The organism is Brevundimonas sp. FG128 (genome assembly GCF_057809775.1).
Map to the genome: position 1 here is coordinate 392,109 of NZ_JBMDKP010000002.1, position 57,671 is coordinate 449,779.

At 66.9% G+C, this 57,671-nt stretch carries 46 protein-coding genes and 1 tRNA gene (2 of these 47 cut by a window edge); 17 read left to right on the top strand and 30 right to left on the bottom strand.

All coding sequences use genetic code 11. The annotated features are described in order from the left end of the window. From ACODSC_RS06370 to ACODSC_RS06380, 3 genes are all read right to left on the bottom strand, one after another. Nucleotides 1-17: the 5' end (the start) of a J domain-containing protein gene (locus ACODSC_RS06370; RefSeq protein WP_488812855.1), read on the bottom strand. The gene continues 412 nt to the left of window position 1, outside the view; 17 of the gene's 429 nt are visible here — the first part of the coding sequence; its start codon is at nt 15-17; its stop codon lies off the left edge, out of view. Between the two features lie 7 nt (nt 18-24). After that, a complete protein-coding gene (locus tag ACODSC_RS06375) occupies nt 25-861 on the bottom strand; it encodes a division plane positioning ATPase MipZ (protein WP_488812857.1) in 837 nt (278 codons plus the stop codon). A gap of 129 nt (nt 862-990) precedes the next feature. Further along, entirely contained in the window at nt 991-1,674 is a 684-nt protein-coding gene (locus tag ACODSC_RS06380; RefSeq protein ID WP_488812859.1) for an SPOR domain-containing protein, read from the bottom strand. A 75-nt stretch (nt 1,675-1,749) separates the two neighbouring features. Here ACODSC_RS06380 and panC point away from each other — a divergent pair, with 75 nt between their 5' ends. Beyond that, complete coding sequence (gene panC, locus ACODSC_RS06385) at nt 1,750-2,610, top strand: pantoate--beta-alanine ligase (protein WP_488812861.1); 861 nt, start codon at nt 1,750-1,752, stop codon at nt 2,608-2,610. Nucleotides 2,611-2,666: 56 nt separating this feature from the next. On the opposite strand, the gene ACODSC_RS06390 is transcribed toward panC, so the two are convergent. The 4 genes from ACODSC_RS06390 to ACODSC_RS06405 form a co-directional block, all read right to left on the bottom strand. Further along, a complete protein-coding gene (locus ACODSC_RS06390; RefSeq protein WP_488812863.1) occupies nt 2,667-3,425 on the bottom strand; it encodes a chorismate mutase in 759 nt (252 codons plus the stop codon). A gap of 280 nt (nt 3,426-3,705) precedes the next feature. Next, a complete protein-coding gene (locus tag ACODSC_RS06395; RefSeq protein WP_488812865.1) occupies nt 3,706-4,293 on the bottom strand; it encodes a prephenate dehydratase domain-containing protein in 588 nt (195 codons plus the stop codon). 116 nt (nt 4,294-4,409) lie between these two features. Next, nucleotides 4,410-5,780, bottom strand: a complete 1,371-nt coding sequence (locus ACODSC_RS06400; RefSeq protein WP_488812867.1) for a class II 3-deoxy-7-phosphoheptulonate synthase — start codon at nt 5,778-5,780, stop codon at nt 4,410-4,412. Nucleotides 5,781-5,846: 66 nt separating this feature from the next. Next, the gene (locus ACODSC_RS06405) at nt 5,847-5,987 is read right to left on the bottom strand and encodes a hypothetical protein (RefSeq protein WP_488812869.1); all 141 of its coding nucleotides are present in this window, start codon (nt 5,985-5,987) and stop codon (nt 5,847-5,849) included. Nucleotides 5,988-6,194: 207 nt separating this feature from the next. Here ACODSC_RS06405 and ACODSC_RS06410 point away from each other — a divergent pair, with 207 nt between their 5' ends. From ACODSC_RS06410 to ACODSC_RS06425, 4 genes are all read left to right on the top strand, one after another. Next, the gene (locus ACODSC_RS06410; RefSeq protein WP_488812871.1) at nt 6,195-7,163 is read left to right on the top strand and encodes an ROK family protein; all 969 of its coding nucleotides are present in this window, start codon (nt 6,195-6,197) and stop codon (nt 7,161-7,163) included. A gap of 199 nt (nt 7,164-7,362) precedes the next feature. After that, a complete protein-coding gene (locus ACODSC_RS06415; RefSeq protein WP_488812873.1) occupies nt 7,363-7,695 on the top strand; it encodes an energy transducer TonB family protein in 333 nt (110 codons plus the stop codon). Nucleotides 7,696-7,783: 88 nt separating this feature from the next. Continuing rightward, entirely contained in the window at nt 7,784-8,767 is a 984-nt protein-coding gene (locus tag ACODSC_RS06420; protein WP_488812875.1) for a TSUP family transporter, read from the top strand. A gap of 131 nt (nt 8,768-8,898) precedes the next feature. Further along, nucleotides 8,899-9,855, top strand: coding sequence for a hypothetical protein (locus ACODSC_RS06425; protein WP_488812877.1), 957 nt, complete (start codon nt 8,899-8,901; stop codon nt 9,853-9,855). 40 nt (nt 9,856-9,895) lie between these two features. Here the strand turns inward: ACODSC_RS06425 and ACODSC_RS06430 are convergent, their stop codons facing one another. Then, on the bottom strand, nt 9,896-10,927 hold the full coding sequence (locus ACODSC_RS06430; RefSeq protein WP_488812879.1) for an SMP-30/gluconolactonase/LRE family protein: 1,032 nt from the start codon (nt 10,925-10,927) through the stop codon (nt 9,896-9,898). A 272-nt stretch (nt 10,928-11,199) separates the two neighbouring features. After that, a complete protein-coding gene (locus ACODSC_RS06435; protein ID WP_488812881.1) occupies nt 11,200-13,722 on the bottom strand; it encodes a glycoside hydrolase family 3 protein in 2,523 nt (840 codons plus the stop codon). Between the two features lie 377 nt (nt 13,723-14,099). On the opposite strand from ACODSC_RS06435, the gene ACODSC_RS06440 reads away from it, so the two are divergent. Continuing rightward, nucleotides 14,100-15,332 carry an MFS transporter gene (locus tag ACODSC_RS06440; RefSeq protein ID WP_488813454.1) on the top strand — a complete coding sequence of 411 codons (1,233 nt, stop codon included), beginning with the start codon at nt 14,100-14,102 and terminating at the stop codon, nt 15,330-15,332. On the opposite strand, the gene ACODSC_RS06445 is transcribed toward ACODSC_RS06440, so the two are convergent. The 4 genes from ACODSC_RS06445 to ACODSC_RS06460 all read right to left on the bottom strand — a co-directional run bounded on the left by ACODSC_RS06445 (nt 15,311) and on the right by ACODSC_RS06460 (nt 21,836). Beyond that, nucleotides 15,311-16,792: a tryptophan halogenase family protein gene (locus tag ACODSC_RS06445; protein ID WP_488812883.1), complete on the bottom strand. Its 1,482-nt coding sequence runs from the start codon at nt 16,790-16,792 to the stop codon at nt 15,311-15,313. The genes ACODSC_RS06440 and ACODSC_RS06445 overlap by 22 nt on opposite strands. 11 nt (nt 16,793-16,803) lie before the next feature. Continuing rightward, nucleotides 16,804-17,859 (bottom strand): cupin-like domain-containing protein, encoded by a 1,056-nt coding sequence (locus tag ACODSC_RS06450; RefSeq protein ID WP_488812885.1) that lies wholly within the window; start codon nt 17,857-17,859, stop codon nt 16,804-16,806. Further along, the gene (locus tag ACODSC_RS06455; protein ID WP_488812886.1) at nt 17,856-18,599 is read right to left on the bottom strand and encodes a SapC family protein; all 744 of its coding nucleotides are present in this window, start codon (nt 18,597-18,599) and stop codon (nt 17,856-17,858) included. The genes ACODSC_RS06450 and ACODSC_RS06455 overlap by 4 nt, the downstream gene beginning before the upstream one ends. A 96-nt stretch (nt 18,600-18,695) precedes the next feature. Beyond that, the gene (locus ACODSC_RS06460) at nt 18,696-21,836 is read right to left on the bottom strand and encodes a TonB-dependent receptor (protein WP_488813455.1); all 3,141 of its coding nucleotides are present in this window, start codon (nt 21,834-21,836) and stop codon (nt 18,696-18,698) included. 188 nt (nt 21,837-22,024) lie between these two features. Between ACODSC_RS06460 and ACODSC_RS06465 the strand changes: the two genes are divergently transcribed. The 7 genes from ACODSC_RS06465 to ACODSC_RS06495 all read left to right on the top strand — a co-directional run bounded on the left by ACODSC_RS06465 (nt 22,025) and on the right by ACODSC_RS06495 (nt 36,801). Then, nucleotides 22,025-23,083, top strand: coding sequence for a LacI family DNA-binding transcriptional regulator (locus tag ACODSC_RS06465; RefSeq protein ID WP_488812888.1), 1,059 nt, complete (start codon nt 22,025-22,027; stop codon nt 23,081-23,083). Nucleotides 23,084-23,951: 868 nt separating this feature from the next. Beyond that, a complete protein-coding gene (locus tag ACODSC_RS06470) occupies nt 23,952-26,819 on the top strand; it encodes a TonB-dependent receptor (RefSeq protein ID WP_488812890.1) in 2,868 nt (955 codons plus the stop codon). A gap of 53 nt (nt 26,820-26,872) precedes the next feature. Beyond that, the gene (locus ACODSC_RS06475) at nt 26,873-28,315 is read left to right on the top strand and encodes a glycoside hydrolase family 28 protein (protein WP_488812892.1); all 1,443 of its coding nucleotides are present in this window, start codon (nt 26,873-26,875) and stop codon (nt 28,313-28,315) included. Between the two features lie 17 nt (nt 28,316-28,332). After that, complete coding sequence (locus tag ACODSC_RS06480; RefSeq protein ID WP_488812894.1) at nt 28,333-30,462, top strand: alpha/beta hydrolase family protein; 2,130 nt, start codon at nt 28,333-28,335, stop codon at nt 30,460-30,462. A gap of 7 nt (nt 30,463-30,469) precedes the next feature. Then, the gene (locus ACODSC_RS06485; RefSeq protein WP_488812896.1) at nt 30,470-31,876 is read left to right on the top strand and encodes a glycoside hydrolase family 28 protein; all 1,407 of its coding nucleotides are present in this window, start codon (nt 30,470-30,472) and stop codon (nt 31,874-31,876) included. Between the two features lie 63 nt (nt 31,877-31,939). Continuing rightward, nucleotides 31,940-35,788, top strand: coding sequence for a LamG-like jellyroll fold domain-containing protein (locus tag ACODSC_RS06490; RefSeq protein WP_488812898.1), 3,849 nt, complete (start codon nt 31,940-31,942; stop codon nt 35,786-35,788). Next, nucleotides 35,785-36,801, top strand: coding sequence for an alpha/beta hydrolase (locus ACODSC_RS06495; RefSeq protein WP_488812900.1), 1,017 nt, complete (start codon nt 35,785-35,787; stop codon nt 36,799-36,801). The genes ACODSC_RS06490 and ACODSC_RS06495 overlap by 4 nt, the downstream gene beginning before the upstream one ends. Nucleotides 36,802-36,835: 34 nt before the next feature. Here ACODSC_RS06495 and ACODSC_RS06500 read toward each other — a convergent pair whose 3' ends face one another. The 5 genes from ACODSC_RS06500 to ACODSC_RS06520 all read right to left on the bottom strand — a co-directional run bounded on the left by ACODSC_RS06500 (nt 36,836) and on the right by ACODSC_RS06520 (nt 44,540). Continuing rightward, the gene (locus ACODSC_RS06500) at nt 36,836-39,184 is read right to left on the bottom strand and encodes a pectinesterase (RefSeq protein WP_488812902.1); all 2,349 of its coding nucleotides are present in this window, start codon (nt 39,182-39,184) and stop codon (nt 36,836-36,838) included. A 74-nt stretch (nt 39,185-39,258) separates the two neighbouring features. Then, a complete protein-coding gene (locus ACODSC_RS06505) occupies nt 39,259-40,425 on the bottom strand; it encodes an alpha/beta hydrolase (protein WP_488812904.1) in 1,167 nt (388 codons plus the stop codon). A 9-nt stretch (nt 40,426-40,434) separates the two neighbouring features. Next, nucleotides 40,435-42,060: a pectate lyase gene (locus ACODSC_RS06510; protein ID WP_488812906.1), complete on the bottom strand. Its 1,626-nt coding sequence runs from the start codon at nt 42,058-42,060 to the stop codon at nt 40,435-40,437. A gap of 36 nt (nt 42,061-42,096) precedes the next feature. Next, on the bottom strand, nt 42,097-43,377 hold the full coding sequence (dctA, locus tag ACODSC_RS06515) for a C4-dicarboxylate transporter DctA (protein WP_488812908.1): 1,281 nt from the start codon (nt 43,375-43,377) through the stop codon (nt 42,097-42,099). Next, complete coding sequence (locus ACODSC_RS06520) at nt 43,374-44,540, bottom strand: mandelate racemase/muconate lactonizing enzyme family protein (RefSeq protein ID WP_488812910.1); 1,167 nt, start codon at nt 44,538-44,540, stop codon at nt 43,374-43,376. Before ACODSC_RS06520 ends, dctA begins: the two co-directional genes overlap by 4 nt. A gap of 394 nt (nt 44,541-44,934) precedes the next feature. Here ACODSC_RS06520 and ACODSC_RS06525 point away from each other — a divergent pair, with 394 nt between their 5' ends. Continuing rightward, nucleotides 44,935-45,837 carry a LysR family transcriptional regulator gene (locus ACODSC_RS06525; RefSeq protein ID WP_488812912.1) on the top strand — a complete coding sequence of 301 codons (903 nt, stop codon included), beginning with the start codon at nt 44,935-44,937 and terminating at the stop codon, nt 45,835-45,837. Between the two features lie 416 nt (nt 45,838-46,253). Here ACODSC_RS06525 and ACODSC_RS06530 read toward each other — a convergent pair whose 3' ends face one another. Next, the gene (locus ACODSC_RS06530) at nt 46,254-47,090 is read right to left on the bottom strand and encodes a helix-turn-helix transcriptional regulator (protein WP_488812914.1); all 837 of its coding nucleotides are present in this window, start codon (nt 47,088-47,090) and stop codon (nt 46,254-46,256) included. A gap of 81 nt (nt 47,091-47,171) precedes the next feature. Between ACODSC_RS06530 and ACODSC_RS06535 the strand changes: the two genes are divergently transcribed. Then, nucleotides 47,172-47,342: a hypothetical protein gene (locus tag ACODSC_RS06535; RefSeq protein WP_488812916.1), complete on the top strand. Its 171-nt coding sequence runs from the start codon at nt 47,172-47,174 to the stop codon at nt 47,340-47,342. Nucleotides 47,343-47,612: 270 nt separating this feature from the next. On the opposite strand, the gene ACODSC_RS06540 is transcribed toward ACODSC_RS06535, so the two are convergent. The 5 genes from ACODSC_RS06540 to ACODSC_RS06560 form a co-directional block, all read right to left on the bottom strand. Further along, nucleotides 47,613-48,278: a site-specific integrase gene (locus tag ACODSC_RS06540; RefSeq protein ID WP_488812918.1), complete on the bottom strand. Its 666-nt coding sequence runs from the start codon at nt 48,276-48,278 to the stop codon at nt 47,613-47,615. Continuing rightward, nucleotides 48,212-49,135 carry a tyrosine-type recombinase/integrase gene (locus ACODSC_RS06545; RefSeq protein WP_488812920.1) on the bottom strand — a complete coding sequence of 308 codons (924 nt, stop codon included), beginning with the start codon at nt 49,133-49,135 and terminating at the stop codon, nt 48,212-48,214. Before ACODSC_RS06545 ends, ACODSC_RS06540 begins: the two co-directional genes overlap by 67 nt. Before the next feature lie 344 nt (nt 49,136-49,479). Further along, nucleotides 49,480-49,554 (bottom strand) — tRNA-Val (locus ACODSC_RS06550). Nucleotides 49,555-49,610: 56 nt separating this feature from the next. After that, a complete protein-coding gene (locus ACODSC_RS06555) occupies nt 49,611-50,900 on the bottom strand; it encodes a dicarboxylate/amino acid:cation symporter (protein WP_488812922.1) in 1,290 nt (429 codons plus the stop codon). A 100-nt stretch (nt 50,901-51,000) separates the two neighbouring features. Further along, nucleotides 51,001-51,714, bottom strand: coding sequence for an HAD-IA family hydrolase (locus tag ACODSC_RS06560; RefSeq protein WP_488812924.1), 714 nt, complete (start codon nt 51,712-51,714; stop codon nt 51,001-51,003). A 178-nt stretch (nt 51,715-51,892) separates the two neighbouring features. On the opposite strand from ACODSC_RS06560, the gene glmU reads away from it, so the two are divergent. After that, nucleotides 51,893-53,245 (top strand): bifunctional UDP-N-acetylglucosamine diphosphorylase/glucosamine-1-phosphate N-acetyltransferase GlmU, encoded by a 1,353-nt coding sequence (gene glmU, locus ACODSC_RS06565; protein ID WP_488812926.1) that lies wholly within the window; start codon nt 51,893-51,895, stop codon nt 53,243-53,245. Next, nucleotides 53,242-53,925, top strand: coding sequence for a ribose-5-phosphate isomerase RpiA (rpiA, locus tag ACODSC_RS06570; RefSeq protein WP_488812928.1), 684 nt, complete (start codon nt 53,242-53,244; stop codon nt 53,923-53,925). Before glmU ends, rpiA begins: the two co-directional genes overlap by 4 nt. A 3-nt stretch (nt 53,926-53,928) precedes the next feature. Here the strand turns inward: rpiA and ACODSC_RS06575 are convergent, their stop codons facing one another. The 6 genes in view from ACODSC_RS06575 to ACODSC_RS06600 are tightly spaced (at most 26 nt apart) and all read right to left on the bottom strand, a layout consistent with a single transcriptional unit that may run on beyond the window. After that, nucleotides 53,929-54,399 carry a type II secretion system protein M gene (locus ACODSC_RS06575; RefSeq protein ID WP_488812930.1) on the bottom strand — a complete coding sequence of 157 codons (471 nt, stop codon included), beginning with the start codon at nt 54,397-54,399 and terminating at the stop codon, nt 53,929-53,931. After that, nucleotides 54,396-55,496: a type II secretion system protein GspL gene (gene gspL / locus ACODSC_RS06580; RefSeq protein ID WP_488812932.1), complete on the bottom strand. Its 1,101-nt coding sequence runs from the start codon at nt 55,494-55,496 to the stop codon at nt 54,396-54,398. Before gspL ends, ACODSC_RS06575 begins: the two co-directional genes overlap by 4 nt. Then, nucleotides 55,493-56,449, bottom strand: a complete 957-nt coding sequence (gene gspK, locus ACODSC_RS06585; RefSeq protein WP_488812934.1) for a type II secretion system minor pseudopilin GspK — start codon at nt 56,447-56,449, stop codon at nt 55,493-55,495. The genes gspL and gspK overlap by 4 nt, the downstream gene beginning before the upstream one ends. 26 nt (nt 56,450-56,475) lie before the next feature. Then, nucleotides 56,476-57,066 (bottom strand): type II secretion system minor pseudopilin GspJ, encoded by a 591-nt coding sequence (gene gspJ / locus ACODSC_RS06590; RefSeq protein ID WP_488812936.1) that lies wholly within the window; start codon nt 57,064-57,066, stop codon nt 56,476-56,478. A gap of 2 nt (nt 57,067-57,068) precedes the next feature. Further along, the gene (gspI, locus tag ACODSC_RS06595) at nt 57,069-57,425 is read right to left on the bottom strand and encodes a type II secretion system minor pseudopilin GspI (protein ID WP_488812938.1); all 357 of its coding nucleotides are present in this window, start codon (nt 57,423-57,425) and stop codon (nt 57,069-57,071) included. Then, on the bottom strand, nt 57,418-57,671 hold the 3' portion of the coding sequence (locus ACODSC_RS06600; protein ID WP_488812940.1) for a GspH/FimT family pseudopilin. Its footprint extends 205 nt past the window's final position; only the last 254 of its 459 coding nucleotides appear in the window; the start codon falls outside the window, past its right edge — the gene reads right to left on this strand; it ends in the stop codon at nt 57,418-57,420. The genes gspI and ACODSC_RS06600 overlap by 8 nt, the downstream gene beginning before the upstream one ends.

The window sequence follows — 57,671 nt, forward strand, 5'->3', positions numbered from 1 at the left end:
AGCCAGATCAGGCCCATGGGGACGTCAGGCCGCCACGTCCAAAGGGCTGAGCGCCTGCTCCAGCCCCATGGCCTTCATCAGGTTTCGCATTTCCTGGCGCGCGGCGACGTGGGCCAGCGACACCGCCACCGGCCGGATGTCGTTGGACAGGTCCGCCACCGTCAGCCCGAACGGGAACAGTTCGCGGTAGATGACCCGATCGCGCAGGCCGGGCCCGACGCGGAAACCGACCCGCTTGGCCAGCTTGGTCATCCGCTCTTCCAGCCGCTTGCGGTTGCGCGCCTCGGCGACGGCCAGGCGGTTGGTCACCACCAGCCAGTCGATGGTGGCGTGACGGCCCTGGGCGATGGCGCGCTGCTTGCGCGCCTCCCAGACGCTCTCGGAATAGATCGAGGGTTTCAGCAGATCCAGCGACACCGGATCGACGTCGCCCAGCAGGTCGAAATCGACGAAACTGTCGTTCATCGGCGTCACGATCTGGTCGGCGCGGGCATGCGCCGCGTTCGAAACGGCCGTATCCCCGCCCGGCGTATCGATCAGAATGCAATCCACGCCCTGCGCCGCCGCCTCGTCGAAGGCGCGCTCGAATACGGCGATCTGTTCGGCGACATCCGCCTTGGCCAGGGCCTTGCCGTCGCCCATGTCGGGGATGAAGGGTTGGGGCAGTTGCTGGCCGTTCGCCGCAAGCCACGCCAGGCGATTGTGGAAGAAGCGCTGCATCGACCGCTGGCGCAGGTCCAGATCGATGATCGCCACCGTTCGGCCAGCGTGCAGCATGCCTGTCACGATGTGGATGGCCAGGGTGGACTTGCCCGCCCCGCCCTTTTCGTTGCCGAGGACGATCACATGCGGCTGCGTCATTCGAGGGAATCCTCTGTGCCGACCGCGCGACTCAAACAGCGCGGTCCTAGGTCCGGCGAGAGTCGGCCTCAACGCCGCAAACGTCAACGGAACCTTAACGCAGACCTGTGGACGGCGAGCGGACGGGTGTCAGCTGTGGTGCGCGCACCAGGCGTCCGCGACATCGGCGGATCGGCAAACGGCGGCGGCCGTCTCGCTCGAGACCGGCCCGACCTTCAGCCGCGTCAGGCTGCGGCCGTTGACCTGAACGGCTTCGAACACCGGCGACAATCCCGCCAGATCAGCATTGGCCTTCAACCGGTTCCACGCCTGTCGCGCGCCTGCAGCGCTGGAATAGGCCCCCAGCTGGATCGTCCGCCCGTGTGTCGGCTCACGCAGGCTGGCGGACTGCAACACGGACGGCGTGATTTGGGAGGCCGCCTCCTCCGCCACGGCTCGGGCGAGCACAGGCGCTGCAGCCTGCACGGCCGGCTGCGTCGCCCGAATCACGGCGTCGCGAAGCCCCGCATCCTCGGTCTCGTAACGAATGCCCGCCTGGGCGTCGCGGGCGTCCCACATCGCGTGGGGGTCCATGACGGCGACCTTCACCGGCGTGAACCGGGCGGGACGCAGACCCGACTCTTCAGCCGATCGAACTTGGGGGCGGGCATCGATCCCGGCCGCCGTCACCGGAATGTTGATCGACGCGACATGATCAGCCATCGACCGGAACCGGTGCGGGTCGCTGTCCACCGCGCCGCAACCCGCAAGCGTCAGGCCGCCGGCGCAGGCCAGGGCGATCAGAACTGGACGGGTCGCTGGTGCGGGCGTCATAAGCACGACCCTAGCCGCCAGACTTTGCGGTCTGGTGCACCAACACGCTTAAGCGGAAAGGTTAATCGCTTCACCATGACAGACGCCGCGCCCCTCCCCGTCGTCCGCACCGTCGCCGCGCTGCGCGCCACCGTTCGGGACTGGAAACGACAAGGCTTGAGCGTCGGCATGGTTCCGACCATGGGGGCCCTGCACGAAGGTCACCTGACCCTGGTGCGCGAGGCCGCCCGCCGCACAGACCGCGTCGTCGCCTCCAACTTCGTCAATCCGACCCAGTTCGCAGCGCACGAGGACCTGGGCAAATACCCGCGTCAGCAGGAAGAGGATGCGCGCCTGCTGGCCGGCGCCGGCTGCCACCTGATGTTCGCGCCTTCGCCTGAAGAAATGTATCCCGAGGGCTTCGCCACCAGCATCGCCATGACCGGCCCGGCACTTGGCCTGGAGGGCGATTTCCGACCCCAGATGTTCGGCGGCGTCGCCCTGGTCGTCACCAAGCTATTCAACCAGGTGCAGCCGGATATCGCGGTCTTTGGCGAAAAGGATTACCAGCAACTGATGGTCATCCGTCGCTTCGTGCGGGACCTGGACCTGCCTGTGGAGATCGTGGGCGCGCCGACCCAGCGCGACAGCCACGGCCTGGCCCTGTCCTCGCGCAACGCCTATCTGTCCGAGACCGAACTTGCGGTCGCCCGCCGGCTGAACGTCATCCTGTCTGACGCAGCCGCTCAGGCAAGGGCCGGCCGTTCCCTGACGGACGTGGAAAGCGACGCCACCCAGGCCCTGCTTCACGCCGGCTTCGAACGCACAGACTATGTCGCGGTGCGCAGCGCAGAAGATTTGACACTCTTCGCCGACGACGTCGTGGACGCCCCTGCCCGCATCCTCGCGGCCGCCTGGCTGGGGAAGACCCGGCTGATCGACAATCTGGCGGTCTGAATAGGAGAGGACCACATCCTCATCGGATGCGGCCCTCAGCTGTCTCTACACCGAACTTAACCGATCGCGCCGACGCAGCCTTCCGCGTCGCCCGGCGCGAGGTCGGCATCGGTCAGGGCGATGGTCCAGCCGTGATGCGTATTCAGGCCCCAACGCCGCGCGCCGCCGCCGTCGCCCGCGTCTCCGCCGGCCGTGACCACGACGCGACGCCCCTTGGGCAGAGCCGGCGGATCGATCTTGCCTACGGCCAGCGACGTCGGCGTCTCGCCGCCGTAACCGTCGAACACGCTCAGCATCGACCATTCCCGACGCAGACCCATCCACCAGGCGTCCTCGGTATTGATCGCCAGCACCGCAATTCCGTGCCCTTCGGCGGCGAAGGCCAGGGCTTTCTGCGGATCGCGCACCATCTTGATGTCAGCGGCCGCGCCGAAACGCAGGCGGGCGCCGTCATAGGCGCGGGTCGGCTCGATCGGCGCCCAGACCTGGACCTGCAGCCGGCCTTGCCGCGCCAGACCCCAGCCGACGATCTCGCGCCACAGATGCTCGACCGCCTCTGCGTTCTCGGGTTGAGCCTGTTTCAGCATCCGTGACAGCACGGTCTGCTCGCGGTCGGGCCTCAGCTTGGTATGCGGGCCGCTGGGGGCGTCCTTGGCGCGCCCCACGGTGGCGGCGACGGCGAGGCGCTGCTCGAACAGGGCCAGGATCTGGTCGTCGATGCTGTCGATTTCGGCACGCAGGGCGGCGAGCGCCTGCTGTTCGGGCGTCAGGTCGGCCATGTCAGGCCACACTTGCTGGACGTTGGAATTGGGCATGGAATCGGGCTTTCGGCATAGGGGGATTTCGATGTGCAGGGGCGGACAGCCGCTCTGGTCCAGAGCGGTCGCCGGCGAGACTGTCAGGGACGGAGTGCGCCCGACGCCTCAGCCGGCGTATCGAAAGCCGTAAAAGCCGTAGCCGAAATAGAGGCCGGAAACCGTGCGCGAACGGTCGAAAGAAACAGAAAGAACGCGCTGGCGGGACATGGGTCCGGGTCCGGTTATGCGGATCGTTTGCGATCCGTGGCTTTGTTAAGGACGCAAAGACCGTGCGCCGTCAACCCTCATCGACGCCCAGCAGGACGAAACGCGTCCGATTATCGCTCGAATCCTGCAAATCGTTGCGCAGGATCGACAAACCATATACTTCCGCCGCGCCCACGGGCGCAAGGGCGGCGCGGGTCGGATCATCCGCTTCGGCCACGTCGCGTGCCGCGCCCGCCGTGTCGAAATGCTCGATGATCTTCAGATGCATGCCGCCAAGCGTCCGGGCGCATTGGGCCAGGGCGATAGGATGGCTTTCCACGGTGCGAATGTCGGCCAGGCGCGCGCCCTGCACCGCCATCATGGCGTGGCGGATCGGCCGCCAGACATCGGCTAAAACCTTCAGCCCGGAATCCCGCACCAAGGTCGCCGCCGGCTCGACCGCCCCGATGCTGGAGTTCTCGACCGGAATAAGCGCCATGTCGCACTCCCCTGTCGTCAGCGACTCCAGGGCCTGCGCGAAGGTCCCATAGGGCACAGCCTCGTCCCAGGGCCGCAACGCCAGACAAGCCTCGTGACTGAAGGCGCCCAATGCCCCCTGGAACGCCACTCGGGAATAGGCGGGCGCGTCGCTGGAACGGGTGCTGTCGGTCTCGGTCATCTTCGATCCTGCGTGGGCGCCGTCCTGATGTGGTCCGGCCCCATGGCCGCTTCACGGCCACAAGTCATCGCCTTTGCGGCGCGCTCAGCCGACTGACCGAGGTCAGGCGGCCGGGCTTACGCCGCCTTGGACTGGTTCACGCGTCCCGCCTTCAGCCGCTCGGCCACAAGGAAGGCCAGCTCCAGAGCCTGGTCGGCGTTCAGGCGCGGGTCGCAATGGGTGTGATAGCGGTTGGACAGGTCGTCCTCGGTCACGGCCTGGGCGCCGCCGATGCATTCGGTGACGTTCTGGCCGGTCATCTCCAGGTGGACGCCGCCGGGGTGGACGCCCTCGGCCTCCGCAACATCAATAAATGTCCGCACCTCGCCCAGGATCCGGTCGAAAGGCCGGGTCTTGTAGCCGTTGCCTGCCTTCAGCGTGTTGCCGTGCATCGGGTCGATCGACCAAATCACTTTGCGACCCGAAGCCTTCACTTCGCGCATCAACTTGGGCAGGCGCTCACCAACCTTCTCGTGGCCGAAACGGCCGATCAGCGTCAGGCGACCTGAGACATTGTCCGGGTTCAGGGCGTCGATCAGCGGCAGCAGGTCGTCCGCCGTCATGGTCGGTCCGCACTTCACGCCGATGGGGTTCCTGATCCCCTTCATGAACTCGACGTGGGCGCCGTCCAGCTGGCGGGTGCGCTCGCCGATCCACAGCATGTGGGCCGAGGTGTCGAACCATTCGCCAGAACCGCCGTCCAGCCGCGTCAGGGCGCTCTCGACGTTCAGCAGCAGGGCCTCGTGGCTGGTGAAGACCTCGACCCGGCTCAGGTCCGGATGGGTCTCGGGCGTAACGCCGACGGCTTCCATGAAGGCCAGGGCCTCGGTGATCTTGTCCGCCAGCTCGCGGTACTGGGCGCCTGCGGCGTTGTCGCCCGCGAAGCCCAGGGTCCAGCGGTGGATATTATACAGGTCGGCATAACCGCCGCCGGCGAAGGCCCGCAGCAGGTTCAGGGTCGAGGCCGACTGGTTGTAGGCCCGGATCAGACGTTGCGGATCGGGCGCGCGCTCTTCCGGCGTGAACCCCATGCCGTTGATGATGTCGCCGCGATAGCTGGGCAGTTCGACGCCGTCGATCTCCTCCAGCGGCGATGAGCGCGGCTTGGCGAACTGACCGGCGATCCGACCGACCTTCACCACGGGCTTGCGGCCAGCGAACGTCAGGACGACCGCCATCTGCAGGATCAGGCGGAAGGTGTCGCGGATATTGTCGGTCGAGAATTCCTTGAAGCTCTCGGCGCAGTCCCCGCCCTGGAGCAGGAAGGCCTCGCCCCGCTCCACCTGGGCCAGTTTCGACGTCAGGCGGCGCGCCTCGCCCGCGAAGACGAGCGGCGGCAGGGCGCGCAACTCGTCCTCGACGAGCGCGAGGGCCTTGGGATCCGGATAGTCCGCCGGCATGTGCAGGGCGGTCTTGGTTCTCCAGCTTTCGGGGGTCCAGCGTGTCATCGTGCAAGAATAGAGCTTTGCGGGCCTTCAAACAATGAAAACACGGATGGATCTTGCCGCCGCGCTTCAGTCCTCGGCGGGAGGCGCCTTTTCGCCTGATGTTTCCGCCTTGCGTTCAGCCTTGGCCGCAGCTTTTTCGGCGGCCTTGATGGCCGCAGCGCGCTCGCGTTCCTGACGCTCGAAGCTGTAGTTGGGTTTGCGGGCCATGGGCGTCCTCGTCTCGTGTCTTGGTCTGACGCCGAAGGTGGCGATCCCTCGCGCGCAACGCAATCGCCAAATCCTTCCGGCCGCGGATAAGCCGCACGATGAATCGCCTTTTCTGAGCAGAAGGCTGGCCTGTTTGACCCTTTCCCAGCCTCGCTCTGGCGGCCCGTCGGGATCGACGAACCCCACGGCCGCCGCCTATGATCGGCCATGCAACGTGACGACGCGGCCGCCGATCAGCGAGACCCCATGACCGATCCCATCCTTCTCGGCGGCGTCGAGGCCGGCGGCACCAAATTCATCTGCGGCGTCGCCGCCATGGATGGGACGATCATCGACCAGATCCGCATCCCCACCACGACGCCCGCCGAGACTTTGAACGCCGTCAGCGCCTTCTTCACAGCGGCCCAATCCCGCCACGGCAAACTCGCAGCCCTGGCGATCGGCAGTTTCGGACCGCTGTCCCTGCGCCCCGACGCGCCTGACTACGGCGCCATCACCACCACGCCCAAGCCGGGCTGGAGCAACGTCAATCTGCTGGCCCACCTACGGCGAACTCTGGATGCGCCGATGACTCTGGACACGGACGTCAACTGCTCGGCCGTCGGCGAACGGCTTTTCGGCAGCGGGCGCGGGCTGGAGACCTTCTGCTATGTCACGGTCGGCACCGGTGTAGGGGTCGGGGTGATGATCGGCGGCGCTCCGCACGGTGGGGCCAATCACCCGGAGGCTGGCCACATCCGCGTGCCGCACCCCAGGGCCGCCAAGGGTTTCGCGGGCGTCTGCCCCTTCCACGGCGACTGTCTGGAAGGCATGGCCAGCGGCCCGGCCCTGCAAGCCCGCTGGGGCGCGCCGGCCGAAACCCTGCCGCAGGACCATCCGGCTTGGGCGCTCGCGGCCGAATATATCGCCGGCCTCTGCCTCAACCTGACCTACACCCTACGCCCCGAACGGATCATTATCGGCGGCGGCGTGATGCAGGATCAGATGTACGAACTGGTGCGACAGGCGCTAACGCGCCAGTTGGGCGGCTATGACGCCAGCGTCCGCGACCTGGACATGGACGCCTACATCACCCACCCCACAGCCGGCGCCTCCGCCGGCCTCATCGGCGCCCTCGCCCTCGCCCACCGCACGGCCACAGGCCAATGGCCCCAGAACTGGGCGACGCAAGATTAGCGATAGATCGCATCTGCCAATAATTTTATGCACCGCCATCCTCTTGTGCTCCCGACGGCCGCGACCTTAGCTTGGGCGTTTCAACGGAAAATGACCGAACCCAGCCGACTAAAATCTCCTCCACACGCCGCCAGACCGCAATGCAACTCGGGAACAGAGCGGGTGTCCGGGACTTAATACAGGACGAGCGAGACCTGTCATGACCCTGACCCTCACCCTGACCCTTATGGCGACCATGTTCGGCGCGCCGACCGCCTCCCCGGCTCGCGAGGCGATCCTCACCGCGGTTGCTCCGGTCGAGCCGGCCTTGTCCCAGCCTCTCCAGCAAGACCATTTCGCGGTGCGCCTGCGCTGCACCGCCCTGGCGTCAGGTCGCGTGGCGGATTGCGTCGTTCTGGAAGAGACACGGCCCGAATACGGATTCGGTCAGGCGGCGCTGGTGCTCATGCGCGACGCCGAGGTGACGCCCGCGATCAAGGGCGGGCGACCGGTCGATGCGGTGTTCGAGCGCACGATCGACTTCACTCCCTGATCAAGATTCCGGCCCCGGCGAGTCTCAACTTGCTGATTGCGTTCGGACCCCGAAATGGTAGCGTTCTCAGCACTTAGGGACGGGGTCGATGTTCTTCGAAAGTCGCATCTTTCGGCGCTGGTATATCGGCATGATGCTGTTCTGGGTGGCGCTGTTCGCGCTGCTGAACAGCGTGCCCTTTCTGATCCAGCACTGGTACTATCCCGCGATCATGGTCCTGGGCGCCTTCGTGGCCGGGCTCACGCCGGAGGGCGGCGGGGCGGTGGCCTTCCCGGTCTTGAGCGTCTTTCTCGACATCGATCGGGGGATGGCGCGCGATTTCAGCCTGATGATTCAAAGCGTGGGCATGACCAGCGCGAGCATCTGGATTCTGTCGCGCAAACAGGCTCGCATCGCCTCGTACGCCCCCGTGCTCTGGTACATACCGGTCGCCTTCATGGGCTTCGTGTTCGGCATGAACGCGATGCAGGCCATCCCCGTCTTCATCATTCAGGCCCTGTTCCTCAGCCTGATCATGACCTTCGCCCTGGCCTATGCGTCAAGCAAGCACCGGGGGCACAGGGACAAGATGCCCATCACCGGCGTCATCGACAAGCTGATGCTGGCGGCGATCCTGTTCGCGGGCGGCATCTGCGCCAGCCTGTTCGGAACAGGCGCAGACATCGTCCTCTACACCCTTCTCGTCACCCGCTTCCGGATGGACGAGAAAATCGCGACCCACCAGAGCATCATGGTGATGGCAGCCATAAGCGTCCTGGGTTTCGCCTACCGCGGGGTCTGGGATCAGGGGATTACGGACTATCAGATCCGCACCTGGCTATGCGCCTATCCGGTCGTTCTCTTCATGGCGCCCTTCGGCAGCTATGTGCTGAGCAGGCTAAAAATCGACTGGATGCTGCGAGGGATCGTGGTCCTGAACATCGTTCAGATGGTCTATTTCAATCTCAAGGCGCCAACGCTCGAGAAGTTCGCCTTTTCCCTCGGCTTTTCAGCGATCCTGTTCGCCGTCTTCTGGTTCACGCTCGCCCATATGGCCCGCTCCAGACAAAAGCCCGCGGCGATAACGCCTTAGACGCTTTGCATTGGCCTGAAGCGCGTTGGAAGGCGAGGTGACGGGGGAAAGCGCCTGCTAAACTTGATTCCGCACCATTCCCGCTTCAACATAATGTCTGACTTTTCGCGCACTCCATCTGGATGATGTCGATGATCACTTTTCGATTTCTTGCGTCCTTCGCCGGCGCCATCGCAGGGCTGACGATCTTTTCGGCGCCCCCTGCCCTGGCCCAGATCGTCGACGGCATCCCGCCCAATGCGCTGAACGCGGGCTACATCATGGAGGCCGAGCGCGAGAGTCTTCGCAACATGCAGCGCATGAACGCAGAGGCGCGCGCCGAACGCGAAACGACGGCGCAAAGCCTCGTCAACGCCCAGGCCGCCATCACCGGTGCGGGCGCCGACTGCAAGGTTTCCGAGGCCCAGCTTCTCGGCAAGACGACGGACGACGCCAAAATTTACGAGGCCGCCTGCCAGACCGGACCCGGCTATCTCCTGATCGCCTCCACCCCGCCCCAGGCCGTCAACTGCCTTGTCGCAGCACGCTCCGCAGCGCAGGACGACGCAGGACCGGCCAACGAAACCGCGTTCGTCTGCAAGATGCCCGCGAACCAGAACGGCACGGATGTCCTCGCCGCCTACGCCCGTGAAGCGGGCATCCAGTGTCAGGTCGATTTCGCCGGCCCGGTCGGCACGTCCAACGGACAGACGGTCTATGAGATCGGTTGCGCGGGTCAGGACGGCTATCGCCTCAAGCGCACCGACAGCGGCTGGGAAAAGACCGAATGCTGGATCATCGTCAGCGCCGGGTCGCGTTGCGCCAATACGACGCCGGACGAACAGTTCGCCACCATGAAGACGCGGCTCGCGGGCACGGATGCGGCAGGCTGCAACGTCAATGGGGGCCGGTTCATGGGCGCGAACGCCAATGGCGCCTTCTATGAAGCCCGGTGCGCCGGCGCGGACGGCTACATCTTCCACGTCAAGGACGAGGTCACCGACCGGGTGATACCCTGCGCCATCGCCACGCCGATCGGCGGCGGTTGCACCCTGACACCCGTCAGCGCCGCCGCCCCTACGCCGACAACGACGCCGTCATCGAACTGACGTCGCCTTCGATACCCGAGACTCGCGTCTGTCGCGGGGGTCAGCGTGACCCTTTGGTCAGCGTTTTCACGCGCGCCAGGTTGGGGCCGGAGGTGATGTAGAGCATCTCGTCGCCGCCGAACTTGCAGTTGGCGGCGGCTCCGCCCGTGTCGATGCGACCCAGGGAACGTCCTTCGGCCGTCAACACGTGGATCCCCCCGGGGCCGCTGGCGAACAGATGTCCTGCGGCGTCGATGGCGAGCCCGTCCGGCAAACCGGGATGGGCGTCGCCGACCATGGCCGTGAAATCCTTCAGCACCCGGCCCCTGGACACGGCACCGGCGGGCGACAGGTCATAGGCCATGATCACCGCACGCGCCGGATCGGAAACGGCCACATAAAGCGTGCGCTCGTCCGGAGACAGGGCGACGCCATTCGGGAAGGTCAGGTCGGCCGCCAACAGGGTGACGGCGCCATCCGGATCGAGCCGATACACGCCGTTCTGCGGCTGTTCCTTCAATGGCGAGGCGTCCATGTCCTTCAGGCCATAGGGCGGATCGGTGAAGAAGATCGCGCCGGTCTTGGACCGGACCAGATCGTTGGGCGAGTTGAACCGTTTGCCGTCGTAATGCGTGGCCAGCAGGGTCTTGCGCCGGGTCGCCAGATCGACCTGCGCGATAGCCCGGTTGCCGTGGTCCGCCATCAGGATCGATCCCGCAGGCCCGACGATCAACCCGTTCGATCCGGGCTCACGAAAGCCCGAGGCGTCGGTCCCGTCGAAGCCGGACGGCTCCATGAAGACCGACACCCCGTCCGTCGGCGACCACCAGTGGATTCTGTTGCGAGGCACGTCGCTGAACAACAGGTAGCCGCAGTCGGCGATCCAGACCGGCCCTTCCGACCAGGTGAAGCCGTCCGCCAGTTTCTCGATCATGGCGCCCGGCGCGATCAGGCGGTCGAGCCCAGGGTCCTCACGCACGATGCGGCCCAGGGTCGGATAGGCGGTCTCCGCCTCCGGCATGGCGACGCTCCGGCAGGCGGTGGCGGTCAGGGCGGCGGCCCCGGCGATGACAAGGCGGCGGGACAGGCTCAAGACGCAGGCTCCTCGGCGGAAGGGGTGGAAATCGCGGCGGCCGGAACATCGGTCACCCCGTTTGAAGTCATGGTGAAGGCCGCTCCCGCCCGGATGTCGGCGGACAAGGCGGCGACCATGACCTGGATTTCACCCGCCTGGATATGCCATTTCCCGGCGTCCCAGAAGGCGACCTGGCCGGGGTCATGGTGAATCCTTGAGACGCTTGCGAACCGCAGTCCCGGCGTCGGTTGGACGCCGGGACCATATGTCTTGTGGACCTGACCTGATGATCAGGGTTGCGTCGCTCCTGCCGCAGCCATGGGGCAGACGGTGTCGTTCTCGTTCGACGCCAGGCGGATCTCGGCGACGGACAGGCTGACGGGGGTCGAGGCGCGCAGGGCGAAGGGCATCGTTACGGTCCCGACCTGGGCGCCGGCGGCCCGGAAGCACGACAGCCCCACCTTGAGGGTCCGCCATTCGCCCAGCGGAGCCGCACCCAGAATGGCGCCCAGATCGACGCCGCCTTCGCCGAGGGCCAGGGTCACGGGTCCGGCGGGCCGGGCGTCCACGCGATATCGGAACGCCACCGCCATGTCGCCGTTCGTCTGACGGTTGAGATCGACCGAGGGCCCGCGCACGGACACGGCGCCCTCCCCTGACCCGTCGAACGCGAACTGTCGCGCGCTTTCCTGCGCCAGATCATCGACGGCGCCAGACGTCACATGCCGACGTGGGCTTTCGCCCTCTCCGCCGGTCGAGACCTGCGTGTCTCCCCCCGCGTCCGTCAGGACCAACGACCAGGGCGCGACGAGCTTGCCGTCGACGAAATAGCGATCGACGCTGGATGCGCTTGAGGACACGCCGGATATTTCCGACAGCTGTGGGACCGACTGCGCCGAGGCGTAGGTCAGACCATAGCCGTAGGCGAACTGGGGATCGTAGTCCGGATCCCCCACATTGAGGGGCTCGCCCGACGCCCGCTTCGGCCAGGAGAACGACAGGGTCCCGGTGAAGTCGTGTCGGGGGCGCCCCTGGGCGTCGCCGATCAGCACATCCGCCACGCCGGCACCCTCGCTGCCGGGCAACCAGGCGGCGACGAAGGCGTCCGATTGATTGATCTCCGGATTGGTCCACAGCGGTCGGCCGGACAGGAAGACGGAGACGGTCGGGACGCCCGCCGCCTTCAGCCGCTTCAGCGTCTCCAGCGGCCCCTCGGGGTGGAAATCGAGATCGGCGACGTCGCCCTGAAACTCCGCATAGGGCGTCTCACCGAAGACCACGATGGCCACGTCGGGTTTTTCGGTGAAGGCGCCGTCGGCGCTGAGCTGCGCGGAGCCTCCCGCGGCCGTCACGGCTTCGTTGATCCCGTCCCAGATCGATTGTCCGTTCGGGAAGTCGGCCTTGGTGTTGCCTGTGCCTTGCCAGCTCAGGGTCCAGCCGCCCGCCGCTTGGCCGATGTCGTCGGCCGAGCCGGCGACGAGCACCCGTGCGCCTGCGCGGATCGGCAGGACCGATTCTTCGTTCTTCAGCAGAACCAGGGATTCACGCACGGCCTGCCGCGCCAAAGCGCGATGCTCCGGCGATCCGAGCAGTTCCAGCCGCCCCTCCACGGGACGATCCTGGCGGAAGACGCCGGCCTTGACCTTGGCCCTCAGGATTCGCGTCACGGCCTCGTCGATCCGCTGGATCGGGATTTCGCCCGAGCGCGCCTGCGCCAGGGTGTTTCCATAGAGAGGTTTCCAGCTGTCCGGCGCCATCAGCATGTCGATGCCGGAATTCACGGCGAGCGCGCAGCTCTCGTTCGAACAGCCCGGCAGCTGGCCGTGCGCGTTCCAGTCCGACACGACGAAGCCGTCGAAGCCGAGCGGGCCGTGCAGCACATCGCGCAATAGCGTCGGGTTGCCGGAATGTTTGACCCCGTTCCAGCTCGAGAAACTGGCCATGACTGACAGGACGCCCGCATCGATGGCCGCCGGATAGCCGCCCAGATGGATGTCGATCAGGCCCTGTTCAGAGCCTTGGTAATCGCCCTGATCCTTGCCCTCCATCGTACCCCCGTCGGCAAGGAAGTGTTTGGCGGAACCCGCGATATGGCCCGGCGCGATCGGATGGTCCGCCGACAGCTCGCCTTGCAGCCCCAGGGTCATCGGACCCGCATAGGCGCGCTGGATCTCGGGTGTTTCGCCATAGCCTTCGTAGGTTCGGCCCCAGCGATCGTCGCGGGGAACCGCGAGCGTCGGACCGAACGTCCAGTCGGCCCCGGTGACGGCGACCTCGAGCGCGGTCGCCTCGCCGATGCGCCGGATCAGTTCGGGGTCGCGCGCCGCACCCAGGCCGATGTTGTGCGGAAACACCGTGGCGCCGACGACATTGTTATGGCCGTGCACGGCGTCGATGCCATAGATCAGCGGAATGCGCGCGCCGGGCCGGGCCGCTGCGGCCTCACGGAAGGCTCTGGCCAGATCGACCCAGGCCTGGGCGCTCGCCCGGTCGTCGCCGCCCGGCGCGGAGTTGCCGCCCGCCAGGATCGACCCCAGGGGATAGGTGGCCAGATCCGCCGGCGTGATCGACGCGATGTCGGCCTGGATCAGCTGACCCACCTTTTCCTCGATCGTCATCCGCCCCAGCAGATCGGCGACGAAGGCCTCGGTCTCAGGGTCGCTCATCGCGGCGGGCGAGGCGGCTTTCGGCCACAGCGCCGGATGCGCCGTCGAGGCGGCCGGCACGGTGGGCGAGACCGGCGTCTGAGCGAGCGCGGCGCTCGTGGCGCACAGCGCCGAAGTGAACATCAGGAAGGTGGTGAATGTCCGCATGGCGTCGTCCCTATTCTTGGGCGCCTTGGCCGGATTTCGCCCGACGCGACGCCGCTTGTTAAACAGCCCGGCGCGTGAGGCCCCGGACCCGTTACGCTAGCGCTATCATCAAAAATCGGGCTCTGCATCATAATTGACAGCGTTGTCACTTCATGTCGCATCACTGCAGGATTTCTCGGTGTTCATCCCATCTGACTGAGTATTGAACTCAGATCATCGCAACCTGGGTTGACCATGGCCGCGCCTTGGCGGACGGTCGCGTGCAATCGGCCGAAGGTTTTTGAAGATGATCGACCTGACGGCGCAGCCCGTGCGGAATCTGCGGGGAATCAGACACCTGCGTCTCAAACCCGATCAGGCCCGGTGACGCCGCCTTGATGACGACTTCGGGACGATCGCCCCTTTATCTCGCCCTCTATGCGCTCGCCTACGCCGGCGGCGCGGTTCTCTATGTGCCCCTGCTCACCCTGCTGCTTCCGCTAAAGGCGGAACTGGTGCATCCGGCCGACAAGCTGGCCCTGCTCGGCCTGGCCACCGTCTCCGGCGCCGTCGCGGCCAGCGTCAGCAATATCGTCGTCGGCCATCTCAGCGACCGTGGCCTGCGCGGGGGCTGGGGCCGTCGCCGCTGGGTCGGCGTCGGGCTCGCCCTGACCCTCCTCGCCCTCGCTGGCGTGTGGGCGAGCCAGTCCGCAGCTCAGTTGATCGGGGCGGTCGTCGCCTTCCAGGTCGTTCTCAACATCCTGCTGGCCCCCCTGGTGGCTCTGGCCGCAGACGAGGTGCCCGACGCGCAGAAAGGCCTGCTGGGCGGCCTGATCGGGGCAGCCTATCCCTTCGGCGCGCTGGCCGCAGTCGCCGTCACCGCACCGCCGGGCCTGAGCGAGGGCGTACAGCTCGTTCTCGTCGGGGGAGCCGGAGCCCTCGCCATCCTGCCCTTCCTGTTGCTGCGCCCCTCCCCCGCCCCGATGGTCGTCCCTCACTCCGGCCAGCCGGTCGGAAAGGTAGGCAATCTGGTCCTGGTCTTGGTCTCGCGCCTGCTGGTGCAGACGGCCAGCCTGATCCTGTTCGCCTTCTTCCTGTTCTATTTCCAGAGCGTCGAACATCACGACCCCTCGATGACGTCGCGTGACCTTGCCGCTCGCATCGCCTGGCTTCCGGGCCTGGCCGCCATTCTGACCGTTCCGCTGGCCCTGGGGCTCGGCCGACTGTCGGATCGGACCGGCTCGCGCCGGCCTGTCCTCGTGGGCACAGCGGCGGTGGCGGTCGTCGGCCTCGGCCTGATGGCAGCCTTCCCCGAATGGCGGCTGGCCGCGTCGGGATATCTGCTGTTTTCCTGCTCGAGCGGCGTCTTCCTGGCCCTGCAGACCGCCTATGCGATGCAGATCCTCCCCTCGCCGGCCCATCGCGGACGCGACCTGGGGTTCCTCAACCTGGCCAATACCGTCCCGAGCATTCTCGGACCGGTGCTGACGCTCGCCGTCGTCGCGGCGGGCGGCTTTCGCCCGCTGATGGTGGTGCTGGCGGCCATTACAGCATTAGCGGGCGCGCTGATGATCCTCGTGCGGCAGCCGGCGAAGCTCGACGCCGCAGCTCAGGCGTCTTCGCGGCAATAGGTCTCCACGAAGGCCTGATGCGCGGGCAAGGCCGCCACCGCCCGGTCGATCGCCCCTTTCAGATCGCTCAAGGCCTTTGTCAGCCGGTCGTCGGGGATAAGCTCGGCCATGCGGTGATAGGCCCGAGGCGAAACCTCCTGCCCGAACAGCACCTGTATCCACGACGCCACCCTGAACAGGTCGTCCGGCGCCTGATAGGCCTGCGCGCTTTCCTCGAACAGGGCGATGCGCTCGACGAGGGTCGACGGGATCGCCATCTCGCGCTGTCGCCGCCAGAAGGGCTCCGGCCGGTCGTTCAGGTGATAGTGCAGGACGATGAAATCCCGGACCCGCTCCAGCTCGGCGCGGGACTGGTCGTTGAAGCGTGCGATCACGGCCGGGCTGACGCCGTCGAACGGGAACTGCTGCATCAGCCGTGTCAGCCCCGTCATGATCAGATGGATGCTCGTCGACTCCAGCGGCTCCACGAACCCCGCAGCGAGGCTCAGCGCGACGCAGTTGCCTTCCCAGGTCCGCAGCCGACGCCCGGTCCGGAAGCGGATCAGACCCGGCTCGATCAGCCGCTCCCCATCGAGGGCGCCGATCAGGCGGGCGTGGGCTTCATCGTCCGAAAGAAAGTCGGCCGCATACACCAGGCCATTGCCGACGCGATGCTGAAGCGGGATCCGCCAGCGCCATCCCGCGTCGTGGGCGATGGCCCGGGTATAGGGCGGCGCTGGGCCGGTCGAGGTCGTTTGGACCGCCAGCGCCCGGTTGGTCGGAAGCCAGTCGCCCCAGTCCTCATATCCCACGCCCAGGGCGTCGCCGATCAGAAGGGCCCTGAACCCGGTGCAATCCAGGAAAAGGTCGCCCTCGATCCTCTGCTCGTCCGCCAGAACCAGGGCGGCGATCAGGCCGCTCTCGGCATGGCGCTCGACGCGCGAAATCCGCCCCTCGATCCGTTTCAGCCCGGCGGCCTCGCTGCGGCCCCGCAGAAAACGGGCATAGCGTCCGGCGTCGAGGTGATAGGCGTAGTTGAGCCGGCCCTCGGGCCCCGTCATGAACTTGCCGGCCTCGGCGGCCTGGTGTTCGAAACAATATTCGCCCAGCTCGCCCGCCAGCCCGCGGCGGCGCGCGTCCAGCCAGAAATGCTGGAAATCGCCCATCCAGGTGGATTTTCCGACGTCGCCGAAGGAGTGGATGTAGCGGGAACCCTCCCGGCTCCAGTTTTCGAAGGCGATGCCGAGCTTGAAGGTCGCGCCCGTCGTGCGCATGAACTCCGCCTCGTCCAGCCCCATCAGGGCGTGGAAGGACCGGATCGTGGGAATGGTCGATTCCCCGACCCCGACCGTGCCGATCTCCTCGGACTCGATCAGGGTCACATCGATCAGCTCGCCTAGTTGCCGGGTCAGGACGGCGGCGGCCAACCAGCCGGCCGTCCCACCGCCGGCGATCACCACACGCGTCTTGCGCTGTTCCACGGCCCGCCTCCTCAGCGATTGAGTTTCTGCAGCACCAGCGCGCGCAGCCGTCGCGCCGATCGCTCATCAAGGGGCGCCAGGTCGCCTTGCGCAGCGTGCGGCAAATGCCCGTCCGCCTTTTTCGTGTCCCCGAACACATAGAAGTCGAAGAGCGCCCGCCAGGCCGCCTTCTCCGCCGCCGTCCGGCCGCGCAGGCTCAAGAGCCCATGCAGCAGCGTGGTCATGGGCGTGTCCATGAAGGCCGGCGCGTCGTTCCACCAGTAGTTGATCATGGCGTTGAAATCATCGAGCGCCTCGACATTGTGCCACCAGAGCGCGGGATAGAAGAGCACGTCGCCCGGCTCCAGTTCGGCCACCTCCCCCGCCTCGGCGGCGAGGGCGAAGCGCGGGAATCGGTCGAGATCGGGTGCTGAAGGATCGACCAGGCTGACGACCTGCCCCCCCGGCGTTGGCTCCATCGGACCCGGATAGAGGTTGTCGATCTGGTCCGGCGGAAACAGGGTGAAGCGGCGACGGCCCACGAGACAGCAGGCCAGATTGTTCGACATGTCGAAATGCGTCGCAGCCGTGGTCCGGTTTCCCATCCATATGCTGACGACCGGCGGGTCTCGGTCCTCATCGGCCGACACGGGCAGGTCGAGACCGTTCTCCCGCCCCAGGCCCGGCAGATAGAGATCAAGGTCGGTCGAACCGACGTAGAGCGACGGCGCCTGCTCAGCGCCGATCAGGCTGAGCGCAAGGTCGAGGTAGGCGCTCAGCGGCACCCGCTCAGCCGCGAAATTCAGGGTCTGAAGATCATCCCGATAGAAATATCGACCGCCGATCTCGGGCCCGCCGGTATAGCCCACGACCGGACGGCCGGCGTCGAAACCCTTCAGATAGGCCACGGCCTCATGCGCGCCCTTCAGGCCCGCCTGGGCCAGCGGCCAGTCCCGGGCCAGGCCGCGCAGGATCACTGGACGCCCATCCGCAAGCAGCGCCTCAAGGTCGACGCGGGCGCCGGGCGCCGCCGGCGCCACCCGGGTCCGTCGGGTCACCACGCCGGCGCCGGGTGCAGGCGCACTCATCTGGCGGGCCCCTTTGCAGCCTTCAGCGCGATCAGATGATCGATGTTTCCCAGCGAACTGGCGGCGTGGAAGGCCGTCGCGAGCCATCCCGCCTGGTGAAGCCCGTTCAGCGTTTCGATGTCCAGTCGCCCCAGCCGCTCCCGCGAAAGCGCGTAGACGCCCTCGAGATCGTAACGGTCACCCTCGCCGACGGTGATGTCGATCGCCACCGGCTCGATCAGCCCGGCCGCATCCAAGGCCGCAAACATGGAGGCCTCACGCTGAAGACCGTCATAGACGACCGAGAGCGCCGCGCGGGCCTGTTCCAGGGCGCGCGCCCCGCCGCCATGGCGCAGAAAAACCGGATCCCCTGAGCCGTCGTTCAGGCGAGGATGATCGAGATCGACGTTGATCTTGGGCTCCTGCCCCGCCTCGGGCCCGTTCGCCTGGACGCCGATCGAGAACGGGCCGCGACGGTGGCCCGCCGGGACATAGCGTGCACGCCAGGCGTCGCCTTCGAGAAACAGGTTCTCGTCTCGGTCCAGCCCCAGCAGGACGATGGAATAGTAGGCCCCGTTGCCGTCGCGGCGAAACAGGATGGGATACTCGCGCTGGAGGACGTCGAACTCCGCCGGGAACACCCGTGTCTGGTTCGTGGCGTCGCCGAACTCGGCGCCAAAGCCGCCTCTGACGCGAAGGTCGGCATGATCGATATTGTTCAGAAGCACGATATTGGTCACGGGCGCACCTTGGATCGGCATGGCAAGATGATCGGGTCCGTCCCCCGTGGCAATCGGACCCGGCGAGTAAAAAAAAGGGCCGCCGACGAGCGGCGGCCCCAGTCGCACACGCCGCGATCAGAAGCGCATACGCGCGCCGAGGAGGTAGCGCGGTTTCAGCTCCTGCGCGAACCACAGGTTCGTCTCGTCGCGCCCGTGGGTCTTGACCGTCTCGCTGGTGAGGTTGATGCCCTCGAACGAGATGGCGAGATTGTCCGTGACGTCATAGCTGATGTTCATGTCCAGCGTCCCGAAGGGCTCTGTGAACACCGGGTTGCGGTCGCCGCCGCCACGGTTGGTCTCGCTCAGATATTCGTCGCGCCAGTTGTAGGCCAGACGGGCCGAGACGCCGCGATTTTCATAGATCAGCGTGACGTTGCCGCTGTTCGAAAGGCCCAGCAGGGCGAACTGATCGATGCTGGGATCGGCGCCCACATCGATATCCACGTCGCCGTTCACGATCGTATAGGAGCCGGCGATGCCAAAGCCTGTCTCGCCCAGGAAGTACTGACCGGCGAACTCGATGCCGTTGATGTTGGCTTCCTGCTGGTTGACGGGCTGGGAGACCGCGACCTGGAACAGCGGGTCGTTGGCGTCCGCCGTGATGTCAACCGCAGCCAGGGTCGAGTCGATGAAGGCCTGGTTCAGCGATCGGTTCGGGCCCGTGCGCTGGGCTTCGAACTGGGCGCTGGCGGCGGCGACATTGCCGTTGTTCTGGATCAACAGCGCCGTATAGGTGAACAGGTTCACGTCCGAGATGTCGGCGCCCAGGTTCGTCAGTTGCGACAGAGCCGTGCCCGAACGCGAGCCGGCGACACCTGACGACGGGTCACGCAGGCCGAACAGATTGCGCGTGAACTGGCCCTGACCGATGAAGTTGCGGACCTGTTTGTCGAAATAGCCGATCGAAACATAGCTGGACGGGGCGAAATACCATTCCGCCGAGAAGTCGATGTTGTCGGACAGCAGCGGTTGCAGGTTCGGGTTGCCGGAGTTGCCCGTGACCACGCCGCCGATGGCCGTCGGGCGTCCAGGCGGGTTGATGGTGCTGGCCGCGAACAGGTTGCCGAAGTCGGGGCGGGCCAGGGTGCGGCTGAACGAGGCGCGCAGCTTTACGTCCTCGCGGGGTTCGATCGAGAAATCCAGGGCCGGCAGCCAGTAGTCATAGCTCCCGTCGCCCGTGATCGGTTGAACCTCCAGGCCCACGATGCGGGTGAAGTCGTTGTCGGCGGTCCAGCGGAGCTCAGTCGGCACGGCGACCAGCGACGTGGAGGTCACATCCGTGGATTCGTATCGGATGCCGGCCATCATCGAAGCCGGCATCGTCCCGATTTCACCGTCCCAGGTCAGTTGACCGAACAGCGCCCAGGTCTCTTCCACGACGGTGTTGAAGTCCTGTCCCGAAATGTCGTTCGGATTGCCCGCCTCGGCGATATTGTTGAACGGGTTCTTGTCGGCGGCATAGACCGGCGAAAGGGCGTTGAAGATGTCGATGGCATTGCCGCGGAAGCCGACAAGCGACGCGCCCGTCGCGCCCGGATCGAAGTGGTCGAACTGGCAGGTGATGCAGAACTCTTCCAGCAGTCCGCCCGCAAAACGCTCGACGTCGCCAGGATTGGTGATGCCCCAGTCGCCCAGCGTCTGCTGGGTCTGGGTGCGCTGGCTGGTCATGTCGGACTTGATATAGTCGCCGCCGAATTCGAACCGGCTGCCGCCGCCGAAATCATACGTGCCCGCGCCGCGGATTTCCTTGATCTCCTGGCGTTGCTGCGAGGCGTTGGTGCGGGCGATCTGGGACCCGATATCACCGATGTCGAGGACGCCGTTGTTGTTGCCGCGCAGCGCATCGTTGATCGTGATGTTCTGGACCGGGAAGCCGCTGCTGTAATCGACCGAGTGCGCGGCGATGACCGGCGCGCCCAGGCTGACGAGGGTCGACGAGGCGCCGTTGGAGGAATCCGGTAGGCTCTCGGCGGTCGAGATATGGCCGTCGATGTTGATCGAGAACCGGTCCGTCAGATCCCATTTGGCGTTCAGGCCGTAGGATTCCAGGGTGTCCTTGGTCGCGCGATACTGCTGCTCGAAGCCCGTGTCCTTCACGCCGCTGATGTCTTCCTGCAGGAAGACGGTCGTGGCGACGGCCGGGTTGGCGTCGAAGGTCACCTGACGGAAGGGCCGGTTGAACCAGTTCGTCTGGTCGGAGCGCGACTCGGTCACGCTGTTCTCGGCATAGAGGACGTCGGCGGTCAGCGTCAGGCCGTCCTTGGGCCGCCACTGGAACACCGCCTGGCCGTTGATCCTTTCCCGGGTCGATTCCGAGAAGTGATAGCGGCTGTCGTTCGGCACCGAGACCAGTTGGTTGGAGGCCGGCTGATTGGTGATGACCGTCTGGGGATTCACGAAACCGTTGGCGGGATCGAGGAAGGCGTCGAGGGTGCGGATGTTCCACGCATTCGAGGTCGAGCTGGCCGCCGCGCTGTCTCGGCTTTGATAGCTGCCGAAGACCTGAACGCCGAACCGCTGGTCCTCGTCGGTCCAGCTCAGCAGCCCCGACGTTTCCGGGGTGATCTTGTCGCCGCGATCGACGCTGGTGTCCGCGACGGCCTTGACGCCGAAGCTGCCCTGCAGGCCCGGCTCACGATTATCCAGGGGCCTGCGCGTGACCACATTGATGGTCGCGCCGATGCCGCCCGACGGCGCCGAGGCGCGACCGGTCTTGTAGACTTCCAGGCGGCCGACGGCCTCGGAGGCGATGTTGGAGAAGTCGAAAGACCGGCTGGTGGCCGTGGCGAAATCGACGTTCTGGTCGCCGCCGACGGCGACGACGTTGGCGGTCGGCATCTGGCGGCCGTTCAGGGTGACGAGGTTGAACCCGCCGCCGAAGCCGCGAACGGTCACTTCGGAGCCTTCGCCGTTGACCCGGTTGATCGACACGCCGCTGACCCGCTGCAGCGACTCAGCCAGGTTGGTGTCCGGGAACTTGCCGATGTCCTCGGCGGAGATGGCGTCCACGACGCCCGACGAGTTGCGCTTGATGTCCATGGCCCGGTCCAGGCTGGCCCGGACGCCGGTGACGATGATTTCGTCAACCGTCGTCGGTTCCGCGCTCTGGGGCGTGGCCGGCGGCGTGGATTGCGCCAGGGCGGTCGCCGGCAAGGCGAGGCCCGTCATCAGCGCGACAGCAGAAGTCGAGCGCGCAAGCGTCTTTATAAACGTCATATCCCTCATGTTTCCCTCCGCGCCGACTGAGCCGACGTCTGTTTTATTGGGCGACTTTGATGTCGCTTAGTCTGACAAATCGACCAGTTGTCCCACGTTGTCAACGCCGATAATGGTAGCGCTATCGCAAATGTGTTGAAAACCCGACGGCGCGCGGCACTGGACCGGACGGCTGCTAGCGGCTAGCTGTGATCGGCGCGACGATCGCGGCGGGAGAACGGTCCAGGGTGGTGAAGGGCGTACGGCGGGCGACGATTGTCGATGTCGGCTTGCTGGCCGGGGTGTCGATCAAGACCGTGTCGCGGGTCTTCAACGAGGCGCCCAACGTCAGCGACGCCGTCCGACAGCGCGTCCGCGAGGCCGCCGAGACGCTGGACTATCACCCCAATGTTTTCGCCCAGGGCTTGGTGAGGCGGCGCTCGCACCTGATCGGGCTACTGTACGAAAACCCCTCCCCCAGCTACGTCGTCGAACTGCAGATGGGCGTGCTGGATCGCCTTCGGTCCACCCGTTACCGTCTTGTCGTCATCCCGATCTCCTCGGTGCAGAAGCGCGCGGCCGAGGTGGTCGGTCTGCTGCGTTCGGCGGCTCTGGACGGCGTGGTCCTCGCGCCGCCAGCTTCGGACAATCCGCGTGTCCTGCGCGACCTGGCGGCGGCCGGCATTGGCTTCGCGCGGATCGCTCCGATGCAGGACATAGAGGCCGGCTCCAGCAATGTGATCGACGATGTCGCTGCGGCTCGAGAAGCGGCGGCGCACCTCCTCGGTCTGGGCCACGTCTCGATCGCCGTCATCATGGGCGATCCCACCCACGCGTCCAGCGCCGCGCGCATGGTCGGATACCGTCAGGCCTTCGAGGCCGCCGGCGTCGCGCTTCCTGATGACCTCATCGAACCCGGTCTGTTTACGCGGACGAGCGGTTACGAGGCCGCCTCGCGGCTCTTCGACCGGAACGCCGGAATGACGGCGATCCTCGCCCAGAACGACGACATGGCGGTCGGCGCGCTCATGGCCACCCGGGAGCGCGGACTGTCCGCCCCCGAAGACATCTCCATCGTCGGCTTCGATGATTCGGAAGTCTCTCGAATCACATGGCCCCGTCTCACCACAGTCAGACAGCCGGTCTTCGAGATGGCGGCGTCGGCCGCCGACATGGTCCTGGCCCAGCTGGAGGGAACGCCCGTGACCCTGCGCAAGGATCATCCGTACACCCTGCTGATCCGCGAATCCTCCGGCCCGCCGCGCTGACCCGGCGTTCGAAAAGGCGACCGTGCGCTGTGTTGTCTGGAAGGAGGATGGTGGACGCGACAGGAATTGAACCTGTGAACCCCCTCGGTGTGAATCCCCTCGATACCCATTTCACTTCTTTTCAGGCTGTTTCGAAACTACGCAAAATCCGCCACTTACATCGAAAACCTGTTTCAGCACATTTCACGGCGTTTCGTCGCACTGCGTTCCCATGGCCCCCCTTTGGCCCCCAGGACATGCCCCTCAAACGCATTGAAACAGTCGACGGCAATTTACTTTCGGGCAGCTTCAGACTCAACCTCGCCGTTGACCGAGACGGGCTTCAGAACTGGTTGGTTGAACGGGTCTCGATACATGGACCGACCAAGGCTCATCATACGGTTGGAGCGTCCGCCAGTAAGGCCGGGCTCGAGCCATCCGGTGAAGTCAACGCCCGAACCCGCTGTCCCGCGGCGGACGCCCCAACCGAGCCATCTTGCCGGCGAGAGCTTCTCCCTAATAAACGGTGATCGATCAAAACCAGTACCCGCAGCGGGAGGTCGACATTTCGATGAGCTGGGCCCTCCGCCATCGCGGCTTTACAGCATCTACTGGGACTGACGCTGACGACTGACGGTGAGAATTGGGTGGCGAGTGGTGTCGCGCCGCCGGGTCGATTCAGCCACGGCAAATAAAGCCCACCCTACCATCCGACGGCATAGGCGCCACAGCGCAGGACAGCCGGGATAAAAAAGGTCGCCTTCGCGGAGGCTGCCATAAGCAATTGACACGGCTGAAATATCAGAGAACACTGCCCTCGCTAGACACCGGTGTCATCACAGAGTCCATAAGGACCGGATGCCCACTTAGTCCTGGGGAGGACCAGCCCATGACGATCTTTCTTGATCGTTCGCGCCTGCTTGGCGCAACCGCACTTGTCTCTACGACCTGCATACTTGGCTTCGCGGCGCCGGCCGTCGCTCAGGTAACGGAACCGATCGCTCCGGCGGCGCAAGCCGAACCGACTAATGTTGACGAAATTGTCGTCACCGGTTTCCGGGGCAGCCTCGAGCGCGCCCTGTCAGTGAAGCGCAACAGCAATGCCGTAGTCGACAGTATTGTCGCAGAGGACATCGCCAAATTTCCGGACAACAATCTGGCGGAGTCGATCCAGCGCGTACCGGGGGTGACCATTACTCGGGATGGCGGCGAAGGCCGCGCGATCTCCGTGCGCGGACTCGGCCCGGACTTCACCCGCGTTCGCATCAACGGCGTCGAGGCCCAGGCCACGACCGGCAGCAACCGCGGTCGCGGATTCGACTTCAACGTCTTCGCCTCGGAGCTCTTCAACCAGATCGACGTGCGCAAGACCCCTTCGGCCAATGTCGAGGAAGGCTCGCTTGGTGCAACAGTCGATTTGAACACCGGCCAACCCTTTGATTCCAGCGGCCCGGTGTTCGCAGCATCCGCCCAGATGGGCTATAACGACCTGTCGAAGAAGGCCGATCCGCGCTTTGCGGTTCTGGGCAGCAATCGTTGGATGACAGGCATCGGCGAGATCGGGCTGTCCGCATCGGTCGCCTATTCCGAGAAGACCACCCTTCAGAACGGCGCGTCCACCGGCCAGTGGAACTTTGGAGCGCAAGACGGCGGCTGGTGCAATCCGGCAACCAACGCGGCGCTTTGCGGGGACGCCGACCCGGCGCTGTTCGCAATCGCCTCGGCGACGACGACGCGCTATCCGCGCTTCCTACGCTATCAGGACTACAATCTCGAAACACAACGTCTAGGCGTCACCGGTTCGTTCCAATGGCGTCCCAGCGATCGCACCGAAGTCAGCCTGGACGTCCTCTATTCCAAATTCGACGGGCAGCGGAATGAACGTCAGCTGGAAGCCATTGGTCTGAGCCGCGGCGCTTCGCAGGGCGGCAAGCCGGAAACCATCGTGCGCGACATCGAATTGGATGACGACGGCACAGCGCTGTATATGCTCTTGGACAATATTGATATTCGGTCGGAAAACTATGTCGATGAATATACGACCGAATTCCAGCAATATACGCTGAAAGTCGATCACCAGCTGACCGACAAGCTGTCCGTCACCTTCCTTGGCGGATACGTCAACAACGACTTCGACAACTTCAAGGACTACATCGTTCAAATGGACCGTCAGAATGCTGACGGCTATTCCTACGACATGCGGTCCAGCGGCATGGACTTCCCGGCCATCAACTACGGCTTTGACGTCACGGACCCGAACGAATGGTATATCGGCCCGACCCGCGTGGCGCCCGGCGGCGGCACCGGCCCAAGCGGTCCGGATATCCGACTGCGCCCCAACTGGAACGACAACACCTACACGACCGGTCAGTTCGACCTGGCGTATGAGCTGACGCCGTCGTTCACCATCCGGGGCGGCGTACAGGCCAAGAAGTACGAGTTTGAGGGTCGCGGCATGCGTTTCGCCAGCGGCGAGACCAACATCCCGGCGATCCCCGCCGGCTACAATATGGAAAGCCTGACCGAAGACTACTGCGGCTTCCAAGGCCTGGAGCTGCCGGATGGTACGCCGCGTTGCTGGCGCACCCCCAGCCTGGAAGCGATGGCCGAAGCCTACGGCGTTTTCGACAACTCCGGGCGGTTCGCCCTGTCTGAAACGACGTCCAGCGCACGCGGCGACAACCGGACAGTCTCAGAAGAGGATCAAGCCGCCTATATCCAGGCCGACTTCAACTTCGACCTGATGGGCATGCCGGTGCGCGGCGACGTCGGCTATCGCTACGTCAAGACCAAGCAGGAGTCAGGCTTCTATTCGACGGTACCGACGTCTGTGGATCCGTCCGGCTTCCTCTGGACCGTGGTGGGCCGGGAATACGAAGACAACCTGCCATCGCTCAACCTGGTGCTCGAGCCGCGCGAAGATGTCCTGGTGCGCTTCGGCGCCGCCAAGGTCATGGCGCGTCCTGGCCTGGGCAGCATCTCGGCGGCGACCAATGTGAACGTTTCGGGCGGGGGCCGCTCGGTCTCGACCGGCAACCCCAATCTGGAGCCCTACCGCGCCAACACCTACGATCTGGCGTTCGAATGGTACCCGTCGCGCGGATCAATCCTGTCGGCCGGGTTCTTCTACAAGGAAATCTCGACCTACATTCAGAACCTGACGACCTCGGCGCCTTATTCATCGACGGGACTGCCGGACTCGCTTCTGGCCGGCACAGGCACCAACGCCAGCGACATTTTCCAGATCTCTACAGTCGTGAACACGCCGGGGGGACCGCTGAAAGGCGTCGAACTGAATTTCCAGCAGGCCTTGACCTTCCTGCCCGGTAAGCTGTCCAACCTGGGCGTCCTGGCCAACTACACCTACGTGAAGTCGGACATCGATTATCAGGTGTCGAATGCGGGCGGGGTCTTGACGACTGTGAGCCAGCCGCTGCTGAACCTGTCGAAGGTTGCCTATAACGGCACCATCTATTACGAAGATGGCCCGTTCCAAGCGCGCATCTCGGCGGCGTACCGCGATCCGTACCTGACGGCGGTGCCTGCGTCCTATAACATCGATGTCGCCGGCGTGGAGAAGTCCACCTACGTCGATTTCTCACTGTCGTATCGCTGGAACGACGTCACCTTCAGCTTCGAGGGCATCAACCTGACCGACGAGGTCAATGTGTCCTACACCGACTCCGAGGCCGAGCGGTTGAGCGACTACTTCCAGAGTGGACGTCAGTTCTACGCAGGCGTTCGCTACAGCTTCTGATCCCCAGGCGCCGGGCGCGGCCTTTGTCGCGCCCGGCGATCGGAGCCTCTCATATGAGCCATTCCTCGAATCCCGCACGCCGGGACCTCGGCCGGCTGGGCCTGGCCGGCGTGCTGACGCTCGCGCTGCCCAAAGCGGCAGGCGCGCAGCCGTCCGTCGATCCTTGGGACGAGGCGCGAGCCATCCGCTCTCGCATCCGACCGCCAACCTTCCCTCGCGCCAATCGGTTCACCCCGCAGCAGTTCGGCGGTCAGCCTGACGGCCGCACCGACTGTACGTCCGCCTTTCGTCGCGCGATCGCCGCAGCCTCATCCGCACCCGGCGGCGGGCGCGTGGTGGCCGAGGGCGGCGTGTTCCTGACGGGGCCGATCCATCTGCTGTCCAATGTCGAACTTCATATCGACCGCGAAAGCACGATCCGCTTCTCTCAAGATCCTCGCGACTATTTTCCACCTGTTCTGACGCGGTACGAGGGCACGGAATTCATGGGCGTCTCGCCCTTCATCTACGCCTACGGCCAAGAGAACATCGCGGTCACCGGCCATGGCGTCCTGGACGGGTGCGCCAGCGCGGACAACTGGTGGGCGCACAAGCGCGGCGCGGATGGGCAGGAAGGCGATCCCGCCCGCTTGCGCCGTCTGGCGGAAGACGGCGCGCCTGTGGATCAGCGCGTCTTCGGCCCCGAAACGACCATCCGGCCCCAGTTTATCCAGCCTTACCGTTGCAAGAACGTGCTGATTGAAGGGGTCACCATCGTGCGGTCCCCAATGTGGGAGATCCACCCGGTAGAATGCGAGAACGTCACCGTTCGGCGCGTTACGATCTCCAGCCACGGCCCCAACAACGACGGCTGCGACCCTGAGTCCTGCCGCAACGTGCTGATCGAAGACTGCGTGTTCGACACCGGCGACGATTGCATCGCCATCAAGTCCGGTCGCAATGCCGACGGCCGGCGGCTGAACAGGCCGAGCGAAAACATCATTATTTCAGGCTGCACCATGATGGACGGCCACGGCGGGGTGACGTTGGGCAGCGAAATTACGGGCGGCGTCAGGAATGTCTTCGTCGAAAACTGCCGCATGGACAGTCCCCGCCTAAACACCGCGATCCGTTTCAAGAACAACGCCATGCGCGGCGGGACCCTGGCCAATGTTCATGTGCGCGACGTGACGATCGGCCAAGTCGCCCATGCGGCGGTCACCATCGACTACAATTACGGCGAAGGCGCCGAGGGCGGGTTCACCCCGGAGTTCGAGGGTCTGACGCTGGAGCGCGTGCTGGTCGGGCGATGCGAGCGCGTGCTGGACCTGCAGGGGTTCGCCACGGCGCCCATACGGGACATCACGATCCGCGACTGCCAGTTCGTGCATGTCGCCGAGCCGGACGTCATCGCCCACGTCGAAGGCCTGACCTATCAACGGGTCAGGCGAAACGGCCAGGCCGTCGACGGCCCCACGCCGGGCGGCCCCGTTCGACCCGCCAGCCGCCACGGATAGTCTCCAAGGAGCATCGCATGCCAATCCAACGTTCAACTGCGCTGCTCGCCGCCCTAACGACAATGGGCGCCCTGATCACGGGCCCGGCGGCCGCCTATCCGGCCATGGCGCAGACGGCGGCGGCCATGGGCGCCGAAGCCGCGCCAAACGGCCGCGACCGACTGATCGACTGGCTGACCCAAGAGGCGGCGCGTCATACCGTGCTTCGACGTGAGGCGATGGTCGCGATCGACACCGAGGCCGAAGCCCGCGCCCGCCAAGTGCGTGTCCGCGCCCTGCTTTCGGAGATGATCGAACCGGAGACGGCGGCGGGCCCCGTGGTCGCCCGCACGACGGGCCGGTCGCACGAAGACGGCGTCGACATCGAGAACCTCTGGTACGAGAGCCTGCCGGGCTACCGCGTCACCGCGAACCTGTACCTGCCGACGGCCGGGGAAGGCCCCTACCCCGCGCTCATCCTTCAGCCGGGCCATGGGGTGGACGGCAAGATCGGCAACTATGGCTTCGCGTCCGCCTTTGCGCGAGCCGGCTATGTCGTTCTGGCGATCGACATCGTCGGCGAGGGCGAACGTATCCAGCATTTCGATGCGGAGATCGGCGCATCCAAGGTCGGACGCCCGACGGGCGAGCACAGCATGGCCTTTGGCCAGTCGCTGCCGACAGGCGGGCATGTCTCGCGCTATTTCATCCAGGACGCGATGCGCGGCGTCGATCTGCTGATGTCGCGGCCGGAGGTGGACGATCAGCGCATCGGCGCCTTCGGCTGTTCGGGCGGCGGCACGATCACGGCCTATCTCGCTGCGTTCGACCCGCGCATCAAGGCCACGGCGACGGCCTGCTATGTCACCGACTACGACCATCTGCTGGCGCCGGGCGTAACCGGCCCCCAGGATGCGGAACAGTCGATCCCCTTCTTTATAGAACGGGGCCTGGATCTGCCCGACTGGGTCGAACTGGCCGCCCCGCGCCCCTACGCCATCGTCTCGACCACCGAGGACATGTTCCCCATCGCCGGCGCGCGCGCCGCCTACGCCGAGGCGAAGCGTTTTTATGAGGTCATGGGCGCGCCGGACCGCCTCACCATGATCGAGGGTCCGGGCGGCCACGGCAATCTCGGGCCGGTCGCGCCCCAGATCTTGGCCTTCTTCGGCAAATGGCTGAAGGACGATCCCTCGCCGCAGGCCTTCACGCCCGCGCCGCTGGGCGACGCATCGCGGTTGCTAGTCACGGACACGGGACAGATCTCCACCTCCATCGGGGGAGAGACCTTGCAGACCCTGGCCAGGGTCGACGCGGACGCCGCCCGACCGGCCCCCATGGCGGATGAAAGCGACGCCGCCCGTCTCGCGCGCCTGCGTGTGGCCATCGCCGACATCGCCCGCACGACCGTAAAACCCGGCGCCCGACCGGCCCAGGCGACGGTGGGGGACCCGGTCGCCCGTGCGGACTATACGGTCACCCCCATATCGTTTTCGGTGGGCGGTATGGACGTCCCGGCCGCGTTCGCCGTTGGAACCGGCGCGAAGGCGCGGCCGACGCTGTTGCTGCTGGCGCCCCAGAGCCGGACGACGGACGCCGTATTCGCGGCGTGGACCCAAGCGGGCTGGAACGTCCTGGCGCTGGAACCTCGCGGCGCCGGCGGCACGGAGGAGGCGAAGTCTCCGTTGACGGGAGATTGGACCCTGTTGTCCCTCCGCGCCCTGATGGTCGGACGAACCCCGGTCGGGCTGCGAGTCGATGACGCCGTTACTGCGATCGATTGGCTGAGCACCCGGCCGGAGGCGGCGCCCGGCCGGATCACCATCCAGGGCGCCGGCGCCCTGGGGCCCGTCGCGCTTCACGCCGCCGTGCTGGATGACCGGATCGACCAGGTGACGACGGTCGGATCGATCCTCGCCTATCGCGAATTCGTGGATCGGCCGATCAGCCGCGACATGGCCGAAGTCGATCTGCCGGGCGTTCTGCGCCGCTATGACCTGCCCGACCTGATCGCCGTGCTCGGCGACCGACTGACGCTGGTCAATCCGGTCAACGCCATTGGCGAGACTCTGACTGCGGCCGAGGCCGTCCAGGTCGCGCCGAGCGCCCACATCGTGTTCCGGGGCGCGCGAGATCCCGCCGCGCCGCCTCCTTCCTCTCACCATTGAGCCGCCGATGTCCCTGCCCGCCAGTCGCCGAACCTTCCTCGCCGCCGTCAGCCTGGGCGCGGTGTCGGCCGCCATCGCCCCGGTGGCCCGCGCACAGGTCATGCCGACCGCCGCCGCCCCGTTCACACCGCCGGCCACGGGTCTGCGGTTGGACCCGCGCGAGTTCGGCGCCAAGGCGGACGGCGCGACCAAGGACACCCACGCCCTTCAGCGGGCGCTTGACCGGTGCGCGGTTTTGGGCGGCGGCGAAGTCGTCCTGGCGGGCGGCGTTTTCGTGACGGGCGCCATCAGGATCGGCTCCAACACCACATTGCGGATCGAGGAGAATGCGGTCCTCCAGGGATCGGCCGACATCGCCGACTATCCGATCATGCAGGTGCGCTGGGAGGGTCGCTGGGTGCCCGGCTATATCGGACTGGTCTGGGCGCAGGAGGCCAGGAACGTCGGCATTGCAGGCAAGGGCAAGATACTGGCCTCGAAAGCCATCAAGCGCCGGATCGAGGAATCGACGGGCTATCGCCACCCCTGCCTGCTGGAATTCGTCGATGTGAGCCGGCTCAGCGTCACCGAGGTCTTCACCGAACAGAACGACATGTGGTCGATCCATCCCGTCTATTGCGAGGACGTCGTTTTCCGCAACGTGACCGTCCATGGCGGCGCCGACGGCATCGACGTGGACTCGTGCCGTCGGGTGGCCATCGACCACTGCGATTTCGACACGGTCGACGACTGCATCTCTCTGAAATCCGGCCGCGGCATGGAGGGCAACCTGATCGCGCGCCCGACCGAGGACGTGACCATAACCGACTGCGTCTTCCGCGATCACCACTGGGCCTGCATCGGCATCGGCAGCGAGACATCTGCGGGCATCAGACGCGTGCTGGTCGAGCGCTGCCAGTGTCTGAAGGCGCGCACGTTCGCGATCTATTTGAAGACCCGGCCCGGCCGGGGCGCCTTCATCGAGGACATCGTCATGCGTGACATCGAGGTGTCGGGCGCGGGTTACGGCTTCCTGCGCCTGAACTTCCTCGACAGCGGCAAGCAGGACCAGTTCCCGGTGCCCGGTCTGGACGGCATACCGACCGTGCGCAACTTCGTCTTCGAGCGCATTCGCGTGACGGAGGCGCCGATCCTGGTCGAGGCGGTCAACATCCACCCCGACAAGCCACTCGACGGCTTTGTCCTACGTGACATCACCGGCAGCGCCGGGCGCGGGATCACCCTGGCGAACATGACCAACGTCACGATCGAGAACGTCGACGTCAACGTCTTCAGCGGGCCGAAACTGGCCATCGACAATGTCACGGGTCGCGGCCTGGACGGCGCCGCACGCCTGATTCCGCCCGAGACGCCGCCGCCCGTCGTAGCCGGCGAACCCTATCGGCTGGGCATGACGACCGGAAGGCCGAACTAACCGCTTCACCCATCGATCAGGCGGCGCAGATCGCCGGTCGGGCTCACGAGAGGAAATGTCCCGATGCGCACCCGCGCCGCCCTGATGGCCTCGGCCGCCCTGTTCGTCTCAGCCCCGGCGATCGCCCAGACGCCCTCCGCCCCCGTTGCCGATGACGGCCGGCTTTTCCACGCGCCGCTCGACGCCGACTTCACCGCGGATAGAGCCGATGGCGAGCCGCGCCCGCTGTTTGCGGACAATGTCGACATCGTCCCTGACGGCGCGCAAGGGCCGGCGATGCACGCCGCCGACAACCAGGTCCTGGCCTGGAGCGCGCCCGGCAACCTCTACGCCCAGCGTGGTTCGGTGTCCTTCTTCTGGCGCTCGCACCAGCCGATCGGAGAGCGTCAGTTCGTCATCTTCCGCGTCGGCTACCCCGACCACACCAGCTGGGACATGACCTTCCTGCGGCTGGACTGGAACGGCCACGGCTTCGACGCCTTCGTCACCGACGCCAACCTGGCGCGGGTTCGGGTGTCGTTCGACGCGCCGGCGCCGGCCCCCGACGCCTGGACCCATTTCGCCGTCGCCTGGGACGAGACCCGGGGCCTGACGCTGCATGTCGACGGCAAGCCGGCGGCGAAACGCGAAACGACAGCCGTCCTGGACAACGGCCTGTTCGCGTTCGGCCCGCACAGCCGCATCATCAGCGGCTACCAGGTTCAGAGCGCCTATGATTACCAGCGCGGCGGGGACGTGGACGAGGTCTCGACCTTCGACCACATGCTGGACGACGCCGAGGCGGCGACCCTGGCCCGCCATCAGGCTCTCACCGGCGCGGGCGCACCGGTCCGCGACCTGACCCAGGCCAGATGGCGCGACGAATGGAACCTGCGCTACGGCTTCAACCGGCCGAAGGATCCGCCGCCCTATCTGGACGCGGAATCCACCCGCATCAGCGTGGTGCGGCCGACCGAGGCGCGTGACCTGAAGCAACGCTTCTGGAAGGGCGACGACGGCCTGCGCGAGACGACGTGGCCGGGCGTTTACAACCGTTCGCGTCTGCCGGGCCGCCACGACTATTTCGTCCTGCCCGACTGGAACGTCTATGAGGTCGGCGGCAAGGCCCTGACGGTCTCCCTGCCCGACCGTCCCTGGAACCGCATAGAAATCCAGGGGGCGGCGGACGGCGCGCTGACCCGGATCGACGCCTCGGGGGAAACCCGCATCGGGTCGAGGCCGCAAGGCCAGGAGCGGACCACTCTGCAACTGGCCCAGTCCGCCTCGGGCGGAGCGGTTCGCTTCGACAATCGCGTGCAGGAGACGCCGATCCGCGAGATCGGCTTCTATGATGTCCAGCCCGGCGAGGCGCCGCAGGGATCCGGCAGCCTGGAGTATGTCGTCCGCCCATCAGCCGCGCCGGCCTACAAGACGCTGGACGAGCTGAACGCCTATATCGCCGGCCGCTTCATGGCCGACGAGCGAACGACCGTCGTCGCCCTGCCCGCGGGCGCGCCCCAGACGCCCAAGGCCGCACCTGCGGCCGGACGCGCCATGCCCCTGGTCCACGTCCTGATCCCCGCCGACTTCCGCGCGGTGGAGCCCGGCGGCCCGACCGCGCGCTTCGACTATGGCTGGGGCAATCTGCGCGACGGCCTGGACGGGCTGGAACTGCGGATACCTGCGCTGGACGCCACGGCGACCCACGGCGGCCTGATCCCGCTGAATATTCGCGTCAAGGATCCGATCTGGCCCGACCGCGACATGCTGGACGTCAACGTTTCGGTGAAGCCGGGCGAAGCACGAACCGTATGGCTGGACCTCCGCGACCGGATGCTGCCGAACGATCGCAGCCTGTATCTGCAGCTCGCCTCCGCCAGCCCGGATTTCGACGGGGCGTCGCTGGACGGCATGACGATCCGCCTGGCGTTCAAGCCGCGCGAGCAGGCCCTGGTCGAACACGTCGCCGACCGCCTGGAAGCCGCCGAGGGCAATCTGGCCAACTTCGTCGAGGAACAGCCGAACAACCGGCTGCTGCCCGTCTATGAGCGGTTCGACCGCGACATGACCGATCTGCTGCGTGTCGATCCCGACAACCTATCCGCACGCATCTACTGGAACGAGCAGAACACCGAACAACCCTATCCCGCCTTCACCCAGACCCCGGCGCCGTCCGGCGTGCCCCTTTGGGCGCATCGCCAGATCGAAGATCTGAAGCAGGTCGAGTATTTCGTGAACTGGTGGATCGACCACCGCCAGATCGACAACGGCGAGTTCGGCGGCGGCCTGTCCGACGACTCCGACTTGCTGAACCAGTGGCCGCCGCTGGCGCTCATGGGCTCGAACCCCGACAAGATCCGCGCCAGCCAGGCGGCGGCGATGGAGGCCATCTACCGCTCGGGCATGATCACCGACGGACTGAACACCATTCGCGCCGACGAGCTCCACTCCTATGAGGAGGGGATCAACGCGATTTCCCAGTACGCCATGCTGAACTGGGGCAGCCCGAGGGCCATCGAGCGGCTGATGGCGACTGCGCGTCGCTACGACTTCCTGACGCAGGTCAATCCGGCCGGGCACCGCCACTTCGCCTCCAACTCCTTCTCGCACGACGTTCTGTCCCGCGAGGGACCGTGGCAGCGGCAGAAGGGTAACAACTTCCTGATGTTCCACCCCGGCATACTGCTGGTGCAGTGGAACGGCGCCCCGCAGGTCCGCGACACCATCCTGCAGACGCTGGACGGCTTCCTGGCCCACGCCCGTCCCGATCCCGACGGCGAAGGCGTGGACCTGCCCCCCCAGATCGACTGGCCCAGCGATTCGACCATTGACGCCTCGACAGGCGCGGGCGGCGCGGGCCTGGCGGGATCGACCTCGTCCTTCCTGGCGGCATGGCGCTGGACCGGAGACGACAAATACCTGCAGCCGCTTCTGCCGGGCGGTCTGTCCAGCATGGCGGGCCTCGGCCCCGACATGCTGACCGCCCTGAACCGCCAGGAGGCGTGGGGACCGTCCATGATCGAGCGTGCTCGTGCGGCCGGCGGTTTCAGCCGCGCCGCCGTCGGCGGCCGCCTGGCCACGCCATTGGCCATGTCCCGCTTCGGCGCCTGGCAGGTCACCGGCGACAAGTCGTTCCTCGAGGCCCTCTACGCCGACGAGATTCAATCCGCCGCCCAGCGGATGGAGATCATGACGAAGGGCGAACTTTGGACGGACCGGGTCCAGGTTCCCAGCGAGATGCTGCAACGCTCCCGTCTGGGCGGCGTCGCCGCCCGCCGCGGCCAGACCTATCCGGGCAATGTCGTCTCCTGGAGGTTCGGCGGCGACGACGGCGCGGACAGCGTGGCGATCCTGACGCCCTTCGCCACGCGGGCGGGCTTCAAGATGATCGTCTTCAACGTCGAGGATCATCCGGTCCAGGCCACCCTGACCGGCGCCGACATCACCCCCGGCCAGTGGCGGGTGACCGAGGGTGTCGATGCGGACGGCGACGACAAGGCCGACGCGCCCCTGGCGCACGCCCTGACTTTCGAACCCGGCGCGGACGTGCCGCTGACCCTCGCGCCGAAACAGACGACGGTGCTGGAGTTCACCCTGACCCAGGCCGGTCAGCCCATGTCCAGCCGCCCCGACGTGGGCGTGGATCCCGAGGACGTGATCGTGCAGGGCCGCACAGCCCGCGTCACCGTGCACAGCCTGGGCGGCGTCGACGCCCCTGCCGGCCAGGTGGTGATCGAGACGGCCGACGGCCGCGAGCTGGTGCGGGCGGCCTTCCCCGCCCTGCCTGGACCGACCGACCTGCTGCCGAAGACGACGACGGTCAGCCTGCGCCTGCCAACCGGGACGACCGCCTCCGGCCTTCGCGCTCGTCTGGTGCTGGACGGCGACCCTGCGGAGATCAGCCGCAGCAACAACACGGTGGTCCTGCCATGACCGCTGGCCTCAGCCGCCGCGCCGTTCTGGGCGGCGTGGCCCTGACCGGCGTCGCCGCGACCTCCCAGGCCGACGCCCCGACCTTGGCCCCGCAGACCCTGTCGGGCACGCCAGACAGCCCGGTCGAAATCCCGGCCCCGGCCGAACCGGCAGGCTTGCTCTCGAATACGGTGATCGAGGTGTGGCCGCGCGGCCGCGTTCCCGGCGCGGACGGCGTCAGCGTGCGGCGCCGGGTGCTCGAGCGGGGCTCGCCGCAGGCTCATGATCGCGCGGTCATGCATGTGACCCAGCCGATCCTCGAGGTTTTTCGTCCCGAACGTCCCAACGGCGCGGCGATCATCCTGTTGCCCGGCGGCGGCTATGTCCGCCTGGCGGTGGACAAGGAGGGCGCAGGCGGCGCACGTCGGCTCGTCCGGTCGGGCGTGACCGCCATCGTGTTGAACTATCGCCTGCCCGGAGACGGCTGGGCCGCCGCCTATGACGCGCCGCTTCAGGACGTGCAACGCGCCGTGCGCCTGGTGCGAAGCCGCGCCGCCGAATGGGGTCTGGACCCCGCCCGCATCGGCGTCATGGGCTTTTCCGCCGGCGGCCATCTCGCCGCCGCCTGCCTGACCCGCCACGATGACCAGACCTATGACGCCCTGGACGCCCACGACGCCGTCTCGGCCCGGCCCGACATCGTCGTATTGGGCTATGCGGTGATGAGCGTCCGACCTCGGCCAGGCATGCCGTCCGATGCGGCCTGGGGCCGGCCGCTGAACGAACGCGTCCGGACCGGCCTGGCGCCCACCTTCATCCTGCATGCCGCCGATGATCGCACCGTGCCGGTAGCCAATAGCCTGGCGATGTTCCAGGCCCTCAAGGCGGCCGACGTCCCGACGGAGATGCACATCTACCAACACGCCGGCCACGGCTTCGGCTTCAGCCTGCCCTCCGACCAGCCCGCCTCGCGCTGGCCGGACGCCTTTGAAGCCTGGGCCGCGCAATATGGCTTCGACCCAAGGCCGATCTGATCCGCCGCCTGCCCCGACGCCGTGGCGCAACCGATCAGTCGCCTGGATAGGCCACCTCCAGCCCGCGCAGCACCACCGATCCGCTGAATCGCGAGGCGGTCCAGTAGAAGCCCGCGCCGCCGAAACGATTGGGTTCGATCGTTCCCGTCAGGTTCAGGACTTCCCCGTCCGTCGTGTTCGACCCGGTGACGACGACGCGGTCGTGCCGGACCAAAATCCGCAGGGTCGTCGTGGGCTTCAACACCCCCGTCAGTTGCTGCTCGCCCATCGGCGTCCCGCGACCGTCCGCGATCCTGTAAAGTTGGAACGCCACGGCCGTGGCCGAGCGGGTGGTGCGCCAGAAGCGCAGCGCATAGCCATTGCGCGTCGCCGGATCGTATTTGAACAGGATGTCGGCGCGCGGCCGACCATCGTCCTCCGGCGAGCCCGGAATGGAGAAGCCCTGCCCCTCCAGCTTGTCGGTATCCAGTTCGACCGTGACGTCCATGTCGCCCGCGACAGGATGTCCGCCGTAAAGAAGCGTGCTGTCCTCGGCGCCGACGCGCAGCCCCCAACGATCGCCATCGGGCAGCGGCGCCTCGCTGGACCACAGTCCCGTCAACCGCCAGTCGCCCTCCCATCGGTCAGCCGCCGCGCTGTCCGGCTGGCTGCGGACATCCAACGTCGCTGAATGATCCGCCGCAGCCGGGGCCGCAGGCGCGTTCATGACGCCGGTTCGGCGGGCCGGACCGGGCAGGCTGAGATCGTGCCGGGGCTCGATGGTCGCCATGACCGGGCGTCCGGCCAGGGCGGCGGTGACGGCGAGGGCCTTCAGGGGTTCGTCGCCCCTGGACACGGCGATCCGCTCAGGCCGATCACAGGCTGTGTCGTCGCAGACGAACCAGGTGACGAGAGACCGGTCCGCCCGGCCCTCCGGCAGGTGAAGGTCATAGGCGATGCGCAGCGCGCCGTTCCCCGACTGAAGCGTCGGCTCCCCCTTCAGCGCCGGCGCCGGCCGGTAGGCGGGATCGACCGTCACATAGGCGGTGCTGCTGAAACCGTTGTCGGCCTTGGCCTCAACCGCCACGACCGCCGGCTGTTCGGTGGCGTTGGCTGCGGTGACGACGATCCGGTCGCCCTCCGTCGCACTGAGACGCACAAGAGGCGAACTGGCGCTCCACCGGATTCGTTGCGTCGATCCGGACGGCAGCGCCGTCGCCGCGATCTCGACAGGCGCCTCCGCGGTGCGAATGCGCGGTGCGGCGTTGGTCAGGGCGATGCGGAAAGGTTGAGCGCCCACCGCTTCGTAACGGCCGCGCACGCCGGCCGGATCCCAGCCGTCATCCACGCCGTCCGCCGTCCAGCGCAGCAGGTTCCAGGGGTTGAAGGCCTGGCTTTCCTGATCGGTCAGCTCGCGCGAGATCGTTCGCTTCGGCTCGCCGACGATGCTGTCGATGATGTCCGCCGGTCGGCCGCCTTCCGTCCTTGTTCGATAGGTCAGCGACGGCTCGCCCACATGGTCGGGCGCTCGCCACCCGAACCAGGCGACGGGGCCATCGGGCAGGGTCGATTCGATCAGCGACACGGGCGCGACGGGCACCTTGTAGAACTGCATCGGCCGGGTCGCGCGGAATCGGGTGCGGATGAACGTCGTGCCGCCGGCGAACAGGATGCCGCCGCCCTCGATGAAGTTGATCTCCGAGTCTTCCCAGACGCTGCGCCCCGGCGCGCCCAGGTAATCGTCAGTCCCCTCCAGATAGGAATGGGTGAAGTAGGACCGCTTGGTCCGGTTAAACATCGTGTCGAGACGGCTGAGGAAGGCCACATGGGAATAGACGTGGCGGTCCCCGCTCATCTGGATCGCCACCGCCTGGGTGATGACGTCGGATCGCTTTTTCAGGCTCTTGGACGGATCGCCCGGATAGTCGTAGTCCAGATTGCAATAGTTCAGGATCGTCAGGTTCACGGCCGAGAAGCCGTCTGCATCGACGATCATGGAAAAGCCGTTGTTCGCCGCCCCCTGCCTGTTGCCGCGATTGTCGGCCAGAACCACGTCGCGCCGGTCCCGCGTCAGCCCCATCAGGGTGATGTAGGGCTTGGTGATCACCAGACCCGGCTCGGTCTCGGAGCCGCGCAGTTGATACACGTTCGGCAGGATGCCGATGACCGTGGGGCGTTCTGGGGTTCCCGCCGGGGCGGCGGCGTAGGCGGCTTGGAGCGTTCGATAGCGTCTGGCGTCGGGATCATCCGGGCGGGAGGCGTCCACCAGGATGTCGTATCGTTCCGCCGTCGTGTCGAAAATCACGCCGGTGTAGCCCCGAACCTCGCCTAAGCCCGTCAGCGTATCCTGAGCCGTCGCGGCCTGGGCCGAGACGAGCAGCGCGCCGATGGCGCAGGCGGTCATGGCTGTTTTTATCATTGGTCCACCTCCCTGAATGACACCGGTATCACATCGAACCGAGCCATGCATCGTCGGTGTTAGCGCAGGACCACCGGCACGCCGTCCGACCCGCGACAGTCGATCAGCCAGCGAGAAATGCGGTCCGCGATCTCGGCGCTGTTTCGTTCCAGCATGACCATGTGGCCGTTGCCATGAAGCCCCCAGTCCTGCAGCCGCACGAAGTTGGTGCGGACGCCGGCCTGGGCCAGATAGGCGGCGGTGCAGTGGTCATAGCCCGCGTGGTAGGACGCCTCGGCCGTCAGGACCAGAACCGGAAACTTCGAGAGGTTCGACAATCGACGCGCCGGCTCGGCCTGTCGCCAGCAGCCGGCCAGCTCCGGATCGTTCGACGCGACCCATTGGCGCGCCAAAGCCGCGCCTTTCGCCAGCGGCGGGTCATAGGTCAGGGGCGTGGTGGTCAAGCCGTAGGCCCGCGCCACCCGGTCAGGCGAGCCGTCGCCCCAGGGCGCCGGGGCGCTGGCGAAGGGGGGTCCGCTGGGCTCGATCGCGACGATCCCCCGCACCAGGTGAGGCCGAAGTTCGCCGATGCCCCAGCCGAAGGCGCCGGCCTGGGAATGGGTAACGATCACCGCCGGACCGATCCGGTCCAGCAAGGCGGCGCCCGCACGCGCCACCAGACCGGCCGACAGCCCGCCCGCTGCATATTCGACCTGGGAGGCGAAGAACTGGTCGAAGGCCGGATCGCCCGCCCGCCCGTCGCCGGGCCACTGGTCGTGCCGTCGCGCTTGAGGCCAGCCATAGGCCTGACCTGGCTCGGGCGCGAACGTTTCGCTCGCCGTGAACCGCTGCTCCAGCACCTCGGGCCCCTGCCGCGACGGCGGACCATAGGCGTCCAGGTCGTAGCCGGATGCGCCCCGCCCGGGCTGATCCATCAGATAGACGACGAAGCCTTGACGCACGAAGTGCGTCGCCCAACCCTCGCGCCCGTCCGGGGTCGCCAGGAAGTTCGTGATCGTCTGCCCCTGCCCCGGAATGAAGACGAGCGGCGTCCGGTAAACCGGTCGGTCCGGCGCCAGGCGCATCACATGGGCCTGTCCCGTCATCCGCGCGCCGTCGGTCCCATAGGCCCCGCCGACGAAGAAGACGTCCACCTTGCCAAGGCCTTGGTCGGTATGGACGCATCCGGCCAGAGCCGCCGCGCCCGCCAGGCACGCAAGAACTTGACGGAAAAGCGTTAGGACCATGCGTCTCCCCTACCCAAGCGCCTCGATCAGTTCGCCCATGTGGCGGATGTAGACGCCGGTCGAAATGCCCTCCTGCGGGAAGTCGGAGATATAGGGCGAGGTGTCCGAGGCGTCGCCGACGCGCGTGATCCGAAACTCGCCCAGGGCCACCGTAGCGGTGGAATCGGCCACATAGGGATTGCTGGTCGACGCCAGGATGGACGGCCAATAGCCCTGGGCGTTCAAACCCGCGACCAGTTCGTCGATCCGCGACGTCGTCGGGCTTTCCGGCCGGGCGATAAGGCCGCCGCTGTTCAGGTCCGAAACACGGAATGCGCGGGTCGTATAGTATTTCGGCAGGGGCACGGTTCCAGGCCGCGCCAGCAGGGCCGAGCCGGCCCTGACATCCTCTGGCGCGCGAGCCGCCAGTTCGGCGCAACGCGTCCGCAGCCCCGCCGTGTCAATGGCGCGGAACCCGCCGGTGTGGACAACGATATCGTCCGCCTTTTTCGTCACATAGTATTCGCCGTTGACCGCGTTCGAGCCGCGCCGGTGAATGAACAGCGGATCGTTTGTGCCGATCTCCACATAGGTGGAATGCGAACGGCCGTCGCGACGTTGATCCTGCGGCAGGGCGACGGCCTCCAGCCAGTCCATGGCCTCGGGCACGCGAGCCAGATACTTCCGATCCCCGGTCAGGACGTAGAAGTCCATCATCTGTTCAAGGTTGCCGGCCGTCGCATGGGTGGCCAGCGCGCGCGGCTCATAGGTGCGGGCGCCGGCAGGCTTCAAGTCGTCGACCGTGTATTGCATCGCCCAGCCGGGCTGAGGCGCCGGTTGCTGGGTGGCGATGAAACAGTCCATGGCCCGGTGGATCGGATCGATAAGGCGCGCCTCGCCCAGGGTCTGATAGCAGAAGGTCAGGAACTTGATGTTCTCGGCCGAAACGTCGTCGTTGAAGGTGATGTAGCCGGTATAGTCCGGCCGTCCGTGCAGACCGCCGTCCGGCACGCGCGGATAGCGCTGGGGCCAGCCGCCGACCGGATACTGGCTCTCGAGGACAAAGGCGATCGCCTTGTCCAGCGGGCCCCGGTAGCGACGATCCTTCTTCTCCCAATAGACCCGCAGCATGAAGGTCGCGGCGTCCGACGTCGTCACGTCGTCGAAGGTGGCGTTCGGATAGTGGTGCTGGAATTCCTCCAGTCGCCAGGCGTTCTTGCCGATGGTGTCGTACCAACGCTGCAGCGACGCCTCGCCCGCCGTGTCGATGACGTAGTTCCAACCCCCCGACGGCAGTTGGCCCCGCGCTAAGGCGTCGGCGACGCGGGTGGCGGCCAAATAATAGTCCTCGTCGCCTGTCGCATGATAGGCGTCCAGGAACAGGTGTCCCATGGTCGCGGTGCCGGGCGGCTGGACCCAGATCATGGTCGGATAGGCTTCCAGCTCGCCCCAGCGGCGCGAGAGATCGGGCGTATAGGCCCAGACATAGCCGTCGCCGACCGCCACGCTGTCGGTCATGAACCGGGTGGCGCGCTTCATCGTCTGGAGAATCGCCGAGCGGTCTGCGGCCGATGCGCCGCTCGGCAGGCCCAGCGCCACGCCGACCGCCGCCCCGGCGATCAGGACGCCGCGCCGCGATATTTCCGTTGTCCGCATGTCCGTCTCTCCGTCTGAAGTCTTGCTGAGCAGCGCTCAATCGACCGGTGTCGCCGGGCCGGCCAGAAGGGCGTGCGCCTTGTCCTGATCGAGCATTCCGTCCCATTTGGCCACCGCCACCGTGGCCACGGCGTTGCCGATCAGATTGGTCACGGCGCGCGCCTCGTTCAGGAAGCGATCGACGCCTAAAAGCAGCACCAGGCCGACTACCGGCACGTGGCCGATCACCGACAGCGTCGCCGCCAAGGTCACGAACCCCGCGCCCGCCACCCCCGCCGAGCCCTTGGACGTCAGCAACAGGACCCCAAGGATCAACAGTTGATCCGCCACGCTCAACGACGTGTTGGTGGCCTGGGCTACGAAGATCGCCCCCATGGTCAGATAGATTGCCGTCCCGTCGGCGTTGAAGGTGTACCCCGCCGGCAGGACCAGGCCGACCACCGTCTTTTCGCACCCCAGGGCTTCCAGCTTCTGCATCATCCGGGGCAGGACCGCCTCGGTGGAACAGGTGGCGAAGACGACCAGAATCTCGTCACGGAAATACAGAAGGAATCGATGTGGCGGCAGACCGACCCACCACAGCACCCCGCCCAGCACCACGACCACGAAAATCGCCGTGGTCACATACAGCGCCACGATCAGCCGCCCGAGCGACCACAGGCTGTCCAGACCATAGGCCCCCACCGTAAAGGCGATCCCGGCCGCCGCGCCCAAGGGCGCCAGCCGCATGATCATGGCGACGATGCGGAACAGCACCTCCATGACGCGGTCGAAACCATCCAGCAGCGGCTCGGCCCGCGTGCCCATCTGGGTCAGCGCCACGCCGACCAGCAGAGCCAGCAGAATCACCTGCAGCATATGTCCCTCGACGAAGGCGCCGAGGAAGGCGTTGGGGATGATGTCGAGCAGGAAGCCGGTCACGCTCTCGGCCTTGGCGGCGCTGGTGTAGGGGGCGATCGAGCCGGCGTCGAGCGCGGCGATGTCGACGTTCATCCCCGCGCCCGGCCGCAGCACATTGACCACCACCAGGCCGATGAGCAGCGCCAACGTCGAGACGACCTCGAAATAGATCAAGGCGCGCGCGCCGATGCGGCCGACTTCCTTCAGACTGCCCATCCGGGCGATGCCCAGGGCCACGGTGCCGAAGATTACCGGGGCCAGCATCATGCGGATCAGCTTGATGAAGCCGTCCGCGAGCGGCTTCATCGCGGCTCCGATGTCGGGCGCCAGGGCGCCCAGCACCACCCCCAGCGCCATGCCGATCAGCACCTGCGCATACAGGGGCCGCAGCCAACGCCAGGGACGGGCGCCCGTCACTCGATCAGCTCGCGCATCACGGCGTAAAGGGCCGACTTCGCCTCGAAGCCCACGCCCGGAATATCCGGCAGGCCGACGTAGCCGTCCTGAACCGCCACGCCGTCGGCGAAACCGCCGAACGGCTGGAAGACGTCGGGATAGGATTCATTGCCGCCCAGGTGAAGGCCGGCGGCGATGTTCAGCGACATCTGGTGCCCCCCGTGCGGCACGATCCGCCGCGATGACCAGCCCTCTTCGGCCAGGACGCCCAGCGTGCGCATATATTCGACAAGGCCGTAGGACAGGGCGCAGTCGAACTGAAGGATATCGCGTTCCGGCCGCATGCCGCCGTAACGCAACAGATTGCGCGCGTCCTGGTGCGAGAACAGGTTCTCGCCCGTCGCCATCGGCAAATCGTAGTGGTTCGCCAGTTCGGCCTGCAAGGCGTAATCGAGCGGGTCTCCAGCTTCCTCGTACCAGAACAGGCCATAGGGCTTCAGCGCTTCGGCGTAGGCGACCGCCGTATCCCGATCGAACCGACCGTTCGCATCGACCGCGAGGCGATCGCCTCGGCCGACCACCTCCAGCACCGCCTCGATCCGGGACAGGTCCTCGTCCAGAGACGCGCCGCCGATCTTCATCTTCACCACCTGATAGCCGCGATCTAGATAGCCCTGCATCTCGGCCTTCAGCTGGGAATGATCCTTGCCCGGATAATAGTAGCCGCCCGCCGCGTACACCCATACCTTTTCGTCGGCGGCGCCGCCGCGATACCGGTCGGCCAGGAGGCGATACAGCGGAACGCCTGCGATCTTGGCCGTCGCATCCCAGATCGCCATGTCCAGAGTGCCGACGGCGACCGACCGTTCGCCGTGCCCGCCCGGCTTCTCGTTCGTCATCAGCGTTTTCCAGATGGCGAACGGATCCAGGTTGTCCAGGCTGGGGTCCAACAGGGTTTCGGGGTTCGCTTCCAGGACACGCGGAATGAACCGATCGCGCATCAGGGCACCCTGTCCATACCGCCCATTCGAGTTGAACCCGAAACCGACGACGGGCTTGCCGTCGCGAATGACGTCGGTGACCACGCCGACCACCGAACAGGTCATCTTGGAAAAGTCGATGTAGGCGTTTGCGATGGGTGAGGCGATGGAGGCCGTCATCTCCCGTATATCAATGATACGCATATGTCTTCCAGTTGCCTCCAAAACACCGTCGATCCGGCTCGTGCCCGCTGCGTTCGTCATGCTGGTCGCGCATGAACTCGGGCAACGGCTCCCGCCTCACAAAAAGACGCGAAGACCGAGGCGATCTTCGCGTCTGGCGCAGTTGGGAGAAACGCGCCGTGAGGAGGGATTTTCAGGGCGATCAAGCCCCGAAGGCCGATCCCATAGGGAGCGGCCGAGTCCAGGACGTCGTGTGCTAGATAACGCCGTCCGAGGTCTCTCCCCTAGTTACCCCTGGGGAAACACTCGAAGCCAATGCCGTTTTCGCCCTCCCTCATGCACACAGAGCATGATAGATCATGGACGCGCACATCGGCATGCGCTGTCGCTCAACCGCTCAACCCATGGGATCACGATGGAACTGATCTGGCTCGAGGACTTCCTCGCCTTGGTGGAGACCGGCAACTTCTCGCGCGCTGCTCAGACTCGCAACGTTACTCAGCCCGCCTTCAGCCGACGCATCCGGGCTCTGGAGGACCACCTCGGTCTTTCGCTTTTTGATCGGACTTCGGCAGGCGCCGTCGCGACGCCCGCCGGATTGGTGCTCCGGCAGGGCGCAGAAGACATCGTGCGGCGGCTTCAACAGGTCACGAACGAGGTGCGTCGCGCCGGACGAAGCGAAGATCACACCCTGCTCTTTGCAGCGACCCACGCGCTCTCCTTCACCTTCTTCCCCGCCTGGGTGAGAGAACTGGAGCGGGCGGCTCCGCTGGGTCCGCTGCAGTTGGTTTCCGACAGCATGCAGGGATGCGAAACCCTAATGCGTCAGGGTGACGTTCACTTCCTTCTTTGCCACGCCCATGACGCCGCGCCAGGCCATTTCTCCCAGCCCCACTTCTCCGTGAAGGTCGTCGGGTCCGACAGGCTAGAGCCCGTCTGCGCGCCGAACGCAGACGGAGGGCCGCTCTGGACGCTCGGGGCCGAAGACTGCGACGACATCCCGTATCTGGCCTACAGTCCGCAGTCGGGCCTTGGCCGGATACTTGACGCCACCGTTCTTGCCCGTAGGGCGGCATGTCGGTTGAAGCCTGGGGTCACGTCTCACTTGGCAGCCACCCTGTTGTCGCTCGCGCGTGACGGACGCGGCATGACATGGCTTCCACGGACCGTCGCGGCGGACGACTTGGCTGCAGGACGGCTTGTGCCGTGCGCAGACCCCGACTGGGGGGTGACGGTGGATATTGTGGTCGCCCGTTCAAACGCGACCCAAAGCACCGCCGCCGAAAAGTTCTGGTCCCTGACGGGGGCGGTCCGGTAGGGCGGAAACAGTCCCTATCAGCGTAAGACCCGCGTCGATGCCCATTTCGACATTCTTCCGTTTTTTCAAAAACGCCCGGTCACGTTAGAATTTGTTTTCCTGCATTTCAGGGGTTTTTACTTAGCGCCCTATCGATCGCTTCCCTGTGGCCGCCCGGATTCGGCCTCGGAAGAGGGTCGCCGACCCCGGCCATGCCGCGAGATGCTTACACCCCGAGGGGCGCGTCCAGCCTCGGATCAGCTCAAGTCCCGCCGCTGCGATCCTGAATGCGCCTGCCGGGCGGTAGGCCATCAAAGCAGACTGCTATTCTTGCGAGATGCGGTGAAGCTGCGATAACAGTGTGTCGTTATTTCCTCCAAATCCTATCCGTTCGGCCGCCAACTTGAGGGACTCTCATGGCCTCGCGGACGCATTGGTCACCGCGCAGCCTGTGGTCCGGGCCCGAACCTCAGAAGTCGAAGTCGATCTGGTCGGGATGAACCTTCAGTCGATGGCGTCCGGCCGACCGTTTGGCCGTGACGCCATTTGGACCCCGACCACGTCTGTTGTCGGTCGGCGCTGCCCGCCGGGATCACCAGAGCTTGCGTCGGCGGCGACGGCGACGGCGACCGAGCGGTGTTGATCAATCGGGGCTCCCTCGGAGGACGCCGGGACAGCTTGGCCCGTCCGGCACGCGCCGCCTCCGCCTGGGCCTGAGCCTGGGCCTTCGCCCGCTCCGCCTTCCAGGCGTTGAGTTCACTCTCCCACCAGCCGACCCGACCCGGCGACACCTGCAGCGGAAGCGGAAAGGCGCCGCGTTGCTGAAGCCGCCAAGCCGTCGTTCGGCTGAGGCCGATGATGTCCCTGACGCACCGCCAGGGAAGCAACCGGTCCTTCGGCCCGCCCGGGCCCTCCTCCTTGCCCGCATCAGCCATGGCCCGGCTTCGGGCTGCCGGAGGGGCGCCAGTTCTAACGTCAGAAATCTGGGCCTTCGCCCACTGGCGAAGCAGCGCCCTCGGATAATAGGGTTGGGCGCGGACATGGCGGCACGGACGGCCCTGGTGACCCGTCGACCAGAGCCGCGCCAGGGTCGCAGGCTTCAGCCGGATGCCGAACTGGGCGAGAAAGGCCGAGGCCTCCTGGCGGGTCAATAGATCGCCCTCGCCGTCCCCGCCGTCGCCCTCGACATCTACGCGGATCACCGCGCCCTCCCCGGCGTCCGGCACGCGGTGGCGGACAGGGGCCGCCGCCCCGCGGTCAATGCCAGATAACATTCAATGACGGTGTCAACATAATGTTCTGTCTCCGTAATCCGGGGAACACGTCCCAGCCTTTCCACGCGCGAAGGCCCCGCGTTGTACAACGTCGTGCCGACGGACGCCGACATCTACGACACGCGCTCGTGGAAGCGCGACGCCCTGCTCCAACCCGAAAGCCGCGCCGCCTTCCAGGCCCTGCTGGACCAGGGATGGACGGACGCCCTGCGCACGCGCTTTCCCCACGATCCTCCGCCCTGGATGTTCTGATCCTATTTCCGCAAGGCGTGGGAGCGCGACGCGGGCCTGCGGATCGACCACCTCCTGCTCAACGCCGCCGCAGCCGAGCGCCCTGACCGACGCCGGAGTGGACAGCGCCGTCCGCAGCGACGAAAGGGCCAGCGACCACGCCCCGACGTGGATCACGCTTGGGTAGCAGTCCTGAACGGCCGCCTTAAACGGCACGCTCAGCAGCCGCCGCCGAATGCCGTTCAGTCGGCGGTTGCCGGACCGTGTCGTCCGGATTGCCACCGGGCCTAATTACCGGAAAACGTCGATCCAGCGCGCCACAGCCGCCTTCGATCCGGCGGCGGCGAGATCCAGTCCCGCCTTCGCCAGGAGGTCGAGATGCGGCACGCTGCCCTCCGGCCGTCGCGCTAGGCTCAGGGTCAGGCTGAGCACCGCCTGCTGGAGAGCCGCCTCCTCACACAGCACCCTCGCCGCCGCCTTCGCCCGCTCCAACTCGTCTTGCTCATCTGCAGCGGCGCCCGACACGGCGGCGAGACCGCCCGCGTCCGTCGCCTCCGGCTCTCCTCGGAGGTGGCGGCCCCAGCGGCTGAGGGCTTCTCGCTTCTCCGGCACGTAGGTGTAGCGGTCATAGACGGCTGTGACCGCCGCCCCCTCGTTGGGCGTGTGGCCCAGCACGAGTCCGGCGATGAACCGGCTGACGCCATACTGCCCCGTCAACGTCGTTGCGCCGGACCGGCGAACGTCATGCGGAGATCCCAGGGGCAGTTTTTTGCGGGCGCAGGTGCGCGCGAAAGCGCGCGTGATGGCGTGCGGATCGAGGTGCTGGCCCGGCGACCTGCCGGAGGGGAAGAGATACGGACTGTCGGGATCGAGCGCCCAGGCCTTGTCGATCACGGCCAGACAGGCGTCGTCAAAGGGGACCACATGGGGGTGGCGCGACTGGAGGGAATGGTCCATATCCGCGCCTTTCGGTCGAACTCGGACTTTCGCGCGCCGGCCGCTTCGTTGCGTCGGGTCAAGTTCAGCATCAGCAGCTGGATCGCCAGCCCCATGGCCGGCTCCAGGCGGGCGTGCACGCCGGCCTTCTTGGCTCCCGCCTCCCAGGGCTCGCTCGCCAGGGTCGCGGACGCCCACAGGGCCGTCAGGGCCACATCGTCGAACATCCGCTCGCGCGACGTCAGGGCGAGCGGTCGCGCCAGCCCGTGGACGGGATTGGCCTCGAGCCGCTCCTCCAGAACCGCATATCCCATGACGGCGTGCAGCAGACCGCCGATGGAGGCGACCGAGGCGGCCGACAGACCGGAGGTCACACGGTCGCGCATGAAGCTCTTGACGTCGGCGCGCTTGATTTCCGTGAGCGGCCGTCCGCCCAGTGGCTTGCGGATGTGATTGCGCCAGAGCTGACGTTCGTTGTCGATCGTGCCGGGTCGCTTGGGGCGGCGTCGCCCGCCGTGGAGTCCGACCCTGGCGGCGGCCCAATAGGCCTCCGCCAGTTCGTCGAGGGTTTCGCCAGAGCGGGCCCGCTCCCGCGCCGCCGCCTTTTCGCCGACCGGATCGGCGCCGTTCACAAGGGAGAGCCGCACCTCGGCCGCCCGGATCCTAGCGCTGGCGAGCGTCAGGTCCGGATAAAGCCCGAGGATCAGGCGCCGGCGCCGTCCGCTCGGCAGACGGTAGCGATAGGCGAACTGTTTGGCGCCGCTTGGCGAGACCCGGATCACGAGGCCATGACTGCCGCCCACCACCGCCTCATAGCGGGTGGCTGCCGGCCGGAGCGCGGCGATCTGACGATCGGCGGTGAGTTCGACGCCCGCCATCTCACCCCTCCCTCGTGTCGGCGCTGCAGTTCAGGACTGCAGGATCATAACACTGGAGAGCCGCGAGTTTTTTCTGCGCAGGACCGCCAGGCGCGCCCAAGGACCCGCCAACCGCGAATCGGTCGAAATCGGCTTTCCGCGCTGAACACGGGTGAAACGGCGTGAGAAGCGGTGAACACCGCCGAGGCTCAGGCGATTGTTTCAGAACACTTTTTCGGGATTTCGAAACCGCCGAGGCCGTCGCCGTGGCCCCCCCTGTGGCCCCCCGGAGCCGATTCGCGCAGAAACGTTGTTCGTGCACACAGTGCGCCCGGAACAAGACGTTGTATTTGTTTGGAAAACAATGGTGGACGCGACAGGGATTGAACCTGTGACCCCCTCGGTGTGAACGAGGTGCTCTCCCGCTGAGCTACGCGTCCTTGCCTTGCGGAGGCGGCGATGTAGCCCGGTCGCCGGCCCTGCGCAAGCGCCTGTTTCAGATTCCGGCGGCCTGAACCGTCTCGGGCGTCTCGGCCTCCGGGTCGCCCGGCAGCCAGGCGACGTGACCATTGTAGATGTCCTCGTCCAGTATCCCCTCCTCCTTGGCCACCAGCACCGGGACCAGCATCTGGCCGGTGACGTTGGTCGCCGTGCGCATCATGTCGATGACCCGGTCGATGGCGACGATATAGCCGATGCCTTCCAGCGGCAGTCCGGCGGTGGACAGGGTCAGGGTCAGCATGACGATCGACGTCCCCGGCACACCGGCCGTGCCCAGCGACCCCAGCACCGCCGTCAGGCCGATCAGGATGTACTGCGTCAGCGTCAGGTCGATCTTGAAATACTGGGCGATGAAGATCGAGGCGATGGCCGGATAGATGGCCCCACACCCGTCCATCTTCACATTGGCGCCCAGCGGCACCGCAAAGGCGGCGTAGGCCTGGGGCACGCCCAGCCGCTCGACCGTCTGGCGCAGGGTGATCGGCAGCGTCCCCAGCGACGACGAGGTGGCGAATGCCGTCTGCTGGGCCGCGAAGGCGCCGCGGAAGAAGCTGGTCACCTTCAGCCCGTGGACCTTCAGCAGCCCCGAATAGACGATCAGGATGTGGAACAGGCAGGCGGCGTAGATGGCCCCGATGAACTTCAGCAGCGGCAGCAACGCCTCCCAGCCATAACCGCCGACGACCGAGCCGATCAGGCCGAACACCCCGATGGGCGTCAGCTGGATCACCCAGCGCGTGATGCGGAAGATCACGGCCGCACCCTCGTCCACCAGCCGCCGCACCCCCTGCGCCCGATCGCCCAGCGCCACCAGGGCCATCCCGACCAGGGCCGAGAAGAAGATGATCTGCAGCACCTTGCCCTCAGCCAGGGCGGCGAACGGATTGGTCGGCACCACGCCGATCAGCACCTCCAGCGGCGTCGGGATCACCCGGTCCTTGACCTCGCCCAGCGGCAGGTTGGACAGGCCGACGCCCGGATTGATGATGTGGCCGAACGCGAACCCGACCAGCACGGCCAGCAGCGAGGTGATGGCGAACCAGACGATGGTCCGCACGCCCAGCCGCACGGCCCCCGCCCCCTCGCCCAGCTTGGCGATGGAGCTGGCGATGGTGAACAGCACCAGGGGCGCCACCACCATGCGGATCAGGTTCAGATAGACGTCGCCGATCGGCTGCAGCCAGACCTCGGCCCGTTCGCGCAGGATCAGTCCCGCAATGACGCCCAGGGCCAGGCCGGCGAAGGTGCGCTGCCAGAGCGGGATCTTGAAGAAGCGAGCAAGCATGGAGTGGCTTTCAACAGGGGTGCGCCAATCTGTCCATCGCCGCCTCCATCCGCAACCGCGTCGGCGATCATTCAGCCGACAGATTTCCTGTCGGCGCCCCTCAGAATTTCAGCGCCTTCATGACGTAGAAGTCGGACAGGACGCCGTCGATAGCCTCCTCGACATCCTCGAAATCGTCGATCAGCACGTCCGCGCCCAGGTCCTCGACCGGCACCGGCGTAAAGCCGAAGGTGACCAGGATGCACGGCATGCCCGCATCCTTGGCCGCCTCCGCGTCCGGCGCCGCATCCCCGACCATGATCGCCCGCTCGGGGTCCCCGCCGCCCTTGATCACGGCCTCCTTCAGATGCGCGCCCGAGGGTTTGCGCGCGCTGACCCGGTCCGGCCCGACGATGGCGGCGAAATGCCGGGTCAGGTCCAGCTTTTCCAGCAGCAATTCCGACAGATCCGACCGCTTGTTGGTCGCCACGACCAGGATCGCTCCGCGCGCGCTCAATCGCTCCAGCGTCTCGACGACCCCCTCGAACGGCTGCGACCCGTCCGCGATATGGGCGGCGTAGTCGACCAGAAACCGCTCGAACAATGCGTCCGATTGCGCCCGTTCGACCGACGCACCCGCCGCCTCGAAGCCGTGAACCAGCAACGCGCGTGCGCCGGACCCGATCAGGGTTGAGGCGGACTCCATCGGCACGGGCGGCAGCCCCTCCTCGACCAGCAGCCGGTTCAGAGTCCCGATCAGGTCCGGCGCGGAATCGACCAGCGTCCCATCCAGATCGAAGGCGATGGTCCAGCCTTCCAGGTCGCGCTCGGTCATGGTCACTCTCTTTCCATTCGTCATCCTCGGGCTCGACCCGAGGATCGGGCGCCGCCCCGCGCGTGCGAAACGGCGACGCACCCGCGCTCGCAAATCCGATCCTCGGGTCAAGCCCGAGGATGACGGAACGGCGGGGGCGCTGTAGACGGCGAACGACGACTAGACCGCGAGACGATTCATGACCAGCCAGACGCCCCCCCGCGCCGCCATCATTCTCGCCGCCGGCCAAGGCACGCGGATGAAGTCGCCCCTGCCCAAGGTGCTGCATCCGGTGGCCCATCGCGCCATGATGGACCACGCCATCGACGCGGCCGAGGGCCTGGGCTGCGAACGGATCGTCATCGTGGTCGGGACCCACTCGCCCGAGGTCCGCGCCCATGTGGTCAAGCGGTTGGGTCAGGCGGCGATCGCCGTCCAGGACCCGCCGCTGGGCACCGGCCACGCCGTCCGCGCCGCCGAACAGGCGCTGGCCGGCTTCGACGGCGAAGTGGTCGTCACCTATGGCGACGTGCCCCTGCTGAAGGCCGCCGACATCGAGCCCGTCTTCAATGCGGAGGGCGTGACCGTGATCGGCTTCGAGGCGCGCGATCCCGGCGCCTATGGCCGGTTGATCCTAGACGGCGACACGCTGACCGCCATCACCGAGGCCAAGGAAGCCTCGGCCGAAGTCCTCGCCGTCACCGCCTGCAACTCCGGCGTCATGGCCGCTCCGGCCGCCCTGCTCTTCTCGCTGCTGGCCGAAGTCCGCAACGACAACGCCAAGGGCGAATACTATCTGACCGACGTGGTCGAGCTGGCGCGCAAGGCCGGCCACCCCACCCGCGCCGTCTTCGCCGCCGAGGACGCCGTCATGGGCGTCAACTCCCAGGCCGAACTGGCCCAGGCCGAAGCCCTGTTCCAGCAGGTGCAGCGCGACGCCTTCCTGGCCACTGGCGTGACCATGAGCGCGCCCGACACCGTCCACTTCGCCTGGGATACACAGGTCGGCGGCGGAACCGTCATCGAACCCTTCGTCGTCTTCGGTCCCGGCGTGGTGATCGAGAGCGGCGCCCGCATCCGCAGCTTCAGCCACATCGAGGGCGCCCGCGTCGCCTCCGGCGCCGAAGTCGGCCCCTACGCCCGTCTGCGCCCCGGTGCCGACCTGGCCAAGGGCGTCAAGGTCGGCAACTTCGTCGAGGTCAAGAACGTCAAGATGGCCGAGGGCGCCAAGGCCAACCACCTGGCCTATCTGGGCGACGGCTCCGTCGGCGCGGGGGCCAACATCGGCGCCGGGACGATCTTCTGCAACTACGACGGATTCAACAAGGCCCGGACCGACGTGGGCGCCGGGGCCTTCGTCGGCTCCAACTCCAGCCTGGTCGCCCCGGTCGTCATCGGCGACGGCGCCATCGTCGCCTCCGGCTCGGTGATCACCGAAAACGTTCCGGCCGACGCCCTCGCCTTCGGCCGTGCGCGACAGACCCACAAGCCGGACGCCGGCGCCGCCTTCCGAGAGAAGGCGAAAGCTCAGAAAGCCGCAAAATCCAAATGAGCGACATCCAGAAAAAGAACGCCGGCGAAGCCGCCGCCGCCCATGTCGAGGCCGGCATGGTCGTCGGCCTGGGCACTGGCTCGACCGCCGCCTGGTTCGTCAAGGCGTTGGCGGCGCGTGGCCTGCCCGGCCTGCGCTGCGTCCCGACCTCGGAAAAGACCGCTGACCTGGCGCGCGAACTGGGTCTGACGCTGTCGACGCTGGAAGATACGCCCCGCATCGACCTGACCGTCGACGGCGCCGACGAGGTCGGCCCCGGCCTGGCCCTGATCAAGGGCGGCGGTGCAGCCCTGCTGCGCGAGAAACTGGTGTGGGAGGCCTCGGCCCGCTGCATCGTCATCGCCGACGCGGCCAAGGTGGTGCCGGTGCTGGGGACCTTCCCCCTGCCGATCGAGGTCGTCGCCTTCGGCCACAAGACCACGGCGAACCGCATCGCCGACGTCCTTATCGACCACGACATCAACCAGCCGGCCCGCGTGCGCCAGGCGGATCGCGGCCTGGTCCGCACCGACGGCGGCAACCTGATCTATGACGCGGGCTGCAAGGCCATACACGACCCCGTGCGCCTGGCCGACGATCTGAAACTGATCACCGGCGTGGTCGAACACGGCCTGTTCCTGGACCTGGCGGACCTGGCCATCATCGGCACGGACGACGGCGTCGAAGAACGCCTGCCCTGACCCCTATTTCGCGGCCAGAGCCCCTTCGAAGCTCAGGGTCGCATCGGCGTTCTCGACCACGTTGAGGCTGGTCGCCTGAACGCCGCGCCCGTCGAGCGCCGCCAGCCAGCCGAAGGCCGCAGCGGTCGAGACATTGGTCAGGGCGAACCCCAGGCCGCCGTCCGGCGACATCCCCATGACGGGCGAAACGCCGCCGGCCGCGCTGACCTGGGCCACGACGGCCTGAACGTCCACGCCGCTCGCCCTCGTGGAGCGGGGCGCCGCATCGCCCAGCGCGCGCCGGATCGTGGACAGGTCCGCCTCCGCCGTCACACGCTGATCGGCCGCATCGGCGCGCCAGGCCCAGACCGGCCGCACGATCACCAGCCACGCCAGAACCGCGAACACCAGCACCCCCATCACCGCCAGCATCCGCTGCTCGCGCGGGGACCGTCCGTCCCACCACGCCATGGTCTGTGCGATCATTCCGTTCATGACGCGCCTCCCAGCACGACTTCGCTGACAACGCGACCGCCGTCCTCGACGGTGCTGGTGTCCGACAGGCTCAGCCCCGATCCGTTCAGCGCGGTTCGCATGGCGTCCAGGTCGCCGAAGGCGGGATAGCTGACGGTGGCCCTCAGCCCCTGGCCGGCCGAGGACGACATGCCGTCCAGTTCCGCACCCTCGACGCCCTCCACCGCAGCGAACAGGGCGGCGGACGCCGCGGCCATGCCACCCGGCGGCGGGGCTGCGGCCAGTTGACGGCGCGCCTCCGCGATCGGATCCGCCGCCTTGGCCGCGTCCGGCAACGCCTCCGTAATCAGGACCAGCGTCGCCTCACGGGCCTGGCTGGCCTCATGCCGGTCATGCGCGGCGCCCGCGACGGCCAGGATCAGCGGCGAGATCACCACCGCCGCAGCCAGGGCCGCGACCCGACGCCAGCCGCCGCTCGATGCCTGACGCGTCCGCTCCACGCCGGACAGCAGATTGACCGGCAGCGGCGCGGTCGCCAGCGCCGACAGGGCCGCGTCCCAATCCCCGACCGGCGCCAGCGACCGATCGCCCGCCATGGCCTGAACCAGATCGGCCTGAACCGTGGCGGCGAACCCGCGCCCGCGCAGAGCCACATCGCCGCCGACCGCCACCGTCGCCAGGGTCAGGTCGTCCTGCGGCTCAGGCAAGACCAGACAGTCGGGCACCACGGCCTCGACCGACACGCCCAGGGCCGCCAGATAGTCGATCCAGGCCTCCAGCAGGGTGGCGCTGACCGCGGCGGTCAGGCGGGGACCGTGCGCGACGCCGGGCGCGCCGACGGCGACCACGGTGCGATCCGGCAGGGCCGCCAGGTCGTCCTTCAGCATCCAGCGCGCCGCCGCCCGCGTCTGGGCCGCGCCGCCGACGGGCAGGTCCAGCCATCGGATCAGGACATCGGCCCCCGGCGCGACCGCAATGGTGCGCACCTCGGCGTGCGGCGCCTCGCCTTCCAGCAGCAAGGCGCCGCGCTGAAGCACCCGGCCCTGGCCATCGACGACGACGAAGGGCGCAGGCATGGACGCCGCCGGGGGGATCTGGACGATGCGGGTCGTGGTCATTCTTCGGGTATCCAGCGGCGGATGACGGTGCGCACGCCCCCTTCGGGCGCGGCGTACAACAGGGCGGTGCGGACGGCGTGGGCGCCGCCGTAATCGACATCGACGGTCAGGTCGAAAAAGCGCGTCAGCAGCGTAGCCTGCGCGCGCGTCTCGTCGTCGGGCGTGAAATCCTGAAGGGCCGGCTGCGCCCAGAAGGCGTCGGCGCTGGCCCAACCGGTCGCCGGACGCGCGGCGATGGCGGTCTTCGCCGCCTGCGGCCCCAGCGCGCCGCGCGTAAGCATCGTCAGCAGGGGCGCCTGATCCGGCCTCAGGGTGTTCACATTGATCGCCGACAGCCGGGTCGTCGGCAGGGCGCAGACATAGGGCCGCAGACGCCGGTAAAGCCCGTCGTCCATCCCGGCGACGGCCCGCATCTCGCTGACATCGGCCAGCATGATCCCGGCGGTGCGATAGGGGACCGACAGTCCGGCGTATCGCGCATCTTCCGCGCCGCCCGGCAGGGGGTCGCCGTCCGCATCCATCCAGTCGGTCAGGGCGGCGCCGACCGTCGCCATTCGCGTGCGCGGCAGCCCCAGCGCCGTCCCCAGCGCCACGAACTGCGCCAGCCCTTCCGGTCGCGCCACCAGGTCCTCGCCCTGGCCCAGCACCAGACTGTTCAGGTTGAAACAGGCCTGGCCGTCATGGACCACCGCCTGGATCGCGCCGTCCTCGATAGGAAAGCTTAGCACCCGCCCGTCCCATCGCGGCTCCAGCGGCGTGCGGACGGGGTCTGCGGCGATCAGATCCTCGATCTGGCGCCGCGCCAGGCTTTCGGCGCCGGCGGCGTACCACTGGGCCTGGGCCTGGGTCTCGACATTGGTCGTGCGGCGAACGGAAAAGCGCACGTCGTCCAGAATGGCCACCGCCACGACGGCCATCACCGCCACCAGCAGCAGGACGGTCAGCAGGGCCATCCCCTCGCGCGCTCGACGCCGCCCCCTCACGCCGCCGCCACCAGGAACAGCTGTTCGACGCGCCCGAGGCCGTCCAGCGTCATGACCACCCGCACCGCGTCGGGCAGGGGCCGCGCGCTGGTCGAGATGAAGGCTGGAGCCTCGCTGCCGTCCTGCAGGAAGGTGACGGCCACGTCGCGGACGCCTGTGTAGAGCACCTGGGCGGCGCCCGCCCGCGCCCCGTCCAGATAGGGCGACACCCGCCGCTCCAACCGCCCGTCGGTCACTCGATATTCCACGCGTTGCAGCGACGGCCGCGCCGCAGCGTCGGGATTGCTCCACCCGTTGCGGACCAGGACCAGAACCGGATCGCCCGGCGCCTGCGCCCCCATCAGGGCGCGCGGCAGGGGCCGTCCGCTGGGTCCGCGCGTGCGCCGGTCGGAGGCCTGGGCCAGATCGGCCTTAAGCAGGGCGCGCGTCCGTTGCAGGGCGGCGGTGCGTTCGACATTGCTCTGGACGGCGAACCGCGTATCGATCGTCTGGCCCAGCACCAGGGCGCCCGCCGCCGCCAGCAGGGCGAAGATCAGCAGCGAGACCAGCACCTCGACCAGGGTGAAGCCCGCGCGGGCCTTGGCCATCATCATGCGCCCGCCGCCCGGAACAGGACACGATCCGCCGCCTGGCCCTCGTCGTTGGCGACCCGCACGTCGATGCGGCCCACTCCCGGAACCTCCGTCCCGCTGACCACGCGCCGCCAGCGCCAGACCTGGCCGCCCAGCGTCGTCTGACCGGACGTCTCCCCGACCGGCAGGCTGGGGGCGATCATGGCCTCCGCCGCGACGTTTTCCGCCACGATGCCGCCCAGGGTGCGCGCCTCGACACGGGCGGCCGAGCGCGTGCTCTCTCCCGACAGGTTCAGCAGGGCCATCGCCGCCAGGGCGAACACCGCCAGGGCGACCAGCATTTCGATCAGGGTGAAGCCGGCGCGGTCAGCCATCGACCACCACCTCGCCTGCGCCGTCCACGACGACGGTGCGCCCCCTGCCGTCGCGCATCAGCCTGATTTCGGCCGGGTCCGTCACGCCGGTCGGATCGAAGACGATCCGCGCCCGTCCTGGCCCGCCCAGGCCCTCGTCCCAGGTCTGGGCCGTGAAGACGCCGTTCAGGGCGGTCCAGTCCCGCCCGTCGAAGTTGGAAAAGCGATAACCGACGCGGTCCACATCCACCGCGACCGGCCGGTTCG

Bases quoted from the DNA above. Each gene is read 5' to 3' on its own strand.
- ACODSC_RS06450 (WP_488812885.1), bottom strand. From the start codon at position 17,859: ATGAGTGCGCCTGCACCCGGCGCCGGCGTGGTGACCCGACGGACCCGG.
- ACODSC_RS06510 (WP_488812906.1), bottom strand. From the start codon at position 42,060: ATGCGGACAACGGAAATATCGCGGCGCGGCGTCCTGATCGCCGGGGCG.
- ACODSC_RS06380 (WP_488812859.1), bottom strand. From the start codon at position 1,674: ATGACGCCCGCACCAGCGACCCGTCCAGTTCTGATCGCCCTGGCCTGC.
- ACODSC_RS06405 (WP_488812869.1), bottom strand. From the start codon at position 5,987: ATGGCCCGCAAACCCAACTACAGCTTCGAGCGTCAGGAACGCGAGCGC.
- ACODSC_RS06420 (WP_488812875.1), top strand. From the start codon at position 7,784: ATGTTCTTCGAAAGTCGCATCTTTCGGCGCTGGTATATCGGCATGATG.
- ACODSC_RS06545 (WP_488812920.1), bottom strand. From the start codon at position 49,135: ATGGCGGGCGTCGAACTCACCGCCGATCGTCAGATCGCCGCGCTCCGG.
- ACODSC_RS06470 (WP_488812890.1), top strand. From the start codon at position 23,952: ATGACGATCTTTCTTGATCGTTCGCGCCTGCTTGGCGCAACCGCACTT.
- ACODSC_RS06375 (WP_488812857.1), bottom strand. From the start codon at position 861: ATGACGCAGCCGCATGTGATCGTCCTCGGCAACGAAAAGGGCGGGGCG.
- ACODSC_RS06435 (WP_488812881.1), bottom strand. From the start codon at position 13,722: ATGCGGACATTCACCACCTTCCTGATGTTCACTTCGGCGCTGTGCGCC.
- ACODSC_RS06475 (WP_488812892.1), top strand. From the start codon at position 26,873: ATGAGCCATTCCTCGAATCCCGCACGCCGGGACCTCGGCCGGCTGGGC.
- ACODSC_RS06560 (WP_488812924.1), bottom strand. From the start codon at position 51,714: ATGACCGAGCGCGACCTGGAAGGCTGGACCATCGCCTTCGATCTGGAT.
- ACODSC_RS06520 (WP_488812910.1), bottom strand. From the start codon at position 44,540: ATGCGTATCATTGATATACGGGAGATGACGGCCTCCATCGCCTCACCC.
- ACODSC_RS06410 (WP_488812871.1), top strand. From the start codon at position 6,195: ATGCAACGTGACGACGCGGCCGCCGATCAGCGAGACCCCATGACCGAT.
- ACODSC_RS06485 (WP_488812896.1), top strand. From the start codon at position 30,470: ATGTCCCTGCCCGCCAGTCGCCGAACCTTCCTCGCCGCCGTCAGCCTG.
- ACODSC_RS06530 (WP_488812914.1), bottom strand. From the start codon at position 47,090: ATGTTATCTGGCATTGACCGCGGGGCGGCGGCCCCTGTCCGCCACCGC.
- ACODSC_RS06575 (WP_488812930.1), bottom strand. From the start codon at position 54,399: ATGAACGGAATGATCGCACAGACCATGGCGTGGTGGGACGGACGGTCC.
- ACODSC_RS06495 (WP_488812900.1), top strand. From the start codon at position 35,785: ATGACCGCTGGCCTCAGCCGCCGCGCCGTTCTGGGCGGCGTGGCCCTG.
- ACODSC_RS06455 (WP_488812886.1), bottom strand. From the start codon at position 18,599: ATGCCGATCCAAGGTGCGCCCGTGACCAATATCGTGCTTCTGAACAAT.
- ACODSC_RS06440 (WP_488813454.1), top strand. From the start codon at position 14,100: ATGACGACTTCGGGACGATCGCCCCTTTATCTCGCCCTCTATGCGCTC.
- rpiA (WP_488812928.1), top strand. From the start codon at position 53,242: ATGAGCGACATCCAGAAAAAGAACGCCGGCGAAGCCGCCGCCGCCCAT.
- ACODSC_RS06490 (WP_488812898.1), top strand. From the start codon at position 31,940: ATGCGCACCCGCGCCGCCCTGATGGCCTCGGCCGCCCTGTTCGTCTCA.
- ACODSC_RS06425 (WP_488812877.1), top strand. From the start codon at position 8,899: ATGATCACTTTTCGATTTCTTGCGTCCTTCGCCGGCGCCATCGCAGGG.
- panC (WP_488812861.1), top strand. From the start codon at position 1,750: ATGACAGACGCCGCGCCCCTCCCCGTCGTCCGCACCGTCGCCGCGCTG.
- ACODSC_RS06395 (WP_488812865.1), bottom strand. From the start codon at position 4,293: ATGACCGAGACCGACAGCACCCGTTCCAGCGACGCGCCCGCCTATTCC.
- ACODSC_RS06500 (WP_488812902.1), bottom strand. From the start codon at position 39,184: ATGACCGCCTGCGCCATCGGCGCGCTGCTCGTCTCGGCCCAGGCCGCG.
- ACODSC_RS06540 (WP_488812918.1), bottom strand. From the start codon at position 48,278: ATGGACCATTCCCTCCAGTCGCGCCACCCCCATGTGGTCCCCTTTGAC.
- gspI (WP_488812938.1), bottom strand. From the start codon at position 57,425: ATGGCTGACCGCGCCGGCTTCACCCTGATCGAAATGCTGGTCGCCCTG.
- gspL (WP_488812932.1), bottom strand. From the start codon at position 55,496: ATGACCACGACCCGCATCGTCCAGATCCCCCCGGCGGCGTCCATGCCT.
- ACODSC_RS06400 (WP_488812867.1), bottom strand. From the start codon at position 5,780: ATGACACGCTGGACCCCCGAAAGCTGGAGAACCAAGACCGCCCTGCAC.
- gspJ (WP_488812936.1), bottom strand. From the start codon at position 57,066: ATGGCCAAGGCCCGCGCGGGCTTCACCCTGGTCGAGGTGCTGGTCTCG.
- ACODSC_RS06390 (WP_488812863.1), bottom strand. From the start codon at position 3,425: ATGCCCAATTCCAACGTCCAGCAAGTGTGGCCTGACATGGCCGACCTG.
- glmU (WP_488812926.1), top strand. From the start codon at position 51,893: ATGACCAGCCAGACGCCCCCCCGCGCCGCCATCATTCTCGCCGCCGGC.
- gspK (WP_488812934.1), bottom strand. From the start codon at position 56,449: ATGGCCCTGCTGACCGTCCTGCTGCTGGTGGCGGTGATGGCCGTCGTG.
- ACODSC_RS06505 (WP_488812904.1), bottom strand. From the start codon at position 40,425: ATGGTCCTAACGCTTTTCCGTCAAGTTCTTGCGTGCCTGGCGGGCGCG.
- ACODSC_RS06480 (WP_488812894.1), top strand. From the start codon at position 28,333: ATGCCAATCCAACGTTCAACTGCGCTGCTCGCCGCCCTAACGACAATG.
- ACODSC_RS06525 (WP_488812912.1), top strand. From the start codon at position 44,935: ATGGAACTGATCTGGCTCGAGGACTTCCTCGCCTTGGTGGAGACCGGC.
- ACODSC_RS06415 (WP_488812873.1), top strand. From the start codon at position 7,363: ATGACCCTGACCCTCACCCTGACCCTTATGGCGACCATGTTCGGCGCG.
- ACODSC_RS06460 (WP_488813455.1), bottom strand. From the start codon at position 21,836: ATGACGTTTATAAAGACGCTTGCGCGCTCGACTTCTGCTGTCGCGCTG.
- ACODSC_RS06555 (WP_488812922.1), bottom strand. From the start codon at position 50,900: ATGCTTGCTCGCTTCTTCAAGATCCCGCTCTGGCAGCGCACCTTCGCC.